This is a genomic window from Streptomyces sp. NPDC001406 (assembly GCF_042895285.1).
GTDB lineage: Bacteria > Actinomycetota > Actinomycetes > Streptomycetales > Streptomycetaceae > Streptomyces.
The window spans coordinates 84,809-139,281 of sequence record NZ_JBIAWG010000007.1 but is presented as its reverse complement, the minus strand read 5'-3'; the positions used below and the strand labels follow the sequence as shown (position 1 = coordinate 139,281).

Annotated in this window: 56 protein-coding genes (1 of these 56 cut by a window edge); 29 read left to right on the top strand and 27 right to left on the bottom strand. The window is 71.6% G+C overall.

Annotation, left to right across the window (positions count from 1 at the left end; genetic code table 11):
• Window positions 1-441, top strand: the end of a protein-coding gene (locus ACFY1J_RS18470; protein WP_390731535.1) for a GntP family permease. It extends 957 nt beyond the left edge of the window; only the last 441 of its 1,398 coding nucleotides appear in the window; the start codon falls outside the window, past its left edge; its stop codon occupies window positions 439-441.
• A 173-nt stretch (window positions 442-614) separates the two neighbouring features.
• Here ACFY1J_RS18470 and ACFY1J_RS18465 read toward each other — a convergent pair whose 3' ends face one another.
• Window positions 615-965 carry a MerR family transcriptional regulator gene (locus tag ACFY1J_RS18465; RefSeq protein WP_390731534.1) on the bottom strand — a complete coding sequence of 117 codons (351 nt, stop codon included), beginning with the start codon at window positions 963-965 and terminating at the stop codon, window positions 615-617.
• Window positions 966-1,003: 38 nt separating this feature from the next.
• Between ACFY1J_RS18465 and ACFY1J_RS18460 the strand changes: the two genes are divergently transcribed.
• Window positions 1,004-1,219, top strand: coding sequence for a hypothetical protein (locus ACFY1J_RS18460; RefSeq protein WP_390731533.1), 216 nt, complete (start codon window positions 1,004-1,006; stop codon window positions 1,217-1,219).
• Between the two features lie 45 nt (window positions 1,220-1,264).
• On the opposite strand, the gene ACFY1J_RS18455 is transcribed toward ACFY1J_RS18460, so the two are convergent.
• The 3 genes from ACFY1J_RS18455 to ACFY1J_RS18445 all read right to left on the bottom strand — a co-directional run bounded on the left by ACFY1J_RS18455 (window position 1,265) and on the right by ACFY1J_RS18445 (window position 3,764).
• Window positions 1,265-1,891, bottom strand: coding sequence for a cytochrome b/b6 domain-containing protein (locus ACFY1J_RS18455; RefSeq protein WP_390711016.1), 627 nt, complete (start codon window positions 1,889-1,891; stop codon window positions 1,265-1,267).
• Window positions 1,875-2,633 (bottom strand): molybdopterin-dependent oxidoreductase, encoded by a 759-nt coding sequence (locus ACFY1J_RS18450; RefSeq protein WP_390711017.1) that lies wholly within the window; start codon window positions 2,631-2,633, stop codon window positions 1,875-1,877. Before ACFY1J_RS18450 ends, ACFY1J_RS18455 begins: the two co-directional genes overlap by 17 nt.
• A 102-nt stretch (window positions 2,634-2,735) precedes the next feature.
• Window positions 2,736-3,764: a hypothetical protein gene (locus tag ACFY1J_RS18445; protein ID WP_390711018.1), complete on the bottom strand. Its 1,029-nt coding sequence runs from the start codon at window positions 3,762-3,764 to the stop codon at window positions 2,736-2,738.
• A gap of 349 nt (window positions 3,765-4,113) precedes the next feature.
• Here ACFY1J_RS18445 and ACFY1J_RS18440 point away from each other — a divergent pair, with 349 nt between their 5' ends.
• Genes ACFY1J_RS18440 through ACFY1J_RS18425 form a run of 4 tightly spaced genes read left to right on the top strand, consistent with a single transcriptional unit; the run spans window position 4,114 to window position 6,295 of the window.
• Entirely contained in the window at window positions 4,114-5,007 is an 894-nt protein-coding gene (locus ACFY1J_RS18440; RefSeq protein WP_390711019.1) for a DMT family transporter, read from the top strand.
• 49 nt (window positions 5,008-5,056) lie between these two features.
• Complete coding sequence (locus ACFY1J_RS18435) at window positions 5,057-5,584, top strand: NUDIX hydrolase (protein ID WP_390711020.1); 528 nt, start codon at window positions 5,057-5,059, stop codon at window positions 5,582-5,584.
• Between the two features lie 10 nt (window positions 5,585-5,594).
• On the top strand, window positions 5,595-5,987 hold the full coding sequence (locus ACFY1J_RS18430; RefSeq protein ID WP_263206954.1) for a YidH family protein: 393 nt from the start codon (window positions 5,595-5,597) through the stop codon (window positions 5,985-5,987).
• Entirely contained in the window at window positions 5,984-6,295 is a 312-nt protein-coding gene (locus tag ACFY1J_RS18425) for a DUF202 domain-containing protein (protein WP_390711021.1), read from the top strand. The genes ACFY1J_RS18430 and ACFY1J_RS18425 overlap by 4 nt, the downstream gene beginning before the upstream one ends.
• A 10-nt stretch (window positions 6,296-6,305) precedes the next feature.
• Here the strand turns inward: ACFY1J_RS18425 and ACFY1J_RS18420 are convergent, their stop codons facing one another.
• On the bottom strand, window positions 6,306-7,259 hold the full coding sequence (locus ACFY1J_RS18420) for an NADP-dependent oxidoreductase (protein ID WP_390731532.1): 954 nt from the start codon (window positions 7,257-7,259) through the stop codon (window positions 6,306-6,308).
• Between the two features lie 136 nt (window positions 7,260-7,395).
• Here ACFY1J_RS18420 and ACFY1J_RS18415 point away from each other — a divergent pair, with 136 nt between their 5' ends.
• The 3 genes from ACFY1J_RS18415 (at window position 7,396) to ACFY1J_RS18405 (ending at window position 10,092) form a co-directional block, all read left to right on the top strand.
• A complete protein-coding gene (locus ACFY1J_RS18415) occupies window positions 7,396-7,695 on the top strand; it encodes a hypothetical protein (protein WP_390711023.1) in 300 nt (99 codons plus the stop codon).
• 157 nt (window positions 7,696-7,852) lie between these two features.
• The gene (locus ACFY1J_RS18410) at window positions 7,853-8,875 is read left to right on the top strand and encodes a phosphotransferase family protein (protein WP_390711024.1); all 1,023 of its coding nucleotides are present in this window, start codon (window positions 7,853-7,855) and stop codon (window positions 8,873-8,875) included.
• 5 nt (window positions 8,876-8,880) lie between these two features.
• Window positions 8,881-10,092, top strand: coding sequence for an acyl-CoA dehydrogenase family protein (locus ACFY1J_RS18405; RefSeq protein WP_390711025.1), 1,212 nt, complete (start codon window positions 8,881-8,883; stop codon window positions 10,090-10,092).
• A gap of 111 nt (window positions 10,093-10,203) precedes the next feature.
• On the opposite strand, the gene ACFY1J_RS18400 is transcribed toward ACFY1J_RS18405, so the two are convergent.
• From ACFY1J_RS18400 to ACFY1J_RS18390, 3 genes are read right to left on the bottom strand one after another with little or no spacing between them, the layout of a single operon-like run.
• Window positions 10,204-10,797 carry a TetR/AcrR family transcriptional regulator gene (locus ACFY1J_RS18400; RefSeq protein ID WP_390731600.1) on the bottom strand — a complete coding sequence of 198 codons (594 nt, stop codon included), beginning with the start codon at window positions 10,795-10,797 and terminating at the stop codon, window positions 10,204-10,206.
• Between the two features lie 27 nt (window positions 10,798-10,824).
• The gene (locus ACFY1J_RS18395) at window positions 10,825-12,492 is read right to left on the bottom strand and encodes a class I adenylate-forming enzyme family protein (RefSeq protein ID WP_390712269.1); all 1,668 of its coding nucleotides are present in this window, start codon (window positions 12,490-12,492) and stop codon (window positions 10,825-10,827) included.
• Window positions 12,489-13,253 carry an SDR family oxidoreductase gene (locus ACFY1J_RS18390; protein WP_390712268.1) on the bottom strand — a complete coding sequence of 255 codons (765 nt, stop codon included), beginning with the start codon at window positions 13,251-13,253 and terminating at the stop codon, window positions 12,489-12,491. The genes ACFY1J_RS18395 and ACFY1J_RS18390 overlap by 4 nt, the downstream gene beginning before the upstream one ends.
• Window positions 13,254-13,388: 135 nt before the next feature.
• Here ACFY1J_RS18390 and ACFY1J_RS18385 point away from each other — a divergent pair, with 135 nt between their 5' ends.
• Entirely contained in the window at window positions 13,389-14,624 is a 1,236-nt protein-coding gene (locus ACFY1J_RS18385; RefSeq protein ID WP_390731531.1) for an exo-beta-N-acetylmuramidase NamZ domain-containing protein, read from the top strand.
• Window positions 14,625-14,705: 81 nt separating this feature from the next.
• Window positions 14,706-16,031 carry a serine-threonine protein kinase gene (locus ACFY1J_RS18380; RefSeq protein WP_390712266.1) on the top strand — a complete coding sequence of 442 codons (1,326 nt, stop codon included), beginning with the start codon at window positions 14,706-14,708 and terminating at the stop codon, window positions 16,029-16,031.
• A 314-nt stretch (window positions 16,032-16,345) separates the two neighbouring features.
• Here the strand turns inward: ACFY1J_RS18380 and ACFY1J_RS18375 are convergent, their stop codons facing one another.
• Window positions 16,346-19,132 carry a penicillin acylase family protein gene (locus ACFY1J_RS18375; RefSeq protein ID WP_390712265.1) on the bottom strand — a complete coding sequence of 929 codons (2,787 nt, stop codon included), beginning with the start codon at window positions 19,130-19,132 and terminating at the stop codon, window positions 16,346-16,348.
• 258 nt (window positions 19,133-19,390) lie between these two features.
• Here ACFY1J_RS18375 and ACFY1J_RS18370 point away from each other — a divergent pair, with 258 nt between their 5' ends.
• The 3 genes from ACFY1J_RS18370 (at window position 19,391) to ACFY1J_RS18360 (ending at window position 21,946) form a co-directional block, all read left to right on the top strand.
• On the top strand, window positions 19,391-19,993 hold the full coding sequence (locus ACFY1J_RS18370) for a hypothetical protein (RefSeq protein ID WP_390712264.1): 603 nt from the start codon (window positions 19,391-19,393) through the stop codon (window positions 19,991-19,993).
• A 58-nt stretch (window positions 19,994-20,051) separates the two neighbouring features.
• The gene (locus ACFY1J_RS18365) at window positions 20,052-20,798 is read left to right on the top strand and encodes a 3-keto-5-aminohexanoate cleavage protein (protein ID WP_390712263.1); all 747 of its coding nucleotides are present in this window, start codon (window positions 20,052-20,054) and stop codon (window positions 20,796-20,798) included.
• Between the two features lie 80 nt (window positions 20,799-20,878).
• Window positions 20,879-21,946 (top strand): RNA ligase (ATP), encoded by a 1,068-nt coding sequence (locus tag ACFY1J_RS18360; protein WP_390712262.1) that lies wholly within the window; start codon window positions 20,879-20,881, stop codon window positions 21,944-21,946.
• A gap of 48 nt (window positions 21,947-21,994) precedes the next feature.
• Here ACFY1J_RS18360 and soxR read toward each other — a convergent pair whose 3' ends face one another.
• Window positions 21,995-22,453: a redox-sensitive transcriptional activator SoxR gene (soxR, locus tag ACFY1J_RS18355; RefSeq protein ID WP_390712261.1), complete on the bottom strand. Its 459-nt coding sequence runs from the start codon at window positions 22,451-22,453 to the stop codon at window positions 21,995-21,997.
• Between the two features lie 114 nt (window positions 22,454-22,567).
• Between soxR and ACFY1J_RS18350 the strand changes: the two genes are divergently transcribed.
• The gene (locus ACFY1J_RS18350; RefSeq protein ID WP_390712260.1) at window positions 22,568-23,029 is read left to right on the top strand and encodes a MaoC family dehydratase; all 462 of its coding nucleotides are present in this window, start codon (window positions 22,568-22,570) and stop codon (window positions 23,027-23,029) included.
• Window positions 23,030-23,068: 39 nt separating this feature from the next.
• Here the strand turns inward: ACFY1J_RS18350 and ACFY1J_RS18345 are convergent, their stop codons facing one another.
• The 3 genes from ACFY1J_RS18345 to ACFY1J_RS18335 all read right to left on the bottom strand — a co-directional run bounded on the left by ACFY1J_RS18345 (window position 23,069) and on the right by ACFY1J_RS18335 (window position 25,270).
• The gene (locus ACFY1J_RS18345) at window positions 23,069-23,692 is read right to left on the bottom strand and encodes a TetR/AcrR family transcriptional regulator (RefSeq protein ID WP_390712259.1); all 624 of its coding nucleotides are present in this window, start codon (window positions 23,690-23,692) and stop codon (window positions 23,069-23,071) included.
• Window positions 23,693-23,765: 73 nt separating this feature from the next.
• Window positions 23,766-24,053 carry a YiaA/YiaB family inner membrane protein gene (locus ACFY1J_RS18340; protein WP_363296629.1) on the bottom strand — a complete coding sequence of 96 codons (288 nt, stop codon included), beginning with the start codon at window positions 24,051-24,053 and terminating at the stop codon, window positions 23,766-23,768.
• A gap of 65 nt (window positions 24,054-24,118) precedes the next feature.
• Window positions 24,119-25,270, bottom strand: coding sequence for an acyl-CoA dehydrogenase family protein (locus tag ACFY1J_RS18335; RefSeq protein ID WP_390712258.1), 1,152 nt, complete (start codon window positions 25,268-25,270; stop codon window positions 24,119-24,121).
• Between the two features lie 102 nt (window positions 25,271-25,372).
• Between ACFY1J_RS18335 and ACFY1J_RS18330 the strand changes: the two genes are divergently transcribed.
• From ACFY1J_RS18330 to ACFY1J_RS18320, 3 genes are all read left to right on the top strand, one after another.
• Window positions 25,373-26,014 (top strand): TetR/AcrR family transcriptional regulator, encoded by a 642-nt coding sequence (locus ACFY1J_RS18330; protein ID WP_390712257.1) that lies wholly within the window; start codon window positions 25,373-25,375, stop codon window positions 26,012-26,014.
• A 47-nt stretch (window positions 26,015-26,061) separates the two neighbouring features.
• Window positions 26,062-26,769: an ArsR/SmtB family transcription factor gene (locus ACFY1J_RS18325; RefSeq protein WP_390712256.1), complete on the top strand. Its 708-nt coding sequence runs from the start codon at window positions 26,062-26,064 to the stop codon at window positions 26,767-26,769.
• A 202-nt stretch (window positions 26,770-26,971) separates the two neighbouring features.
• Window positions 26,972-27,907: a DMT family transporter gene (locus tag ACFY1J_RS18320; RefSeq protein WP_390712255.1), complete on the top strand. Its 936-nt coding sequence runs from the start codon at window positions 26,972-26,974 to the stop codon at window positions 27,905-27,907.
• 61 nt (window positions 27,908-27,968) lie between these two features.
• Here the strand turns inward: ACFY1J_RS18320 and ACFY1J_RS18315 are convergent, their stop codons facing one another.
• The 8 genes from ACFY1J_RS18315 to ACFY1J_RS18280 form a co-directional block, all read right to left on the bottom strand.
• Complete coding sequence (locus tag ACFY1J_RS18315) at window positions 27,969-29,051, bottom strand: Zn-dependent alcohol dehydrogenase (protein ID WP_390712254.1); 1,083 nt, start codon at window positions 29,049-29,051, stop codon at window positions 27,969-27,971.
• A gap of 14 nt (window positions 29,052-29,065) precedes the next feature.
• On the bottom strand, window positions 29,066-30,454 hold the full coding sequence (locus tag ACFY1J_RS18310) for an aldehyde dehydrogenase family protein (RefSeq protein ID WP_390712253.1): 1,389 nt from the start codon (window positions 30,452-30,454) through the stop codon (window positions 29,066-29,068).
• A gap of 109 nt (window positions 30,455-30,563) precedes the next feature.
• Window positions 30,564-31,013: a DUF3574 domain-containing protein gene (locus ACFY1J_RS18305; protein ID WP_390731530.1), complete on the bottom strand. Its 450-nt coding sequence runs from the start codon at window positions 31,011-31,013 to the stop codon at window positions 30,564-30,566.
• Window positions 31,014-31,022: 9 nt separating this feature from the next.
• Window positions 31,023-32,372, bottom strand: coding sequence for an ABC transporter ATP-binding protein (locus ACFY1J_RS18300; RefSeq protein ID WP_390712251.1), 1,350 nt, complete (start codon window positions 32,370-32,372; stop codon window positions 31,023-31,025).
• A 179-nt stretch (window positions 32,373-32,551) separates the two neighbouring features.
• Entirely contained in the window at window positions 32,552-33,214 is a 663-nt protein-coding gene (locus ACFY1J_RS18295; RefSeq protein ID WP_390712250.1) for a hypothetical protein, read from the bottom strand.
• Between the two features lie 131 nt (window positions 33,215-33,345).
• Window positions 33,346-35,577, bottom strand: coding sequence for a molybdopterin oxidoreductase family protein (locus ACFY1J_RS18290; protein WP_390731529.1), 2,232 nt, complete (start codon window positions 35,575-35,577; stop codon window positions 33,346-33,348).
• 113 nt (window positions 35,578-35,690) lie between these two features.
• A complete protein-coding gene (locus ACFY1J_RS18285; protein WP_390712248.1) occupies window positions 35,691-36,308 on the bottom strand; it encodes a TetR family transcriptional regulator in 618 nt (205 codons plus the stop codon).
• 64 nt (window positions 36,309-36,372) lie between these two features.
• Complete coding sequence (locus ACFY1J_RS18280; protein WP_390712247.1) at window positions 36,373-36,978, bottom strand: hypothetical protein; 606 nt, start codon at window positions 36,976-36,978, stop codon at window positions 36,373-36,375.
• Between the two features lie 148 nt (window positions 36,979-37,126).
• Here ACFY1J_RS18280 and hmgA point away from each other — a divergent pair, with 148 nt between their 5' ends.
• Genes hmgA through ACFY1J_RS18265 form a run of 3 tightly spaced genes read left to right on the top strand, consistent with a single transcriptional unit; the run spans window position 37,127 to window position 40,410 of the window.
• Window positions 37,127-38,443 (top strand): homogentisate 1,2-dioxygenase, encoded by a 1,317-nt coding sequence (gene hmgA / locus ACFY1J_RS18275; RefSeq protein WP_390712246.1) that lies wholly within the window; start codon window positions 37,127-37,129, stop codon window positions 38,441-38,443.
• A 27-nt stretch (window positions 38,444-38,470) separates the two neighbouring features.
• Window positions 38,471-39,220, top strand: coding sequence for a GntR family transcriptional regulator (locus ACFY1J_RS18270; protein WP_390712245.1), 750 nt, complete (start codon window positions 38,471-38,473; stop codon window positions 39,218-39,220).
• A gap of 26 nt (window positions 39,221-39,246) precedes the next feature.
• Window positions 39,247-40,410, top strand: a complete 1,164-nt coding sequence (locus ACFY1J_RS18265; protein ID WP_390731528.1) for a type ISP restriction/modification enzyme — start codon at window positions 39,247-39,249, stop codon at window positions 40,408-40,410.
• On the opposite strand, the gene ACFY1J_RS18260 is transcribed toward ACFY1J_RS18265, so the two are convergent.
• Window positions 40,407-40,538 (bottom strand): hypothetical protein, encoded by a 132-nt coding sequence (locus ACFY1J_RS18260; protein ID WP_390712243.1) that lies wholly within the window; start codon window positions 40,536-40,538, stop codon window positions 40,407-40,409. The genes ACFY1J_RS18265 and ACFY1J_RS18260 overlap by 4 nt on opposite strands.
• Before the next feature lie 238 nt (window positions 40,539-40,776).
• The gene (locus ACFY1J_RS18255; RefSeq protein ID WP_390712242.1) at window positions 40,777-41,499 is read right to left on the bottom strand and encodes a TetR/AcrR family transcriptional regulator; all 723 of its coding nucleotides are present in this window, start codon (window positions 41,497-41,499) and stop codon (window positions 40,777-40,779) included.
• Between the two features lie 63 nt (window positions 41,500-41,562).
• On the opposite strand from ACFY1J_RS18255, the gene ACFY1J_RS18250 reads away from it, so the two are divergent.
• From ACFY1J_RS18250 to ACFY1J_RS18240, 3 genes are all read left to right on the top strand, one after another.
• Window positions 41,563-42,519, top strand: coding sequence for an ATP-binding cassette domain-containing protein (locus tag ACFY1J_RS18250; protein WP_390712241.1), 957 nt, complete (start codon window positions 41,563-41,565; stop codon window positions 42,517-42,519).
• Entirely contained in the window at window positions 42,516-43,298 is a 783-nt protein-coding gene (locus tag ACFY1J_RS18245) for an ABC transporter permease (protein WP_390712240.1), read from the top strand. Before ACFY1J_RS18250 ends, ACFY1J_RS18245 begins: the two co-directional genes overlap by 4 nt.
• A 65-nt stretch (window positions 43,299-43,363) precedes the next feature.
• The gene (locus ACFY1J_RS18240; RefSeq protein WP_390731527.1) at window positions 43,364-44,560 is read left to right on the top strand and encodes a CaiB/BaiF CoA transferase family protein; all 1,197 of its coding nucleotides are present in this window, start codon (window positions 43,364-43,366) and stop codon (window positions 44,558-44,560) included.
• A gap of 10 nt (window positions 44,561-44,570) precedes the next feature.
• Here the strand turns inward: ACFY1J_RS18240 and ACFY1J_RS18235 are convergent, their stop codons facing one another.
• The 3 genes from ACFY1J_RS18235 to ACFY1J_RS18225 all read right to left on the bottom strand — a co-directional run bounded on the left by ACFY1J_RS18235 (window position 44,571) and on the right by ACFY1J_RS18225 (window position 46,310).
• Window positions 44,571-44,843, bottom strand: a complete 273-nt coding sequence (locus ACFY1J_RS18235; RefSeq protein WP_390712238.1) for a hypothetical protein — start codon at window positions 44,841-44,843, stop codon at window positions 44,571-44,573.
• A 115-nt stretch (window positions 44,844-44,958) separates the two neighbouring features.
• A complete protein-coding gene (locus ACFY1J_RS18230) occupies window positions 44,959-45,771 on the bottom strand; it encodes an anti-sigma factor domain-containing protein (RefSeq protein WP_390731526.1) in 813 nt (270 codons plus the stop codon).
• Window positions 45,768-46,310, bottom strand: a complete 543-nt coding sequence (locus tag ACFY1J_RS18225; protein ID WP_390712236.1) for a sigma-70 family RNA polymerase sigma factor — start codon at window positions 46,308-46,310, stop codon at window positions 45,768-45,770. The genes ACFY1J_RS18230 and ACFY1J_RS18225 overlap by 4 nt, the downstream gene beginning before the upstream one ends.
• Before the next feature lie 205 nt (window positions 46,311-46,515).
• Here ACFY1J_RS18225 and ACFY1J_RS18220 point away from each other — a divergent pair, with 205 nt between their 5' ends.
• The 4 genes from ACFY1J_RS18220 (at window position 46,516) to ACFY1J_RS18205 (ending at window position 52,972) form a co-directional block, all read left to right on the top strand.
• Window positions 46,516-48,057: a DUF4331 domain-containing protein gene (locus tag ACFY1J_RS18220; RefSeq protein WP_390712235.1), complete on the top strand. Its 1,542-nt coding sequence runs from the start codon at window positions 46,516-46,518 to the stop codon at window positions 48,055-48,057.
• A gap of 110 nt (window positions 48,058-48,167) precedes the next feature.
• Window positions 48,168-49,709 carry a tetratricopeptide repeat protein gene (locus ACFY1J_RS18215; protein ID WP_390731525.1) on the top strand — a complete coding sequence of 514 codons (1,542 nt, stop codon included), beginning with the start codon at window positions 48,168-48,170 and terminating at the stop codon, window positions 49,707-49,709.
• Entirely contained in the window at window positions 49,706-51,328 is a 1,623-nt protein-coding gene (locus ACFY1J_RS18210) for a sulfite exporter TauE/SafE family protein (protein WP_390731524.1), read from the top strand. Before ACFY1J_RS18215 ends, ACFY1J_RS18210 begins: the two co-directional genes overlap by 4 nt.
• Window positions 51,329-51,373: 45 nt before the next feature.
• The gene (locus ACFY1J_RS18205; protein ID WP_390712232.1) at window positions 51,374-52,972 is read left to right on the top strand and encodes a serine/threonine-protein kinase; all 1,599 of its coding nucleotides are present in this window, start codon (window positions 51,374-51,376) and stop codon (window positions 52,970-52,972) included.
• Window positions 52,973-52,976: 4 nt separating this feature from the next.
• Here the strand turns inward: ACFY1J_RS18205 and ACFY1J_RS18200 are convergent, their stop codons facing one another.
• The gene (locus tag ACFY1J_RS18200) at window positions 52,977-53,786 is read right to left on the bottom strand and encodes an SGNH/GDSL hydrolase family protein (RefSeq protein ID WP_390731523.1); all 810 of its coding nucleotides are present in this window, start codon (window positions 53,784-53,786) and stop codon (window positions 52,977-52,979) included.
• Window positions 53,787-54,014: 228 nt separating this feature from the next.
• On the opposite strand from ACFY1J_RS18200, the gene ACFY1J_RS18195 reads away from it, so the two are divergent.
• Window positions 54,015-54,452, top strand: coding sequence for a hypothetical protein (locus tag ACFY1J_RS18195; RefSeq protein WP_390712274.1), 438 nt, complete (start codon window positions 54,015-54,017; stop codon window positions 54,450-54,452).
• Window positions 54,453-54,473: the final 21 nt, after the last annotated feature.

The following is a 54,473-nucleotide window of genomic DNA, read 5'->3' as shown; positions in this document are numbered from 1 at the left end:
AAGGGTCTCGCTCCCATCGCGGGCATCCTGCTCATCGTCGGCGCGGGCGGCGGCTTCAAGCAGACGCTGATCGACAGCGGTGTCGGTCAGATGATCCTGGACATCTCCAAGGACTGGTCTATCCCGGCCCTGTTGCTGGCCTGGCTGATCGCGGTGGCGATCCGGCTGGCGACGGGTTCGGCGACGGTGGCGACCGTCTCGGCGGCGGGTCTCGTGGCCCCGCTGGCCGCCGACATGTCGACGACCCACGCGGCCCTGCTGGTCCTGGCCATCGGCGCCGGATCGCTCTTCCTCAGCCATGTCAACGACGCCGGGTTCTGGCTGGTGAAGGAGTACTTCGGCCTCAGCGTCGGCCAGAACCTGAAGACCTGGTCGGTCATGGAGTGCATCATCTCGGTGGTCGCGGGCGGTCTGGTCCTGCTCCTGTCACTCGTGATCTAGGGGGTGTTGTTTGGATCAGGTCGGCCGTGATGAACGGTGCGGTCCGGCGGACCCGAGCGGGGTCATGGGGGTGCCCCCTGCTCGAAGAGCTTGGGAAAGTGCGTGCCAGGCCCCGCGACGCCGGGATGATCCAAACGACACCCCCCAGCGACCGGTCGCCGTCTCCCGGAGGCCTACAGGGGGCGGCCCACCAAGGAGTCCAGGATGTCGCGGGCGGCGGTCAGGTCGTCGATCGCCGCCGTGATCCTGGCCCGCTCCCTGGCGATGCCGTCCCGGAGTTCGGGGCACCTGCCGACCAGGACGACATCGGGGTCGTCGACGCAGGGCCCGATCTCCGCGATGGCGGTGGTGCCGAGGCCCGCGGAGAGCAGGACCTGGACACGCCGCACCGTCGTGACGTCCCGCTCCTCGTACTCGCGGTATCCGCTGGGCCGCCGCTGCGGAGCCAGCAGACCCTGCTCCTCGTAGTAGCGCAGGGCACGCGGGCTCACGCCGGTGCGCCGGGAGAGCTCACCGATTCTCATGGGGCCGGGTCCAGCAGGGACTTGACTCTCACGTCGACGTGAATGTCCAGCGTCGCGGCACGACAACGACTACCGCGTCCACAGCCGCCACGACGACGCCCGGACATCTCGTCGAAACGACCGCCACCCGCGGCCTCGACACCCGCGCACCGAGCGCGGCCAAACACACAGCCGACCGGGCCGTCGCCGCCGGTCACGGGACAGAAGGCCCGGCGCGCCTCGCCACGGTCCTCGGGAACGACGAACCGGTCTGACGGTGGCAGATCACCGCGTCCGGAGCCGCCGCTCGGCGACCGTGTTCAGGGCCGCCACAGCGGATGCTCCCGCTTCGCCCACTCCCGGCTCACCCTGCCGGTGCGCAACCCACGGCGGGCCTCCGGGTCGGCGAGGGCCATGCCGATGTGGCCCGCGAGGACGACCCCGATGGTGAGGGCCAGCCAGTCGTGGACGAAGGTCGCCGAGGTGCGCCACATCAGCGGGGTGAGATGGGTGAACCACATCATCAGGCCCGTGGCGAGCATCACCACCGTGGCGCCGGCGATCCACGCGGCGTACACCTTCTGCCCGGCGTTGAACTTGCCGGCCGGGCGGGAGGAGCGCCGCTTGTCGCGGACCAGGGCCGCCCGCAGCCAGAGCCGGTCGTGCGGGCCGAAACGGTTGAGGAAGCCCAGGTCGGCGCGGAAGGCACGGGAGGCGAGGCCGAGCAGGACCGGCACGGGCAGGGCCAGGCCCGCGCACTCGTGGATGCGGACGACCAGTTCGCGGCGGCCGACCAGGACGGCGAGCTGCGGGATGTACAGGAAGGCCGCGGTCAGCACGACGATGCCCATCAGGGCGGCCGTGGTGCGGTGGATCCAGCGCTCGGCCGGAGTGAAGCGGCGGACGCGGGAGTCCGGCGGGGCCGGCGTCTCAGCTCGTAGGCTCATCGGTCCGTCCGTTCGAGCGGCCCACCCAGGCGTCGACGTCGTAGCCGAGCTTCTCCCAGTAGCCCGGCTGGACCTGGTCCGTCACGGTGATGCCGGAGAGCCATTTGGCGGACTTGTAGAAGTACATGGGGGCGACGTAGAGGCGGACGGGTCCGCCGTGGTCGTGGCCGATGTCCTTGTCCTGCATGCGCAGGGCGACCAGCACATCGGCGCGGCGGGCCTGTTCGAGGGTGAGGCTCTCGCTGTAGACGCCGTCGAAGCAGGTGAAGCGGATCGCCTTGCCGCTGCCGCGCACGCCCGCCGCGTCCAGCAGGTCCGAGAGCCGTACGCCCTCGAAGGGGGTGCCCGGGACCCGCCAGCCGGTGACGCACTGGACGTCCTTGACCAGCCGGGTCTGGGGCAGGGCGCGCAGGTCGGCGAGGGTGTAGCTGCGCGGGCGGTCCACGAGTCCGTCGATCGTGAGGCGGTAGTTCACGGGGCCCTTGTGCGGCACGGACGCGGCCACCGAGTAGTAGCGGAACCCGCCGCCGTTCGGCAGCAGGCCCGTCAGGCCCGTGGGGTCCTTGCCGGACACGGTGCCGAGGAAGGCCTCCATGCCTCGCTGCAGGGTGGGGGCGGTGACCACGCCGAGTGCGCCCAGGCCGATGGTGCCGAGCAGCACGCGGCGGCCTATCGGCCGGCCCTCCTCGGACGCCCGCCGCTCGGGTTGCCGCGGCCGCTCCTCGGGTTGTTCGGAGTTCACGTATCCATTCGAGCACTCCGGGTCCCGGCGGGACCAGGGAACGCGGGCACAGGTCAGACTTCCGTAATCACTTCTTACACGCGTCTCGTACGCACACACGTCTCAGAAATGCAGGTACACGTCCCGGAAGGCGCCCTGCCGGGAGACGGTGTCCTGGGCCGTGCCGAGCGCGCGGGCCCGTGCCGCGCGGAAGGCGGCGCACGGGTCCCGGTCCGGATAGGACCAGGGCGCGGGAGTGACGTGCCGGCCGATGCCCCGGAACAGCGCGGCGGCCTCGGCGCCCCGGCCCGCGCAGGACATGGCGTGGGCCAGGAAGTTCAGGTCGACATGGCGGCGCGGGTGGTCGTCGTGCTCCCACTCCAGCCACCACTGGAAGGCGGCCCGCAGCACACGCCGGGCCCGCCGCCCCGTCCAGTGCCCGGAGACGGCCGGGTCGGCGGGCGCCCGTCCGGTCGCCGCCAGCGCCCGGTAGCGCTCGGTGTGCGCGACGACCGGCAGGACGGCGAGCGGGGAGTCGGCGGGTGCCCGCTCGGCCGCGCGGTGGGCGAAGTCGTACACCTCGTGCCGTGGGTCCGGGCCGTCCTCGGTCTGCCGCTCGGCGAGGCGGGCGGCCATCAGATGATGGGCGTGGTGGTGGTCGGGGTGGCGCCGGCACACCTCGGCGAAGATCCGGTCCGCCTCCTTCCCGGCGCGCTCCAGCCGGAGCAGGCCGAGCCAGGGGGTCGGGTCGGCGGGCGCGAGCGCGGCCGCGGCCCGGCAGGCCTCGCGGGCCGCGGCGGGGTCCTCCTTGCGGCACCGGGCGCGCCGCACCAGGCTCAGGGCGAGCAATACGGAGGCGTCGGCGGAGCCGGGCTCGGCGAGCAGCCAGTCGCGGGCCCAGGCGGCGGCGTAGGGCTCCCGGGCGAGGACGGTGATCCGGTGTCCGCGGCGGTCCCAGTCGTCGCCGGTGTGCAGCAGCAACGAGCGGACCGCCTGCCGACGGCCCTGGACCAGAGCGGTGCGCGCGACGACCAGTTCGGTGTCGCCGAGGGCGCCGTCGAAGGCCTGGGCCGTGCGTTCGCGGCCGGGGCCGAGCAGAGGCGGGTGTGGGAGTGGGGGCACCGCTGGACTTCCTGGTTCTCGGACTGCCATCGACCGATCACGCACAGCAAACCCTCAGCCAACACTTTGCGTCAAGCCGAACCGGGCTATTACTGCTTCAACTACCTTTGCGGAAGCGGGACTTGAGGCGGTCGCGGCCGCCCGTGAGCGCTGCGCTTCGGGTCACCCGTGTGGCGTACGCCATAGCGTCGCCCCTCCGGGCGTCGGACCATGGCCGTACGGTCCCGCCGCCGCCCGTGATCCCGCCTTGATCGACTGGGCATCGTGACCGATTCAACCGCCCGGTTCCGGGCACTCCCAGGGGCAACGGCGTCCCGGGAGCGCTAGAGTCGGCCACTGACGCACACCGTGGCCCGGCCGGATGATCGAGGTACGCAGCGTGTCGGTTCTGGTTCTGATTCTCGCCGTGAGCGCGGCCTGTTGCCTGGGCTTCGGGTTCGTGCTCCAGCAGAACGCGGCCCAGCAGGCACCGCTCAGCGACTTCCTCTCGCCCCGTCTGCTGCTCGACCTGATGAAGGTGCCGCGCTGGCTGGGCGGCATCGGGCTGATGGTGGCCGGCATGATCCTGGGCGCGGTCGCTCTCGGCAAGGGTGAGATCTCCCTGGTGGAGCCGCTGCTGGCGACCAACCTCCTGTTCGCCTTCGCTCTCTCCCGGCACCAGACCAAGCACAAGCTGAGCCACCAGGGCGCGACGGGCCTCGCTCTGCTCGCGGGCGGCGTGACGATGTTCATCGTCGCGGGGCAGCCGCGCAGCGGCACCGCGGTCGACAGCCCGTTCCGCCACTGGCTGATCATCGGCATCATGCTGGGCTCGGCACTGATCCTGACCACCTACGCCAAGCGCTCCCGGCTGACCTGGGCCCCGGTGCTGCTGGCCCTCGCGGCCGGCCTGTTGTACGGCGTACAGGACGCGCTGACCCGGGTGAGCGGGCAGCGCTTCGGCGCGGGCGGCCTCACCGACGTACTCACCGGCTGGCAGCCGTACGGCGTGCTCGTGCTCGGTGTCACCGGGCTGATCCTGGTGCAGAGCGCGTTCGAGACCGCGCCGCTGCGCATGTCGCTGCCCGCCCTGACCGCCGCCCAGCCGCTCGCCGGGATCCTGTGCGGAGTGGGCTTCCTCGGCGACCAGTTGCGCACCGACACCGGGGCACTGGCCTGGGAGGCGGCGGGCCTCGCGGCCGTGGTGGTGGGCATCGTCCTGCTCGGCCTGCACCCGGCGATGCCGCGCGGCACGGCGGAGGCGAGCACGGCCCGGGACCTGCAGCCGCACTGACCCCCACCGCCCGGCCCGGCCGGGTCGCGGCCCCTGATTGGATGGGCCCATGAGCGCTGCTGACGAGATCCTCGACATCGTCGACGAGAACGACCAGGTCATCGGGCAGTTCCCGCGCGGCGAGGCGTACGCCCGCAAGCTGCGCCACCGCTGCGCCTTCATCCAGGTCCGCGACCGTGAGGGCCGGATCTTCGTGCACCGCCGCACACCGACCAAGCTGGTCTTCCCCTCCCTGTACGACATGTTCGTCGGCGGAGTCGTCGGCGCGGGCGAGTCCTACGACGACGCGGCCCTGCGCGAGGCCGAGGAGGAACTGGGGGTGTCCGGCCTCCCGCGCCCGACCTTCCTCTTCAAGTTCCTGTACGCCGACGAGGCGGCCCGGACCTGGTGGTCCGCGGTGTACGAGGTGCGCTGCGACCTTCCGGTACGACCGCAGGTGGAGGAGGTCGCCTGGCACGACTTCCTCACCGAGGAAGAGGTGGAACGGCGCCTCGGGGAGTGGGAGTGGGTGCCGGACGGGGTGTCGGCCCATGAGCGGCTCAAGGCCTACCGGACGGCCGGGGACACGGCTCGATAGGGTCCTGGCCGTGATCGAATTCGTGCGGAACGTCCGCCTGTGGTTCGCGCCGGACCTGGTTCGGGAAGAGGGCAGCACCCCGGACTACCGGTTCTCCCTGGCCAACGAGCGCACCTTCCTGGCCTGGCTGCGGACCGCGCTCGCGCTGATCGGCGGCGGGTTCGCCGTGGACCAGTTCCTGCCGGACCTGCGCTGGGGCTGGCGCGTCGGGCTGGCGCTCGCGCTGCTGGGGGCCGGGGTGCTGTGCTCGCTGCGCGCGGTCAACCACTGGGTGCGATGCGAGCGCGCCATGCGCAGGGGCGAGGACCTGCCGGTGTCGCGCTTCCCGGCGCTGCTGAGCCTGGTCATCGCGGTGGTGGCGGTGGCGATGGTCGTCGTCGTACTCGTCGGGTGGGAGGGGTGAGTACCGAGCGGGACCCGGGGCTGCAGCCGGAGCGGACGAGGCTCGCCTGGCGCCGTACGACGCTGTCGTACGCCGTCGCCGCCGTGCTCGCGCTGCGGAACGCCGTGCACGGCGGGGTGACGGCCACCGTGCTCGTCGTGTGCGCCCTGTGCGGTGCCCTCTGGCTGGGCTTCGTCTGGGCCGCCCATCGCCGTATCCGCGCCCTCGCGGCCTCCGGTCGTCCCGCGGCCCTGACACCTCCGGAGGCCACGGTGGCGGTGCTGTGCATCGTGGCGACGGCGGTGTGCGCGGCGGTGCTCGTCTTCTAGGCGGCTCCCCTTACACCTCCGTCTCCGTCTCCGCCTCCCAGTCCACCGTCACCACGATCTTGCCGCGGGTCCGGCCCTCCTGGTTCATGCGGTGGGCGTCCGCCGCCCGCTCCAGCGGCAGGGTCTCGGACACATGCACGGCCACCGCCCCCTGTTCGACCAGCTCGGACAACTTGCGCAGGTCCGCCGCGTCGGGGCGCACGAAGTGGTAGCGGCCGCCGTAGCTCAGCACCTCGGGGTCGGCGATCGACACCAGGCGACCCTCGGGCGCGAGCAGGTTGGCCGAGATCCGCAGCGTGTCGCCGCCGATGGTGTCGAGCGCCGCGTCCACCCCCTCGGGCGCCAGTCCGCGCACCCGCTCGGCCAGGCCACCGCCGTGGACGACCGGTTCGCCGCCGAGGCCGCGCACGAAGTCGTGGTTGTGCTCGCTCGCCGTACCGATGACCCGGGCGCCGAGACGGGCCGCGATCTGGACGGCGATCGAGCCGACCCCGCCCGCGGCCGCGTGCACCAGGACGGTCTCGCCCCGCTTGACCTCCAGGACCTTGACGAGCGACTGGTAGGCGGTGAGCCCGGCCAGCGGCAGTCCGGCCGCCTCCTCGAAGGAGACGTTGCGGGGCTTGCGGGCGAGGGTGCGCACCGGCGCTGCGACGTACTCGGCGAAGGTGCCGCGGGAGAGGAAGTCCTCCCGGACGTAGCCGACGACCTCGTCGCCGACGGTGAACTCCGTGACGGCGACGCCGGGCTGTACGACGACCCCGGAGACGTCCCAGCCGGGGATCACCGGGAAGACGGTGTCCAGGACGCCGTCCAGGTGGCCCTCGCGGCACTTCCAGTCGACGGGGTTGACGGCCGCCGCGCGCACCTTCACCAGCACCGAGTCGGGACCGACCTTCGGGTCGCGCACGTCGCCGTACTCCAGCACCTCGGGTCCGCCGTACCGGCTGTAGCTGATGCCCTTCATGGCACCGACCCTCTGGGGTAGTCGGACGCCACGCAACCGGGATGCCCCGATATGTGCCGTTCGCGTGGCAGCCTGTCCGACGTCATCACCTCATACCACCGACGTCATCACCCCGTACCACCGAAGGTGAGCACCCATGACCACCCTTCACCAGGAACACACCGCCCACGGCACCCATGTCCACGGCCCGGGCTGCGGGCACACCGCCGTTCCGCACGGCGACCACCTCGACTACGCGCACGACGGGCATCTGCACCGCGAGCACGACGAGCACTGGGACGAGTGCGAGCCCACCGGGCACGTCACACACGAGGATCACGACCACCAGCACGGCGCGGGCTGCGGGCACGGGCGCGTGCGCCACGGCGACCATGTCGACTATCTGCACGACGGCCACCGGCACGCCGAGCACGACGGCCACTGGGACGACCACTGACAGGCCGGAATCCGACGGTCGGCGGCTCCCACGCGTCCTGCGCCGGGAGCCGTCCGCCTATCGTGGCACCGATCACTTTTGGCTCCCCCACTGGACGGCATACCGACCGGTCGGCATCATGAGTCGGGTCCTGTAAATCCGTTCGTAGGAGCGATGTATGAGCCCCGACCACCCGCCCGGACTCGACCTGGACCGGCTGCGCGGCCTGCTCGACCGTGAACGGCCCGGTCTGGTGAACGGCCCCCTGACAGGCCGGCTGATCGAGGGCGGACGGTCGAACCTCACCTACGCGCTCTCCGACGGCACGTCGAAGTGGGTCGTACGGCGTCCCCCGCTCGGCCACGTCCTGGCCACCGCGCACGACATGAAGCGCGAGCACCGGGTGATCAGCGCGCTGCACCCGACGAATGTGCCGGTGCCTCGTCCGGTGCTGCTGTGCGAGGACGAGGAGGTGCTCGGGGCGCCCTTCTACGTCATGGAGTTCGTCGAGGGCACGCCGTACCGCACCGCCGACCAGCTCGCGCCGCTGGGTCCCGAGCGCACCCGCAACGCTGTGCTCTCCCTGGTCGACACCCTGGTCGAGCTGCACGCGGTGGACCCCGCCGAGGTGGGCCTGACGGACTTCGGCCGTCCCGAGGGCTTCCTGGACCGCCAGCTGCGCCGCTGGGGCAAGCAGCTGGACGCCTCCCGCAATCGCGAACTGGCCGGCATCGACGAGCTGCACGCGGCGCTCGGACGGCAGCTGCCGCACTCCCCCGCGCCCGCCGTGGTGCACGGCGACTACCGGCTCGACAACGTCCTCATCGGGTCCGACGACAGGATCAAGGCGATCCTCGACTGGGAGATGTCGACGCTCGGCGACCCGCTCACCGACCTGGGCCTGCTGGTGATGTACAGCATGCCGCTGAGCCTGCCCGGATCGCCCGTCTCCACCACCGCCGAGGCCGCCGGGCACCCCGCTCCGGCCGAGCTGATCGAGCGCTACGCCACGCGCTCCGGGCGGGACGTCTCCGCCGTCTCCTGGTACACGGCCTTCGCCTGGTTCAAGCTCGCCGTGATCCTGGAGGGCATCCACTACCGCTACACGCTGGGCCAGACGGTCGGGCGCGGCTTCGACCGCATCGGCGACCTCGTGCCCGTCTTCATCGACCACGGACTGACCACTCTTCAGGAAGGCTGACCGGCATGGACTTCGCGTTCGACGCGCGCACCGAGGAGCTGCGCGGCAAGCTGCTGGCTTTCATGGACGAGTACGTCTACCCGGCGGAGGCGGTGGCGGAGGAGCAGCGCGCGCGGCTGGCGTCGCCCTGGGACACGCCCGCCGTGGTGGAGGAGCTGAAGGCGGAGGCGCGCAGGCAGGGCCTGTGGAACCTCTTCCTGCCGGACGAGCACGGCGCGGGACTCACCAACCTCCAGTACGCCCCGCTGGCCGAGATCACCGGCCGCTCGCCGCACCTGGCGCCCACCGCCACCAACTGCGCCGCGCCCGACACCGGCAACATGGAGGTGCTCGCGCAGTTCGGTGACGAGCGGCAGAAGAAGCAGTGGCTGGAGCCGCTGCTGGCGGGTGAGATCCGCTCGGCGTTCGCGATGACCGAGCCGGAGGTGGCCTCCTCGGACGCCACCAACATCACCACGCTGATCGAGCGGGACGGCGACGAGTACGTCATCACCGGGCGCAAGTGGTACATCTCCGGGGCGATGAACCCGGACTGCAAGATCTTCATCGTGATGGGCAAGACCGACCCCGACGGGCCGGACATCCGCCGGCAGCAGTCCATGGTCCTGGTCCCGCGCGACACGCCGGGTGTCACCGTCGAGCGGGCGATGCAGGTCTTCGGCTACGAGGACCACTCGCACGGCGGCCACGCCGAGGTCGTCTTCGATCACGCGCGCGTGCCGGTGTCCAACCTGATCGGCGAGGAGGGCGGCGGCTTCGCGATCGCCCAGGCGCGCCTCGGTCCGGGCCGTATCCACCACTGCATGCGGCTGATCGGCATGGCCGAGCGGGCGATCGAGCTGATGTGCCGCCGGGCCGTGTCCCGCACCGCCTTCGGCAAGGCGCTGGCCCAGCAGGGCGTGGTCCACAACTGGATCGCGGACGCCCGGGTCGCGGTCGAACAGCTGCGGCTGCTGGTCCTGAAGACGGCCTGGCTGATGGACACGGTCGGCAACAGGGGCGCCCACACGGAGATCCAGGCCATCAAGATCGCCACGCCCCGTACGGTCGTCGACATCATCGACCGCGCGATCCAGCTGCACGGCGCGGGCGGCGTCAGCCAGGACTTCCCGCTGGCCGAGCTGTACGCGGCGGCCCGCACCCTGATGATCGCCGACGGCCCGGACGAGGTCCACCAGCGCTCACTGGCACGACGCGAGCTGAAGAAGTACCTCTGAGCAGGACGTACCTCTGACCAACAGGTGAGGGGCGGCCGCCCGTGGCGGCCGCCCCTCCTGTGTGCTCGCTGATGTCCTCGTGTATGTGCTCGCCGATGCCCTCGTCGACCGCTACGGCCGCAGCGCGCGCAGCAGGAGGTCCGCCAGGTGGTCGGCGACCTCCTGGGGGCTCAGGGGGCCGTTGGGGCGGTACCAGGTCGACAGGTGGTGGACCGAGCCGAAGTGGTAGTCGACGACGAGGTCGGCCGGGGTCGCCTTGGAGAAGACGCCCTCCTCCTGTCCCTCCTCGATGAGCGCACGGAAGCGTTCGTGGTAGCGCCGGCGCTCGGCGCGCACCTGCTTGTTCTTCTCGGGGCTCAGATGGTGCATCGAGCGGAAGAAGATCATCGCGTCGTCGAGGTTCTCGATCGTCGTGACGACCACGTCCGCCGCGGCGGCGCGCAGCCGCTTCTCCACCGGTTCGTCCGCGCCCGCGAAGGCGTCGAGCCGCTCCTGCTGGACGCGCAGCACGCGCGCGTACACCTCGTGCAGCAGGTCGTCCTTGGACCCGAAGTAGTGGTACAGCGCCCCCTTGGTGACGCCCGCCGCCTCGACGATCTCCTGCACCGAGGTGCGGTCGTAGCCCTGCTCGGCGAAGAGCCGGGTGGCGGCGGCAAGGAGCCGCTGCGGAACAGGAGCCCCGTCCCCGTCCGTCGTCCTGGCCACTGCCGCCACCTGCCTTTCCGTCATGCCTCACCGGCTTTCGTGCGCTCGGGAACGAAGTTCCCGACGGAGGATCTTCCCACTTGCGGTCTTGGGCAAGTCGGGCAGGATCTCCACCTGACGCGGGTATTTGTAGGCCGCCAGTCTCTCCTTGCAGTAGACGGCAAGTGCGTCGGGGTCGGTTTCGGCACCCGGACGGAGGCTGATGTAGGCCTTGACGGTCTCCCCGCGGTACCCGTCCGGCACCCCGACGACGGCCGCCTCGCGCACCGCCGGGTGCGTGTACAGCACGTCCTCGACCTCGCGCGGCCACACCTTGAAGCCGGACGCGTTGATCATGTCCTTCTTGCGGTCGACGACGTACACCCAGCCCTGTTCGTCCATGAACCCGATGTCGCCGGTGCGCAGCTCGCCGTCCGGGAAGGTCTCGGCGGTCGCCTCGGGTTGCCGCCAGTAGCCGGGCACGACCTGCGGGCCGCGTACGACGATCTCTCCCTGTTCGCCGAAGGGAACCTCGGCGCCCTGGTCGTCGAGGATGCGGACGACCGAGTCCGGGCCCGGCACGCCCACGGCCAGGGTCCCGGAGACCGGGTCCACGGGCGCCTCAAGGCCCGGCGGCACGGAGGCGCAGGGCCCGCTGCACTCGGTGAGCCCGTAGCCGGTGCGGATGTACGGGCCGAAGCCGGCGCGGAACTTCTCGACCAGGGCGGGCGGCACCGGGGCGCCGCCCGAGGAGAGGTTCACGAAGGAGGCGAAGTGCTCCGGGGTGCTGTCCGGGTGGGCGGCGAGCGCCATGTAGGCGGTGGACGGGCCGACCGTGTAGTGCGGGCGGTGCTCGGTGAACATGTCCAGGACCAGGCCGGGCTCGAAGCGGTAGGCGAGCACCAGCGTGCCCGCGCTGTTGAGGCAGGCGCCGAACTGGCAGACCATCCCGGTGATGTGGAACAGGGGCGCGAGGGCGTAGTAGACCGGCCCCTCGGGCAGGGCCAGGCCGGTGCGCTGCCGCTCGGCGCTGAACATGATGTTGCCGTGCGTGTTGGTGGCGCCCTTGGGGGTGCCGCTGGTGCCCGAGGTGTAGCTGATCAGGGCGATGTCGGCGGGGGCGGGGTCCCGTCCCTCGGGTGCCGTGCCGCCCTGCCGGGCGACGGTGACGAGGTCGTCGGCGTCGGCTGCCGGGGGCAGCCGCTCGAAGGTCAGCACGCGCGCGTCGTCGCGGGTCTGGAAGTCCAGCTCGCAGCCGGTGAGCACGATCCGCACCGGCGAGGCGGCGGCCGTCTCGCGCAGATACGACTCCCAGGCCCGGTCGGAGCAGATCAGCGCGGCCACCTCGCCGTCACGCAGGACGTGGGCGACCTCCGCCGACTTGTACATCGGGTTGACCGGGACGACGGTGGCTCCCGCCTTCCAGGCGCCCAGGACGGCGAGCACGAAGTGCGGGGAGTTCTGCAGCAGGACGGCGACCCGGTCGCCGCGCTCCAGACCGCGGGCGGCGAGATGACCGGCGACCGAGTCGCTCAGCTCGTCGACCTCGCGGTAGCTGAGACGGCCGTCGAAGTAGGCCAGGAAGGCGCGGTCCGGGGCCTCGGCGACCGCGCGTCGCAGCGCGTGCACCAGCGAGTCGGCCGGGGCGACGGGGGCGCGCTGGACGTCGCTCAGGAGGCTCAGCCAGGGCTTGGCCGCATAGCGGGATTCGGTCACCGGGTCGCCTCCCACTTCTGCTGGATGTGGTTCATGTTCGTCAGCCAGTGGTCGGGGTCGGTGGCCCGCGCCTGGTAGTACCCGGCGACCTCGGGGTGCGGCAGGATCAGGAAGCGGTCGTCCTCGATGCCCTTGAAGAGGGCGTCCGCGACGTCCTCCGGCTCGATCGCGGTGGGCTGGAGCACCAGGTCGCCCGCGCTGCCGGTGGCGGCGAGCATATCGGTGCGGACGCCCTGCGGGCAGATCGCGTGGACCTTGAGGCCGCGGTGGCGGTACGTCAGCGACAGCCACTCGGCGAAGGAGTAGGCGCCGTGCTTGGTGACGCTGTAGGGGGCGGCGCCGATCATGGTGAGCAGGCCGGCGGCGGAGACGGTGGAGACGAAGCGGCCGCTGCCGCGCTCCAGCCAGGCCGGGAGCAGTTCGTGGGCGGCGCGTACATGGGCCATGACGTTGACGTCCCAGGCCCGTGCCCAGACCGACTCCTCGGCCGCCTCGGAGCCGCCGGAGGCGAGGCCCGCGTTGGCGCAGTAGATGTCGACCGTGCCGCCGAGTGCGTCGCGGGCCGCGCCGATGATCGCGGAGGCGTCGCCGGGGACCGCGATCTGGCCAATCTCGTCGGCGACGGCCTCGGCCTTGGCCGCGTCCAGGTCGTTGACGACGACCCGGGCGCCCTCGGCGGCGAACCGGCGGGCCAGCGCGGCCCCGATGCCCCCGCCCGCTCCGGTGACGACCACTCCCGCGTCCTGCACGGCTTCCACCATCGGTCTCCTTCGAAGCGACGCGACTCGGCTCTGCCGAGCCAGACTAACCAGTCGGTATGTGTAAGCGGAAGGGTGACTGGAACACCTTCAGGGACCGCTGACGGCCCGCACCCGCCCCACTTACGGAGGTCAACCATGCGCCTGTCAAGACGAGGTCTCCTGGCATCGGCCACGGTGGTGGCCGTGCCGCCCGCGCCGACGCCGGCCGGAGCCGAGCGCCACGGGCGGCTGCGCACCGGGTTCGAACGCCTCGCCGCCGACGGGTACGCCCTGCTGGAAGGACAGCGTGTCGGCATCGTCACCAACCCGACCGGCGTCACCAAGGACGCACGCCACATCGTGGATGTGATGCATGCCGACCCGCGCGTGCGGCTGACCGCCGTCTTCGGCCCCGAGCACGGCTTTCGCGGCACCGCGCAGGCGGGCGGCTCGGAGGGGCGCTACGACGACCCGGCGACCGGGCTGCCGGTCTACGACACCTACCTCAAGAGCGGCCGGCCGCTGGCGGACGTCTTCACCGCCTCCGGCGTCGACACGGTCGTCTTCGACATCCAGGACGCGGGTGCGCGCTTCTACACCTACATCTGGACCCTGTACGACTGCATGGAGGCGGCGCAGCTCGCGGGCAAGCGGTTCGTGGTGCTCGACCGGCCGAACCCGGTGACCGGGCGGTCCGCCCAAGGGCCGGTGCTGCACAAGGAGTTCGCGAGTTTCGTCGGGCGTGAGCCGATCGCGCAGGCGCACGGGATGACGGTGACCGAGCTGGCGCGGCTGTTCAACGGGGAGTTCCTGAGCGCGCCGGTCGCGCTGGAGACCGTACTGATGACGGGCTGGAAGCGGTCCGACTTCTATGACGCCGCCGGGCTGCCCTGGGTGCCGCCGAGCCCGAACATGCCGACGCCCGACACCGCCCTCGTCTACTCGGGGACGTGTCTTTTCGAGGGGACCAACCTCTCCGAGGGGCGGGGCACGACGCGGCCCTTCGAACTGCTCGGCGCGGAGGGCGTCGACGGGCGCTGGGCGGCCGCGGCGAACGAACTCGGTCTGCCGGGCGTGCGGTTCAGGGAGGCGTACTTCGCGCCCACCTTCTCCAAGTTCCAGGGCAAGACGATCGGGGGTGTGCAGATCCATGTGCACGACCGGGACGCGTACGACCCGGTGCGTACCGGGATCGCGCTGCTGGTGACCGCCAAGAAGGCCTGGAGCGGCTTCGGTTGGCGGTCCGACAACTGGATCGACAAGCTCACCGGGTCCACCCGGGTGCGCACGACGATCGACGCGGGCGCGGGTGCGGACGAGGTGGTCGCCGGCTGGCAGGACGAGCTGGCGGCGTTCCGGCGGATTCGAAAGGAATATCTGCTGTACAGGTGAGCCGCGACGTATGGCCATTCTTGCCCGCCGGCGGGACGATGCGCGCACATCGCACCACTTCGGGGGACGAGGGAGCCTGTCATGGCGGATCCTGGGATGAGCGTGACTCCCTACTGGGAGCTGACCTTCGACGCGGACGGAGACGTGGACGGCCGCGAACGGGACCGGCTGCTGGCCGAGGTCCCGGCCCGTGCCGTCCGTGATCTGATCGTCTTCGCGCACGGCTGGAACAACGACCGGTCGGGCGCGACGGGTCTGTACCACCAGTTCTTCGCGCCCGTCCCGAACCTGGCTCCCAGGGCGAAACTCGGCTACGTCGGTGTGATCTGGCCGTCGATGCGGTTCTGCGACGAGCCGATCCCCAACTTCCCCAAGTCGGTGGTGGCCACGGAGGCCGAGGCGGCACCGCACCCGGCGCTGGACCAGGACACCCGCCACGCTCTCCTGGAGACCTTTCCCGGCCGGGCGACGGTGGTCGACCAGATCGCCCGGATGCTGGACCAGCAGCCCGGCGACCAGTCCGAACTGGAGGAGTTCGGACGGCTGGTGCGGCTGCTGGTCGAGGTGGTGCCGGGCGGGCCGCAGCCGCTGTTCGCGGCGGACGTCCTCGCGGAGGGGGTGCCGCAGAGCGAGCCCGTGCTGTTCACCGGGGACACGGCGACGGTCTGCGACGACTTCGCCGAGGCGCTGGCGCACCTCCGCTCCGGCGGCGCCACGGCGGAGTTCTCGCTGCCCAACCCCTGGAACGGGGCGCGGGAGCTGCTGCGGCAGGCGACGTACTACGCGATGAAGCGGCGGGCCGGCACCGTCGGGGAACGTGGACTCGGGCGGGTGATCGGACAGTTGGCCGGTACGGCGCCGAATCTGCGGGTGCATCTGGTGGGGCACAGCTTCGGCGGGCGGCTGGTGTCGTTCGCGCTGCGCGGGCTGCCCGAGGGCGTGCACACGGTGAAGTCCCTGACACTGCTCCAAGGTGCCTTCTCGCACTACGCGTTCGCGGCCCGCCTGCCGCACGATTCGCGCGCGGGCGGGGTGCTGCAGGGCCAGCAGAACCGGATCGACGGCCCCCTGGTGTGCTGCTACTCCCACTTCGACTCGGCGCTGGGCACCCTCTACCCACTCGCCTCCCGGATGGCGGACGACGAGGAATCCTTCGCGGGCTTCGACCTCGGCCGGTCCCTCGGCCCCAAGTGGGGCGCGATGGGCCACGACGGGGTGCAGGCGGTACCGGGCACCCACGCCCTGGACCTCGCCACGGCCCTGCACGGACCGCTGCCCTCATCGGGCTGCGTGAACATCGACGCGGCAGCGGTCGTCAGACACGGAGGCCCACCGGCCGGCGCACACAGCGACATCGCCCACCCCGAACTGGCGAGGGTGGTACTGGCGGCGGGCCGCATCACGTGACCCACCGCCGGACGGGCATCACCGGTCGATCCAGGCCACGCCCGCCCCCGACCCGTGCGGGCACCGCTCCGCGTTGCGAGGTGGAGCGGCCGCCGGTAGAGGCGAAGGCTCCGGTCGGAGACGGGTGCGCGGCGGGCCGTATCCCCTGACCCGCCGCCGGACGGACATCAACGGTCGATCCAGGCCACGCCCGCCCCCGACCCGTGCGGGCACCGCTCCGCGTTGCGAGGTGGAGCGGGCGAACAGAGGCCAAGGCCCTGGTCGGGGACCGGTACGCGGCGGGCCGTATCGCCTGACCCGCCGCCGTGCGGGTGTCACCGGTGTGAGGTGTACTCCACTACCTGCTGGAAGGTCGGGCGGTTCTGCCAGCTGATCTTGCCGTGTTTGATGCCGCCCAGGGTGCGCTGGACGATCGAGTCGGCGCACCACTGGTCGCCCGCCGAGCACTGGTCGTCGCCGGGGTAGACCTGGGCCGCGGTGAGGCCGGCCGCCGACTTGAGCGTGCTGATCAGGATGTCCCGGCAGGAGCTCAAGTTCCCCGCGCCGCAGTACTTCTGCTCCAGGCCGCCCTGCACGGACTCACCGAGCACCGCCCGGATGTCCTTGTCGACATAGCTCCACCAGCCGTACTGGAAGGAGCTGCCGGCGTGCGAGCCGGTCGGGCCGTGTCCGGCCGACGGGGCCTCGTCGATCGGCAGGTTGCCGGAGAGGGCGGTGTACAGGTCGCTGCCCAGGCCGGGTTCGAACTCGGCCTTCACCAGCAGCGGCCACCACGCGTCGAGGATCCGGATCGCGTCCGCGTTGGCGTAGGTCTTCGAACCTGCCGACGTCTCCGTGCGCTTGGCGCCCGCTGTCACCCAGGCCTGCAGCTTGCTCACCGCCGCCGCGGCCGTGGAGTCGGTCACCGGCGAGCTGTTGACGACCTTCAGCAGCTTCGGCAGCACGTCCTCGGCCCGCAGGTCGGCAAGGGCCGCGTCCGCCATCGCCTTCACCAAGGACGTCCGCGTCACCCCGCCTGCCGCGACCAGCTTCTTCACCCGGTCCTCCAGCAGGTTGCCGCGGTGCACCGACCCGTCGCCCCAGGGCGCGGTCGTGTAGTCCTTGGCCTGCTTGTTGTTCCAGGAGACGTAGTAGTCCTGGTCGACGGAGTTGGGGTGCGCGGAGGCCGGGGTGTAGTCGGCCGTGTTGGTGGCCGGGTTCCAGTTCTTCCACTCGTAGGCCGCCTGCGCCCACACCGGGAACTCGGCGTCCACACCGCTCGCCCGCACCGGGTTGTCACCGCTGTTGTAGTACGCGGTGTGCTGGGAGTCGGCGTAGAACCAGTTGAAGGTGTAGTTGATGTGCTGCGCCGCGCTCTGGAAGTCCTTGGGGCCCTTGACGTAGTCGGGGTCGTTCAGCATCTGGAAGCCGATGATCGAGTCGGCCTCGTGCATGTAGGAGGAGCGCAGGGTGGTGTAGGCGACCTTCTTGCCGCCGACGGTCGCCCGGTACTCCACCGGCCCGTATTTCGTCCGCCACACCCGCATCGTGTACGAGCCCGCCGCGGTCCCGTCGGCGGTCGTCGGCTTCCACGCGTTCTTCTGCTCGACCTTGTCCATGGCCGTGCAGGTGCCGTGGTACAGGTAGTGGTAGTCGTCCTGGCACAGCTCGACGGCGTAGCTGTCGATGATGTCCTGACCGGAGGTCGTCGCGCTCCAGGAGTAGTCCTGGCCCCGGCCGAGTTCGACATACATGCTCAGCCCCGCGAAGGAGGCGCCGCGGGCGCTGATGCCCGGGCCCTGGATCTCCTGGAGCATGAGCAGCTGCGGGGCGAAGTAGCCGGTCTGCGGTCCGAAGACGGCGACCGGGTGGCCGCTCGCGGTGTACTTGCCGCTCACCACGAGGGCGTTGGACATACCGCGCTTGGCGGAGCTCAGGGTCGTGGCCGCCGCCGTCGCCGACGCGCTGGTCGCGCTCGTTGTGCCCGCGCTGCCCGTACGGTCGTACACCAGCGGTTCCTGGTTCACCGAACCGGCGTCGGGCAGCGCCTCGCCCTGGGGGCTGTCCGGCTTGGTCGCATACGGGAAGCTCTCACCGTTGTGGACGGTCAGAACGGCCTCGGGGTCGTTGCGCTCACGGAAGGACTCCCAGACCTTGGTGCCCTCCTCCACGCCGTACTTGGACTGCGCGGCGATCAGGGAGATCGCGTTGTTGACCTCACCGCCTCCGCCCGAGCCGAAGAGCGAGCCGATGACCGAGCCCAGCGCCACCAGGTCGGTGATCTTGAAGTGGTCGATGGTGCCGGCGTTGGTGATCGAGTCCTTGTGTCCGGTCAGTACGTATTCACCCGGAAAGTAACGACCGCTGTCCGAGGCGTCGATATAGGCGTTGATGCCGTCCAGGTAGGCGTTGGCGTCGGAGAGGGCCTGCTGGCCGCGTGCGCCGTTGTTGGCGACGGCGTTGTCGATCTGGGCCTGCAGGTCGGCCTCGGTGTAGGGAGCGTTGCGGTAGAACTCCTGCTCAAGGCCCTGGTTGGCGGGCGCGCCGCCGGCGAACGTGGTCAGCTGGCCGCGCCCGACGTGCCGGAAGACGTCCATCAGCCACAGCCGGTCCTCAGCGGCGGCATACCCGGCGCCGAACTCCGTGCCGTATCTGGTGGTACCGGTGATGTGCGGCACACCGGCCTTCTTGTCGCGGACGATCGTCACGTCGCCGCGGTTGGCCGGCTTCTCGGTGGAGGCGACCTGGTCGGAAGCGACCCCGAACGACGCGTCGTTGAAGAACGTGTTGATCTTCGCGTCGGTGAGCCCGGAGTAGCCCGTGGCCAGGTTGGCGTAGGGGCCGAGCTGGTCCTCGGCGTGGTCGGGCTGGGTGCCGAAGATCTGGTTGAGGAGGATCTGGGCGAGGGTCGCGTTGCCGTTCTCGCCGGGCGGCAGGATGTCCGAGCACTGGCCGCCGCAGTAGTCGTTGGAGGCCGTGGCCGCGGTGGCGGTCGCCTGGGTCAGCGGGGAGAGCAGACCCGCGAGCAGCGCGCATACGGATGCCGTCTTCAGGAACCCGGTGAGCCTGCGGGGAGTTCTCAGTCTGGTGAACAACGCGTTGCGTGGGGTGCGCCGTGCCATGGCAGCTCCTGGGGAACGGGTGTTGGCGGGACGTTACCGCCGGTATCCCCGAGATTGAAGATGAACATGCGTCACTTTTTGAAGTCACCCGAGGCGTTGCCCCGGCGGGTCAACCCGGGCCGCCTTATGGACGGCATCGGAAATCGAATGGAGCCGAATCGTGTGTCGATACGTCTATTCGGCGACGTCGAGTGAAGTCCCTACGGCGACGCCGAAGTGACCGAAGAACAGGTGCAGGTGTGACGGAGGTGCAGGGCGATGGCCGGTTTCCGGAGTCTGGCGAGACAGGTGCGAGATCCGCGGTGCGACCTGGCGCTGCGGCGCTACTCACTGCGCAAGTGCCTGGAGAGGTTCGCTCCTTACGGACACAGGGCGACCTGGGACCATCTGTGCTCGCGGGCCGGGTTCGGCCCCGAGGACCGGTCCCCCGATCCGGCGCGTCTCGTGGACGCGTTGGATGAACTGGAGGAGGCGCGGGCGGTCTGGCTCGCCTATGAGGTCGAGTTCGCCGAGCGCCGCAAGAAGGAGAAGCACGGCGGGCTGCGCCGGCCGGGCAGCGTGGACGACTGGCACCGGCTGACCTGGGGCGGCTTCGGTGTCGCCTGGTGCGACGACCCGCGTGTCCACCCCCATGAACCACTGGCCGAGGTGCTGCGACGGCTGATCGCCGCCCTGGAACGCGAACCGGGCTCGTCCTGCCCGGTGTGCGACGGGGAGCGCCTCATCTGGAAGTACGACCTGGACCACGAACCCTCGGCGGGTCCGGTCTGCGCGGACTGCGGGATTCTGGTACCCCGGCCCGTACTCACCCCCGAGGCGCTGGCCTACGCCAGGCGCGGCAGACTGCTCGTGTCGGCCTGAGGCATGCCGGGGGTGCGCCGGGGATGCCGCACCCCCTACCGAAGGGGACCGTGACGTCGTGCAGGTGTGTCTCAACGGGCGCCGGGAGGGCGCCGATGGCGCGTGTGTCCCTCTGTCACCGGCAGCGCTCGCACAGTCCGCGGCGCAGGCAGTCGCGGCCGGAGCCACAGACATTCATGTGCATCCGCGAACACCGTGCGGACGGGACAGTCTCTCCCCACGCATGGTCGCGGCAACCCTGGAGGCCGTACGGGCACGGGTGCCGGTGCCGGTCGGAGTGACCACGGGTGCCTGGGCGGAGCCCGATCCGGCCACCCGCCTCAAGCAGGTACGCGGCTGGTCCGTACCGCTGCCCGACCACGCCTCGGTCAACTGGCATGAACCGGGCGCCGAAGAGATCGCCGAGCAGTTGATCGCCCTGGGCATCGGCGTGGAGGCGGGCATCTGGTCCGGCACGGACGGAGCGGCCCGCTTCGCCGCCTCGCCGCTCGGCCCGAAGGTGCTGCGGGTCCTCGCGGAGGTGACGGACACGCAGGCGGCCACGGCGGAGGCGTCCGCATGCGCGCTGTTGTCCGAGCTGGGCGACGCCCACGGCCGCCCCGTGCTGCTGCACGGCGAAGAGGGCGGTGCCTGGCCCGTACTGCGGCTGGCCGGGCGGCTCGGGCTGGCCACACGGATGGGCCTGGAGGACACCCTGCTCCTGCCGGACGGTCAACCAGCCATGTCCAACGCCCAGTTGATGACTGAGGCGCTGGTCCAGTACCGGTCGTCGGCCGAGCGGCGGCGCGACTCTAGCAGCGGGTAAACCGGTCGCTCCATCCGTTTCTCGTCCGGACAGTGGGAGGCGATGAAACACGCCTGAGGAACCACGTCCGAGGAGTCCGAATGTCGACGCTGCGCGTCACCGCCGAAGTGCTGACCGTCCATGAACATCCCAACGCCGATGCGCTCGAACTGGCCCAGGTGGGCCTGTACCGGGCGGTCGTCGCCAAGGGCGCGTATCGCACCGGTGAGGCCGCCGTCTACATCCCCGAGCAGTCCGTGCTCCCGGCCGGGCTGATCGAGGAGCTGGGGCTGACCGGACGGCTGGCGGGCGGCAACGCGGACCGGGTCAAGGCGGTGCGGCTGCGCGGGGAGCTGTCGCAGGGCATCGTGTGCCGGCCGAAGGCGCTCGCGGACGTCGACCTGGCGCGGGCCGCGGCCGACGGCACCGACTTCGCGGAAGCGCTCGGCATCACCAAGTGGGTGCCGCCGATCCCGCCGACCATGAACGGCGACGTCGAGTCCGCGCCGGATCTGCTGCCCTGGGTCGACATCGAGAACATCCAGCGCTACCCCGGGATATTCACCGCGGGCGAGGATGTGGTCCTGACCGAGAAGCTGCACGGTTCGGCGTGCCTGCTGACGTATGTCGCCGACGGGGGCCAGGTGTTCGTGTCCTCCAAGGGCTTCGGCACCAAGTCCCTCGCGCTGAAGGAGGATCCGCGGAACCTGTACTGGCGGGCGATCCGGGGTCACGGGGTCGCCGAGGCGGCCGCGCGACTCGCGGAGCGGCTCGGGGCGCGGCGCGTCGGGATCTTCGGGGAGGTGTACGGAGCGGGCGTGCAGGACCTGACGTACGGAGCCGACGGGCGCCGGGAGACGCTCGGGTACGCGGTGTTCGACGTGTCCGCGGAGATCGACGGTGCCGTGCGCTGGCTGGACGCGGTGGAGTCGCTGGAGGGGGAACTGCCGCTGGTGCCACGGCTGTACGAGGGGCCGTACGACATCGATCGGGTGCTGGAGTTCGCCAGTGGGCGGGAGACCGTCTCCGGGCGTGGGCTCCACCTCCGGGAGGGCGTGGTCGTACGGGCCGCCGTCGAGCGGTACAGCCCCGTGACCGGGGGCCGGGCGATCGCGAAGGCGGTCAGTCCGGCCTATCTGACCCGGAAGGGCGGGACCGAGTACGAGTGAGCCGCGCCGGCGCTGCCCGGCACCGGTACCGGTGCCGGGCAGCAGCTCTCAGCGGCGTTCCAGCAGCAGGCGTGAGCCCGGTCCCCGTTCGCCGAACGCGTCGTCGGGGTTGGACAGGACGCAGGTGTCGAGGGACAGGCAGCCGCAGCCGATGCAGTCGGTGAGGTGGTCGCGGAGACGATTCAGCTGTTTGATGCGCTCGTCGAGCTCGGAGCGCCACGCCTCCGAGAGGCGCGCCCAGTCCTCGCGGGTGGGGGTGCGTTCCTCGGGGAGCTCGGCGAGGGCCTCGCGGATCGTGGCGAGGGGGATGCCGACCCGCTGTGCGGCCCGCACGAAGGCGACGCGGCGCAGGGTGTCACGGGTGTAGCGGCGCTGGTTGCCGGTGGTGCGCCGGCTGCTGATCAGGCCCTTGGACTCGTAGAAGTGCAGGGTGGAGACGGCGGCGCCGCTGCGCGCGGACAACTGGCCGACGGTCAGCTCGTGGATCTTCTCGGGGATCTGGGGCACCTCTCAGAGCCTACCCACCGATCATCCGCGCCGTCCGTTGACATCGGTTCCGCCGCCGACCATGCTAAGCAGTTGCTTAGGGATTGTGATTCCGTGACGCGAGAGGCCGGGAACATGGCAGAACCGAGGATCTTCACCTCCCCCGACGAGCTGAAGGCGGCCGTCGGCGAGCAACTGGGCTACACCGACTGGCTGGAGGTCGACCAGAAGCGGATCGACCTCTTCGCGGAGGCCACCGGCGACCACCAGTGGATCCACGTCGACCCTCAGAAGGCGGCCGCGGGACCGTTCGGGACGACCATCGCGCACGGCTATCTGACCCTGTCGCTGCTGCCGCTGTTCGGACCGCAGCTGATCTCGGTCGAGGGCGTGAAGATGGGCGTCAACTACGGGACGAACAAGGTCCGCTTCCCCTCGCCCGTCCCGGTCGGCTCCCGGCTGCGCGCCACCGCGAAGATCACCGGCGTCGAGGACGTCACCGGCGGCGTCCAGGTGACCGTCGCCTTCAGCGTGGAACGCGAGGGCGGGGACAAGCCGGTCTGCGTCGCGGAGTCGGTCTCCCGCTACTACGTCTGACGCTCGGCATCCGGCCCTCGGCGCCCGGCGGGCCGGAGCCTACTTCGCCCCGACCATCCGCAGGACGAGGTCGGCGTAGAGCGCGCCGACCTCCTCGGGTGTCCGGGGGCCCTCCACGTTGAACCAGCGGGCCACGTCGATACACAGCGACAGCACCGCGAGGGTGGTGCCGTGGAGGTCCAGCACATCGAACTCGCCGGCCTCGACACCCTCCTCGATGATGCCGCGCACCTCGGCGTCGACCTGGCGGCGCAGCGCGAGGATCTCGGCGCGGGCGTCCGGCCCGAGCGCCTCCAGCTCGTACTGCACCACACGGGCGGTGGTGCGCCGCCCGGCGTGCCAGCGGACGAAGGAGCTCACGGCGTCGGCGAGCCGCTCCGTCGCGCTGCCCTCGCGCCGGGCCGCCGTACGGAGGATGTCCAGGGCCCTGTCGTGGCCGATCCGGCTGATCCGGTGGAGCAGCTCCTCCTTGGTCTTGTAGTGGATGTAGAGCGCGGCCGGGCTCATGCCCGCGCGGCCCGCGATGTCGCGGGTCGTCGTCGCGTGGTAGCCCCGCTCGGCGAAGGCCTCCACGGCCGCGACGAGCAGGCGCCGGGCCGCCTCAGGGGTGACCTCTTCCCACGGCTCGACCTCGCCGCCGGTCGTCTCCTCGGCCGTACTCATCGCTCGCTCGCCCCTCTCGGTGACAGGAGCTACACCATACCGCCGAAGGTGAGCGGTCGCTTAGAGTGCCTGCTCAGATCTTCTCGAAGGGATCGTGGTCGGCGAGGAGCTTCTCCAGCCGTGCCTGGTCGACCCGGCTCACGATCTGGCCGGCCTCCTGACGGTCCCTGATCACCTTGGCCAGGGTGAAGGCGGAGGTCACCAGGTACAGGACCGCGATGGCCAGGAAGGCCCTGACCCAGGCGTCGGTGTCCAGCCGGTAGATGCCGATGGACGTGGCCGCCATGGCGATGGCGAAGGAGGCGACGGCCTGCCCGTAGAACGCGGCCGTACTCTGCTGCTTGACCGGTGTGTCACTCATGGGGACAGCCTCTTCTGGCGCGGCCCCCGGCACATCCGCCGACGTACTCAGAGCGGTACTCAGAACTAGAACGCCGAAACTCCCGTCAGCGCCCGCCCGATGAGCAGCTTCTGGATCTGGCTGGTGCCCTCGTAGAGGGTCATCACCCGGGCGTCGCGCAGCAGTTTGCCCGCCGGGTACTCGTCGATGTAGCCGTAGCCGCCGAAGACCTGCAGGGCGTTGTTCGCGGCGCGGACGGCCGCCTCGGAGGCGAAGAGCTTGGCCTTGGAGGACTCGACGGCGAAGGGCAGGCCGCGGTCGATCAGATCGGCGACCCGCCAGGTCAGCAGCCGGGCCGCGTCCACGTCGACCGCGATGTCGCTGATCAGCTCCTGCACCAGCTGGTGGCGGGCGATGGGCTTGCCGAACTGTTCGCGCTCGCCGGCGTACCGCACGGCCGCGTCCAGGGCGGCCTGCGCTATGCCGACGCTGCCCGCGGCGACCGACATGCGGCCCTTGGCGAGCGCGGACATGGCGACCGTGAAGCCCTTGCCCTCCTCGCCCAGCATCGCCGAGGCCGGGACCCGTACGTCCTCAAGGACCAGTTCGGCGGTGGTCTGGCCGCGCAGGCCGAGCTTGCCGTGGATGGTGTGCCGGGTCAGGCCGGGGGTGTCGGTGGGCACGAGGAAGGCCGAGACGCCCTTGTGGCCGGGGGCGTCCGTGGAGCGGGCGAAGAGGAGCACGACGTCGGCCCAGGTGCCGTTCGTGATGAACATCTTGGTGCCGTTGATGACATAGTCCTCGCCGTCGCGCACGGCCCGGGTGGACAGGTTGCCCGCGTCGGATCCGGTACCCGGTTCGGTCAGGCCGAAGCAGCCGACGTACTCGCCGGACGTGAGGCCGGGCAGCCAGCGGCGCTTCTGCTCCTCGCTCCCCCAGGCCGCGACGGACTTCGCGACGAGGCCGAGGGAGACGGACACGATCCCTCGGACCGAGGAGTCGCCCCGCCCCAGCTCCTCCGTGACCAGGCAGTACGCGAGGTGGTCGCCGCCCGAGCCGCCGTACTCCTCGTCGACGGTCAGCCCGAGGAAGCCGACCTCGCCGAGCTTCTTCACGATGCCCCGGTCGACCTCCTCGGCCCGGTCCCAGGCCACCACATGGGGGACGATCTCCCGCTCGACGAAGTCCCGGGCGAGCTGCCGGACTGCGGTCTGCTCCTCGCTGAGCTCCAGGTTCACGACGAGATCACCCCACGGTTGACGGAACGCACGGCGGACCTTGAAAGCCGTACATTTAAATTAGCACTGCTAGTTTCAAGGTGCAGCCCTACTATGTGCGCCATGGCCCGACCGCGCAAGCCCCTCCTCAGCACCGACCGGATCATCGAGACGGCACGCGAGCTCGTGGACGCGGAGGGCCTGGCGGCCGTCTCCACGCGCCGGCTCGCCGCCGAGCTGGGGGTGAGCGGGCCCTCGCTGTACAACCACTTCCGCACGAAGGACGAGATCCTGGAGGCGGTCGCGGACTCGGTCAGCGCCCAGGTCGATCTGTCGATGTTCGAGGACGGCCGGGACTGGCGGACCGCGCTGCACGACTGGGCCGTCTCCTACCGGTCCGCCCTGCGCGACCACCCGCACATCGTCCCGGTCCTGGCCACCGGGCCCGGCCGCCGCCCCGCCGGGCTGCGGCTCGCCGACGCCGTCTACGGCGGGATGGTCGGCGCCGGCTGGCCGCCCGCACAGGCCACGTCCATCGGCGCGCTGATGCGGTACTTCATCATGGGCTCCGCGCTCGGCTCGTTCGCCGGGGGCTTCGTGGACGACGAGAGCGCGTACGACCCCGCCGACTATCCGCACCTCGGGCAGGCGCACCTCCTCGCCGAGCAGCAGGAGAAGATCGACGAGCGCGCCTTCGAGACGGGTCTGACAGCGCTGCTGGACGGGCTGGCCCAGCAGTACGCACAGGTCGGGCCGACCGCGTAACGACACTTCGGCGGCCGCCGAAGTGTCGGTGCCGCATCCTGGGGTGCATGACCACCAAGGACCCGCAGGCGCGCGGACTCGCGGCGCTGGCCGCGCTGATCGCGGACGAGACGCGGGCCGCGTGTCTGCTGGCGCTGCTGGACGGGCGGGCCTGGACGGCCGGTGAGCTGGCCCGGCACGCGGGCGTCGCCGCGTCCACGCTGAGCGAGCACCTGGGCAGGCTGGTCGCGGGCGGGCTGCTCGCCGAGGAGCGGCAGGGGCGGCACCGGTACGTACGGCTGGCCGACGCCCGGGCGGCACAGCTGATCGAGGACCTGGCCACGCATGTCGCGCCCGTGGCCCGGCGCCCGCGCACCCTGCGGGAGTCCACCGCGGGTTCCGCCATGGCCCGCGGCCGCACCTGCTACGACCACCTCGCCGGGCGGCTCGGCATCGCGCTCACGGACGCACTGACCGAGCGCGGGCTGCTCCGCCAGGACACCGGGTTCGCGCTCACCGAGGCGGGCCTCGACTGGTTCGGCTCGGCCGGCATCACCCTCGTCCGCGGCGGGCGCCGCCCCCTGGCCCGGGCCTGCCTCGACTGGACCGAACGCCGGCCCCACCTCGCGGGGGTCGCGGGCGCGGCGCTGTGCCGCCATGCCCTGGACACGGGGTGGTGCGTACGGATCGGCTCCGAGCGCGCGGTGAAGGTGACTCCGTCGGGGGAGCGGGCGCTGGGCGAGTTGCTCGGGATCGAGCGGGGGGCTTTGTGCTGAGTCCGCCTACGAGGGTGGGGGGTCTGTGGTGTGCCGGGTGCGGGTGAGTGGGGGCTGGTCGCGCCCACGCGGCGGAGCCGCATGTCGATTCAGCCCCGCGCCCCCAGGAGGTTGCACCCCCGTCGGCCGACATGGCTCCGCGCTCGATTGCCCGTCCGAAATTCGCGAGCCCCCGTCCCTCCCCCCTCCTAGCCTGTGGAGCATGATGAACGCCTCCTCAACCCGCCCCCGGCTGCTCGCCGCCGGTGCGGTCACCGTCAGCGTCGTGCTGTGGGCCTCCGCCTTCGTGTCGATCCGCAGTGCGGGGGACGCGTACTCGCCGGGCGCGCTGGCACTCGGACGGCTGCTGGCCGGGGCGCTGGCGCTCGGGGTGTTCTGCGTCGTACGGCGGGAAGGGTGGCCGCCGAGAACGGCGTGGCGTGGCATCGCGATATCCGGGCTGCTGTGGTTCGGCTTCTACATGGTCGTCCTCAACTGGGGCGAGCAGCAGGTGGACGCCGGCACCGCGGCCCTGGTGGTGAACGTCGGCCCGCTGCTCATCGCCCTGCTGGGCGCCCGACTGCTCGGCGATCCGATGCCGCCGCAGCTGCTGGCGGGGATGGCCGTGTCGTTCGGCGGCGCGGTGACGGTGGGGCTGTCGATGTCGGGCGGGGACGGTTCCTCGCTGCTGGGCGTGGTGCTGTGCCTGCTCGCGGCGGTGGCGTACGCCGCCGGTGTGGTCGCCCAGAAGCCCGCCCTCGCCCGCGCGAGCGCGCTCCAGGTGACGGCCTTCGGGTGTCTGGTCGGAGCCGTGGTGTGTCTGCCGTTCGCCGGGCAGTTGGTGCACGAGGCCGCCGGCGCACCGCTCTCCGCGACGCTCAACATGGTGTATCTGGGCGTCTTTCCGACCGCACTGGCCTTCACGACCTGGGCCTACGCCCTTGCCCGGACGACCGCGAGCCGGATGGGCGCGACCACGTACGCCGTTCCCGCGCTGGTCGTGCTGATGTCCTGGCTGGCGCTCGGCGAGGTGCCGGGGCTGCTCACCCTGGCGGGCGGTGTGCTGTGTCTGGCGGGTGTGGCGGTGTCGCGGTCCAGGCCGCGCGCCCGGACGTCCCGGACCGCGGCAGCGGAGCCGCGGCCCGAGAGCGTCTCCTGAGCGCCTCGTCGGAACACGAACAGCCGACCGCCTCGCCAGAACACGAAAAGCCGACCGCGCGTCAGAACACGACCAGCGCCCGTCCGCCCTTTCCGGCCAGCATGTTCTCGAACGCGGCCGGGATTCCGTCGAGTCCGATCCGTTCCGTCACCAGCGTGCCCAGGTCCAGTCGGCCCGCCCGTACGTGCTCGGCGAGCACGGGGAGGTCCCGGGCCGGGTCGGAGTTGCCGTACACACAGCCGGACAGGGTCCTGCCCCAGTGGAAGATCTCCAGGGCGTTGAAGGTGACCTGCTGGTCCTTGCCGCCGATGCCGACCACGGTCGTCCGGCCGCCGCGGCGGGTGGAGTCCCAGGCGGCCCGGATGCTGACCGCGCGGCCCACGCACTCCACGGAGACGTCGACGCCCTGCTTGCCGGTGAGGGCGCGGATCTCCCTGGGCGTGTTCTCGGAGGCGACGACGAAGTCGGTGGCGCCGGCCGCGCGGGCCAGTTCCTCCTTGGCCGGAGAGACGTCGACCGCGACGATCCGTGCGGCGCCCGCGATCCGGGCCGCCTGGAGGGTGGCGAGGCCGACTCCGCCCGCGCCGAACACCGCGACCGTCTCGCCCGGCCGGACCCGCGCCGAGTGGTGGACGGCGCCGTAGCCGGTGAGGACGGCACAGCCGAGGAGGGCGGCGTCCGCGAGCGGCACCCCCTCCGGCAGGGGCAGCACGCAGGAGGCGGCGACCACCGTCTCCTCGGCGAACGCGGCGACGTTGAGGCCGGGGTGGAGGTCGGTGCCGTCGACGGTACGGGCGTAGACGTCGGCGGCGCCGCCCAGCGCATTGCCGCACAGCCAGACCTCGCCGAGCGAGCAGGCGTGGCAACTGCCGCAGGAGGGAGCCCAGTTCAGGACGACCTGGGAGCCCGGGGTCACGTGGGTGACCCCTTCGCCCACGGCGACGACGGTGCCCGCGCCCTCGTGCCCGAGCACGGCCGGGACCGGCACCCGCATGGTGCCGTCGGACAGGGACAGGTCGGAGTGGCAGACCCCGGCGGCGGCGAGGCGGACCCGGACCTGTCCGGGGCCCGGGTCGGGCAGCTCGACCTCGGTGATCTCCAGCGGGGCACCGATGGCGGGCAGGACGGCGGCACGTACGGCCATGACTCGGAACTCCCTTAGAACTGGAGGGACTTGGTCTGGAGGTACTCGGCGAGTCCATGCGCGCCGAGTTCCCGGCCCACACCGGACTGCTTGTAACCGCCGAAGGGGGCGGAGGGGTTGAAGCGGCCGCCGTTGATGTCGACCTGGCCGGTGTCCATGCGGCGGGCGAAGGCCACCGCCTCCGCCTCGTCGCCGGCCCAGACGGCGCCCGCGAGGCCGTAGACCGTGCCGTTGGCGATGCGCAGGGCGTCCTCCTCGTCCGCGTAGCGGAGGATCGTGAGGACCGGGCCGAAGATCTCCTCCTGCGCGATCGTCATCTCGGGGGTGACGTCCGCGAACACGGTGGGGCTGACGAAGTAGCCGGTCTCGCGCGGGGATTCGGCGCCGCCCGCGACCAGACGCGCGCCCTCGGCGAGGCCCTGCTCGATGTAACCGCGCACCCGGGCGCGCTGCTTGGCGCTGACGACCGGGCCGATGCGGTCGCCGTACTTGGCGGCGGCCGCCGCGGCGAGCTCCACCGCCTCCTCGTACCGGTCGGTGTGCACCAGCATGCGGGTCCAGGCGCTGCACGTCTGGCCGGAGTTGGACATGACGTTGGCGACGCCCACGTTCACCGCCTTGGCGAGGTCGGCGCCGGGCAGGATGACGTTGGCGGACTTGCCGCCGAGTTCGAGGGCGACCTTCTTGACGGCGGCGCCCGCCACCGCGCCGATCTTCCGGCCGACCGCCGTGGAGCCGGTGAAGGAGACCAGGTCGACGTCCGGGTGCTCGGCGAGGGCCTGTCCGGCGACCGGTCCGAGCCCGGTGACCAGGTTGAACACGCCCGCGGGTACGCCCGCTTCATGAACCGCCTCCGCGAACAGCTGGGCGGTGAGCGGGGTGTCCTCGGCCGGCTTCAGCACGATGGTGCAGCCCGCGGCGAGGGCCGGGGCGACCTTGGCGACGATCTGGTGGAGGGGATAGTTCCAGGGGGTGATCGCGCCGACCACGCCCACGGGTTCGTGATGGACGGTCGAGTTGCCGACCTTCTCCTCGAAGGCGTGGGTCGCGGCGAGTTCGGCGTAGGAGCCCGCGACCGCGATCGGCACGCCCGCGTGGACCGTCTGCGAGAACGGGAGCGGTGCGCCCAGCTCCGCGCTGACCGTCTCGGCGATCTCGTCCTTGCGGGCCACGAGCACGTCCCGCAGGGCGGTCAGCCGTGCGGCCCGCTCGGCCGGCGGGGTCGCGGCCCAGGCCGGGAGGGCGGCGCGGGCGGCCCGTACGGCGGTGTCAACGTCCTCGGCGGTACCGGCCGGGACCCGGCCGATGACCTGCTCGTCGACCGGGTTCACGACCTCGATCACGTCCCGGCCGGCGGCGGGGCGCCAGGCGCCGTCGATGTACAGGCCGTCGTGTGACTTCATGCTGCTTCCTCCCGGCGGGGCTGCGTCGTCCGACTCACAAACTAGCGATGTTAGTTTTCTCGCGCCAGACGTGACCGGACGCTCCGGAAACACCGGACGCTCCGGGATATCAGAAGTCGACCCGAGCCCCTTCGTCCACCCGGCCCACCGACTCCTGACCGAAGGCCTTCTCGTAGGCCCGCCGGATCTCCTCGATGCTCCGGTCGTTCGCGTCGGCCCGCCCCACCGGATACAGCAGGACCAGTTCGTACGACCGCTCGCGCTCGATCGTGCCGTGCGCGTCCCGCCACTGCCCGCGCACGTCCCGCACGGTGAGCCCGTCCGGGAAGTCCGGAGTGACCTCCTTGTCCACGAAGGCCATGAACTGCGGGTCGGTGACGGCCGGGCCGCCGTCCGGGCGCGCGGTGCCGAACAGCAGCCGGGTCTCGATGTACGGCTTACCGCGCGCCGGAGCGTGGGCATCGGCGTCGGCGAGGGTGGCGTGGGCGGTCGGGGCGGCGGCCAGCAGGAGGCCGGCCGTGGTGAGGGCGGCCCGGGTGGGGGTGAGTCGCTTGCGCATGCCCCATCCCTAGTGGGCCCACTCCTCCAGGTCGGGCAGCCGCGCCGGGGACGGGCAGATGCGTTCGCCGTGCTGGTCGAAGACGAAGAGATGGGCGATGTCGACGAGGAGGGGGACCTGCATGCCGTGGCGGAGCCGGATGTCGGGGGTGGTGCGTACGACCAGGTCGCCGGGCTGCCGGCCCTCCGCAGGCACCGGTCCGGGCTCGGCGTCCGCCGGGTCCTCCAGGACCACCACCGGCCCGGCGCGCAGCGCACCGGCCCGCTCCCTGAGCCGCTCCAGCACCGTCGGGCCCTCACGACGGCGGCGCCGCGAGGAGCGGACGGCCGGGCGCGGGGCCTCCAACTCCGGTACGACGGCCGGGCGGGAACCGGTGTTGAAGTGGACGAGGACCTCGTGCCCCTGGAACTCCACGTGCTCCACCAGCCCGCTGATGGGCACCTCGCCGGGCCGGGCGGAGGCGGGCTTGGCGATGCGGACGGCCTCCGAACGCAGACCCACGATCACCTCGCGGCCCTGCTGCACCCGCAGCAACCGGTGGTCCGTGCTGAGCGGTTCGGGCAGCCGCAGGGCCTGCTTGCCGAGGCTGATCGTCATCGCCCCGTCCAGCGGCGCACGGACGAGTCCCCGCAGCAGATTGATGCGCGGGATGCCGATGAAGGCGGCGACGAAGACATTGCGCGGGAGCGCGTACACGGTGCGTGGGTCGCCGACCTGCTGAAGCACTCCGCCGCGTAGTACGGCGACCCGGTCGCCGAGCGACATGGCCTCGGCCTGATCATGGGTGACGTACACCGTGGTGACCCCCAACTCGCGCGTGAGCTGGGAGATTTCGGCCCTCAGATGGTTGCGGAGCTTGGCGTCGATGTTGGACAGCGGCTCGTCCATCAGGAAGGCGGAGGGGTGGCGGGCGATGGCCCGGCCCATGGCGACCCGCTGGCGTTCACCGCCGGAGAGCTGGCTGGGGTAGCGGTCGAGGAGGTCCTCGATGCCGAGCAGCCGGGCGGTGGCGTCCACCCGGGGGCGCGGGTCCGCGCCGGGGGCCTCGATGCGCAGCGGGAAGCCGATGTTGTCCCGGCCGGTCATGCTGGGGTAGAGGGCGAAGTTCTGGAAGACCATCGCTATGTCCCGGGCGGACGGCTGCAGATCGTTGGCGTACTCGCCGTCCAGCAGCAGTTCGCCCTCGTCCATCTCCTCCAGTCCGGCGATCATGCGCAGGACGGTGGACTTGCCGCAGCCGGAGGGTCCGAGCAGGACGAGGAACTCCCCCGGCGCGATGTCCAGCGACAGCCGGTCCACGACGCGGACGCCTCGCGTGTAGGACTTGCTCACGTCGTGCAGGGAGATGGCGCGTGTCATGGCTGCTGCCCCCGGGGGCTGTCCAGAGCGCTGGTGCCGGTGCTCCGTGGTGGAAGGCCTCGCGCGGGTCGAACGGGGCCTGTGAGTCACGGAAATTAACGGAATGTGTGCGGCCGGGGGAAGACACGCGCCCGAATACCCGGATTACGCCAGGTGGGGAGGGAAACGGACGGCGTGATTCAGCGGGTGCCGGGCGTCGTGTGCGCCTCGCGGGTGCGGCGACGCAGCCTGAACCAGGCCGCCCCGCCGACCGCGGCCAGCCCCACGGCGGCGGAACCCGCGACCGGGCTGAAGGGGTTGTCGCGGGCCGGTCCCGAGCCGTCGGCGGGCGAGCCGCCCTTCGGACCGCCGTCACCGCCCTCCGGCCCGCCGCCCGGGCCGCCGCTGCCGCCACCCGGTGTGCCGCTCGGGCTGCTGCTGGGAGCGCCGCCGGGCGCGTTCGGGCAGTCGGCCTTGAAGACCTTGTGCCCGCCCGCGCCCTTGCCCTGGGCGACGGTCCAGGTCAGCTTGTACTGCGCGGCGGGCAGCAGCAGATTGTCGGAGGTTCCGGCACCGTCGACCAGTGCCAGGGAACTGGAGAGGGTGACGGCCCCCCGCCTCGCGGGCTGCGGCTCGATCGTCCAGTCGATCCCCTCGGCCTCGTCGAAGTCGACCGCGTCGAGGTAGAGGCTGCAGGCCTTCGGCCCGTCGAGGTACGTGGCGACGGCCGTGCCCAGCACATGGATCTCGACGTCCCCGTCGTCATCGGGAGCGGCCTCGGCCGGCGCGCCGAGGAGGACGGTTCCGGCGACGGTGAGCGCCGTCCATGCGGCCGCTCTGCCGGGCAGGGACGAAGTCGACATGGCCGGCCCTCCGTCAGATGCTTTTCATACGCCTCTCATCATCTGACTCCCTTTCACATCCACCCCGCACCACACGGGAACGGCGCCGCGCGCCCCCTCGGACATCACCCCGCCGGCTCAAGGACGTCGGGTCACGACGTCGCGGTGAGTTCGACCGGCACTCCGTTGAGGACCGCGTTGCCCGACAGCGGATCCAGCAGGCTGCCGTCGAGAAGCTGGTTGACGTTGACTCCGGGTGCCAGGACCGCGTGGTTCATCCGGGTGCCGGGGCGGTCGTGGCCCCAGCCGTGCGGCAGGCTCACCACGCCCGGCCGGACGCCGTCGGTGACCTCGGCGGGGGCCACCACTTCACCCCCGGCCCCCTTCACCCGTACGTTCGCCCCGTCGCGCACTCCCAGGCGGTCCGCGTCCTCGGGGTGGATGTGCAGGGTGCAGCGGTTGGTGCCGCCGGTGAGGGCGGGCACGTTGTGCATCCAGCTGTTGTTGGAGCGCAGATGGCGGCGGCCGACGAGGACGAGCCCGTCGGGGCGCCGGTCCAGCGCCTCCCGCAGCCGGGGCAGGTCGTCCGCGATCGGCTGCGGCAGCAGCTCCACCTTGCCGCTCCTGGTCTTCAGCGGCTGCGGCAGCCGCGGGCCCAGCGGGCCGAGGTCGATGCCGTGCGGGTGGTCGAGCAGCTGTTGCAGCGTCAGTCCGTCGGGCCGTACGCCGAAGCCGTCGCCGTAGGGGCCGAGGCGCAGCATCATGTCGAGCCGGCGTTCGGGACCGGTCTCGCCGGTGAGCTGCGCGGCCAGCTCCTTGGGGTCCCGGCCGTGCACGGGAGAGTGCTCCTCGCGCACCGCCTTGCCGAGGGTCTGGTCGATCACCATGGCGTCGACGGCCGAGGGGTCGGCACCGTGCATGCCACTTGCCGCCAGGATCAACCGGGCCAGGATCTCGGACTCGGCCATCCGGCCGGGCTCCAGCGGGACGGCGGGGCGGGTGTAGCGGACCTGGTTGCGCACGGCGAGGGTGTTGAAGGCGAAGTCGTGGTGCGGGCTCTGCGAGGGCGGCGGCGGGGGCAGCACGACATGGGCGTGGCGCGAGGTCTCGTTCAGATACGGGTCGACGCTGACCATGAAGTCGAGGGAGTCCAGGGCCTTGTCGAGCCGGTTGCCGTCCGGGGCGGAGAGCACGGGGTTGGCGGCGATGGAGATGAGGGCGCGGACCGGTTCGCCCTCCTCGGTGGCGGTGTCGATCTCCTCGGCGAGCGCGGAGAGCGGCAGTTCACCCTTCGCCTCGGGGTGCCGGCGCACCCGGGAGTGCCAGCGGCCGAGGGCGAAGCCGTGGCCGGGTCCGGCGGGCCGGGGGGTCTTGTCGGTGGCGGCCTGCGGGAAGAGGGCGCCGCCGGGCCGGTCGAGGTTGCCGGTGAGGATGTTGAGGACGTCGACGAGCCAGCTGGCGAGGGTGCCGTGCGGGACCGTGCAGCTGCCTATGCGGGCGTACACGGCGGCGGTGGGGGCGGCGGCGAGTTCACGGGCGAGGGCGCGGATCGTGTCCGCGTCGACGCCACAGGCCTCCGCCGCGGCCTGTGGGGTGAAGTCCCGCATCACGTCCTGGAGTTCGTCCAGCCCTTGCACCTGCTCGGCGAGCTCACCGAGCTCGACGAGTCCTTCCTCGAAGAGCACGTGCGCCATCGCCGCGAGAAGCAGCGCGTCGGTGCCGGGGCGGATCGCGAGGTGCCGGTCGGCGAGTTTGGCGGTGCGGGTGCGGCGCGGGTCGATGACGGTGAGGGTGCCGCCGCGGGCCCTGATCGCCTTGAGCTTGCCGGGGAAGTCGGGGGCGGTGCACAGACTCCCGTTGGACTCCAGGGGGTTGGCGCCGATGAGGAGCAGATGGTCGGTGTGGTCCAGGTCGGGCACGGGGATGGCGTTGGCGTCGCCGTACAGGAGCCCGCTGGAGACGTGCTTGGGCATCTGGTCGACCGTGGAGGCGGTGAACAGGCTGCGGGTGCGCAGGGCGCCGAGCAGGACCGTCGGGTAGAGGGCGCCGGCCATGGTGTGCACATTGGGGTTGCCCAGGACGATGCCGACCGCGTCGGGCCCGTACCGCTCGACGACCGGCCGCAGGCCCGCGGCCACCGCGTCGAAGGCCTCCTCCCAGGTGGTCTCGCGCAGTTCGCCGTCCTTGCGGACGAGGGGTGCGCGCAGCCGGTCCGGGTCGCCGTCGACGGCGCCGAAGGAGGCGCCCTTGGGGCAGATGAACCCCTTGCTGAAGACGTCGTCGCGGTCGCCGCGGGCGCCGGTGACACGGGTGCCCTCGATGGTGAGGGTCAGCCCGCAGGTGGCCTCGCACAGGGGGCAGATTCGCAGGGCGGTACGGGACACGGGTCCTCCCGGGTGGCGGCGGCGCGGCTGCGGTGGCGCACGGACAGGCCGAGCATACCGACCGGTATGCCCAATGGGGAGGCCTCTCGGGAAGGGGTCCGGAAAGGGACGGTTCAGTCCAGCATGCGCGCCAGATAGGCCCGCAGCAGCTCCCGGGTCTCCGCGATGATCGCCTCGTCGCCCTGCGGGTCCACCCGGAAGGCGAGGTGGACCAGCGTGTCGGCGGTCTCCACGGCGATCAGGAAGGTGCGGCGCAGATCGTCGTCGGGGGTGCGGCCGAGGTAGCCGGAGAGCAGTTCGGTGAGGCGGTCGGCGACACGGTGGTTGGGCTCGGCGTGCCGGGCGCCGACCGGAATCTGGTTGCCGAAGTCGACGAGGGAGAAGCCGGGTGCGGTGCGCTTCATGGCCAGGTACTCGTCGAGCACGGCGTCCATGGCCGCCCGCCAGTCACCGCTCCCCCCGTCCCCGAGCCGCTCGATGACGCGCTCGGTGTACCGCTCCAGGTTGCGCTGGGCGAGCGCGTCGGCCATCTGCCGTTTGTTGCCGAAGAAGCGGTAGACCGAGCCGATGGGCACACCGGCGCGCAGCGCCACGGCCCGGGTGCTCAGGGCGTCGTAGCCGACCTCGTCGAGGAGGTCGGCGCAGGCGTCGAGGATCCTGGTCAGCCGTTCGGCACTGCGCCGCTGGACGGGCGCTCGGCGAAGCGATGTCGCATGGGGCACGGGCTTCATGATGCCTTTCCGCCGGGGTCCGGTGAACCTTGCCCCTGAGTACGGAGGAAGGTGGCCGTTGCACTCATCGCGCCGGCGTGCCCGTCACACCGCTCGCGGTCGGCGTCGCTTCCGTCTCCTTCGCCGTCTCCTTCGCCTTCGCCGTCACCGTCCCCGCCTTCGCCGCCGCCTCCGCCCCCGACGCCGTGATGTCGGCCGTGCTCTCCACCGGCTTGCCGCGCACGGCCCACACCGTGCCGTCGTCCGCGTACAGGCGGGCCGTGACGTGATGGGTGCCGTGCGGGACGAGACGGGGGGCGAGGCGGTAGTCGGGGGCGCGCAGCCGGGTGACCAGGCCGCCGTCCACGAAGAGGTACGCGAGGCCGCGTCCGGCCGTCGGCTCGGCCTTCGCGCCGGCCGGTGAGAAGCGGAAGTTGCGGACGGTCAGCCGGACGTCCCAGTTGCCGGCGGCGTCGGGGGCCACCTCGACGTCGACGTCGGGCGCCCCTTTCTTGCCGACCTCGCGATAGTGCCGCCCTTGGCCGTCTGTCGCGTCGAGGACTCTGCCCACCGGTGAGGGCGACCCCCCGTCCTTGCCTTCGTGCGCCTCGCCCGTTCCGCAACCCGCCGTTGCGACCAGCAGCAGGACGCAGACCGCGAGGGCGGCCCGAAATCCACGCGTCCATGACATGGCGGGGAGACTAGAACACCGTTCGGGGCCACTGGATCCCCCTGAGGTCTGGTTCCGGTCGGTCCCGTGGAGGACCAAGACCCTCTTGCGCCGACGAAACCGCAATCCTACGGTGTTGCATAGGAATCGGGTTCGCAAGGGAGCGATCATGAGCGGGGACGCACGGAAGACCGCCGAGGGACTGGCCTACCTCTCCGGATTCGGCAACGAGCACGCCTCGGAGGCGGTGCCGGGCGCCCTGCCGGAGGGCCGCAACTCGCCACAGCGGGCACCGCTCGGGCTGTACGCGGAACAGCTCAGCGGTACGGCCTTCACCGAGCCCAGGGCGTACAACCGCCGCTCCTGGCTGTACCGCATCCACCCCTCGGCCGCGCACCCCGCGTTCACCCGCACCGACAACGGCGCGCTCCGCACGGGCCCCTTCGCCGAGACCGAGCCGGACCCGAACCGCCTGCGCTGGAACCCGCTGCCCGAGCCGCCGGCCGGGACGGACTTCCTCGCGGGCCTGTGGACCCTGGGCGGCAACGGCGACGCGACCCAGCGCGCCGGCATGGCCGTGCACCTGTTCCACGCCAACGCCTCGATGGAGCGCGTCTTCAGCAACGCCGACGGGGAACTGCTGATCGTCCCGGAGCGCGGCGGGCTGCTGCTGCACACGGAGTTCGGGCTGCTGCACGCGGAGCCGGGGCATGTGGCACTGATCCCGCGCGGGGTGCGCTTCCGGGTGGAGCTGCTTGACGCCTCCGCCCGGGGTTATGTGTGCGAGAACTACGGCGCGGCCTTCCGGCTGCCCGACCTCGGCCCGATCGGCGCCAACGGGCTCGCCAACGCCCGGGACTTCCGGGCGCCGGTGGCCGCCTACGAGGACGTCGAGGGCCCGGTGGAGGTGGTGAACAAGTTCTGCGGCAACCTCTGGACGGCCACGTACGACCACTCGCCGCTCGACGTGGTCGCCTGGCACGGGAACTATGTCCCGTACGTGTACGACCTGCGCCGTTTCAATGTGATCGGCACGATCTCGTACGACCACCCCGACCCGTCCATCTTCACGGTCCTCACCTCCCCGTCCGACACCCCGGGCCTGGCCGGCGTCGACTTCGTGGTCTTCGCGCCGCGCTGGCTGGTGGGCGAGGACACCTTCCGGCCGCCGTACTTCCACCGGAACGTGATGAGCGAGTACATGGGGCTCATCGAGGGCGCGTACGACGCCAAGGCTGAGGGTTTCGTCCCGGGCGGGGGCTCGCTGCACAACATGATGTCGGCGCACGGACCGGACCGGGAGACCTTCGACCGGGCGAGCGCGGCCGAGCTGCGGCCGCAGAAGGTCGACGACGGGCTCGCGTTCATGTTCGAGACGCGCTGGCCGGTGACGCTCACGCCCCACGCGGCCCGGGCGGACCACCTCCAGCAGCGGTACGACGACGTGTGGCAGGGCCTCGAGCGGCACTTCCGCCCCTTGCACTGAAGATTCACTCCAGGTACGGATGACCCCGTGACCTCCTTCGCTCCGGACTCGATCGTCCTGAACCGCAAGCTGCCGCTCTGGTATCAGGTGTCGCAGTCGCTGCGCGCCTCGATACTCGGCCGCTCGCCCCGGGACCCGCTGCGCCTGCCCACGGAGGAGCAGCTGGCGGAGCACTACGGCGTCAGTGTGCTGACCATGCGGCAGGCGCTGAAGGAGCTGGAGGACGAGGGGCTGATCAGCCGGCACCGGCGGCGCGGCACGTTCATCGAGCCCGGTGTCCAGCGGGGCGCACCCGTGCGTCTGCTGGGCTCGGTGGACGCGATCGTGGCCCAGCAGTCCGGTATGACGACCGAGCTGCTGGACCACGGAACGGGGCCCGTGCCGGCCGAACTCGCCGAGTACTTCCCGGATCTGGCCGAGGTGGCGTCGTACCACCGGCTGCGCAGCGACGAGAAGACCGGCGAGCCGACCAACCACGCGCGCAACCACATCCGTCCCGAACTGGCCGCGCGCATCGACCTGGACGACCTGGTCCGCTGGCCGATGACCAAGGTGCTGCGGGATGTCGTCGGGGCGGACATCAGCCGCATCACGGACACGGTCGAGGCCCGCCTGGCCGACCCGGACACCGCGCGGCTGCTCCAAGTCCCGCTGCTCAGCCCGATCCTGCACTACACGGGTGTGACGTACGACGCCGACGGCCGTGTCCTCGACGTGGCGGTGATCCACTACCGGGGCGACCGCTTCTCCTTCACGGTGACCTTGGACGCCACCTGACCCGCCCCGGACCGGCAGGTCGTACCATGCCCAGCGTGACGCACGACGACGCTCCGCTGCTCGCGGACCTCATGCCGTGGTCCGTCGCACCCCTGCGGCCGGGCCGCGCCTGGCCGACGGCGCCCGACGCGGCCTGTCTGAAGGCCCGCTGGGACGCCCTGCTCAAGGCCGACGGCCCCGACCGGGAGGCCCTGTTCGAGCCCACGCGCTCGCGCACGCTGCACTCGGCGGTGGGTCAGCTGCCGGGACAGTCCAGCGGCACGGAGAAGCTGGTGCGCGCGTCGGGGCCGTGCCCGGAGCCGGTACGCGTCCTGGCGGCCCCCTTCGACGAGCAGTGGCTGATCCCGGACCACCGACTGCTGGACACGGCCCGCCCGGAGCTGTGGCGGGTGGCGGACGAGCACCAGGTGTTCGCCGTGGAGTCGCCCGCCGACACCCCGGGCCCGCCGCTGCTGGCGACGTCGCTGTTGCCCGTCCTGCGCCCCGGCCGCATCCGCCCGCTGTACCGCCGCCCCGGCGGCACGGAACCCAATCTGGCGCCGGGCCTGCTGGAGCACCTGGGTTCCCGGCTGGGCCTGTCCCCCACCCCGTTGGACGTCCTCGCGTGGGTCATGGCGACGGTAGGCCCGGACCTCACGGTTCCCCTCACCGAGGACGCCGAACTCTGGTCGCGGGGCGTGGAGTCGGGCCGTCGGCTGCTCTGGCTGATGCGGCGCGACGGCGAACGCCCCAAACTCCCCGGCGGCCGCCGCCCGTACGTCCGCGCGCCGCTCCCTTCCCTCCCTCTCACCCTGCACTACGACCGCGACGAGGAGACCCTCCACCTCGACGAGGGCCGTATCTCCCCCGTGCCGCCCGAGGCCTGGGACTTCGAGATGGCCGGGGTCCGGGTCCTGGAGCAGTGGTTCACGACCCGCACCACGCCCGCCGAACCGGGCACCCTGACCGCGATCCGCCCGACGACCTGGCCGCAGCCGTGGACGTCGGAACTGCTGGAGCTCATCACGGTCCTGGCACTACTGGCGGAACACCACTCCCCACAGGCCGAGCAGTTGCACATGACGGCCCCGCTCACAGCCACGTCGTTGCACAAGGCCGGCATACTCCCGCCCCCGGAGCCCTCCCGCAGACCAGCCTCGGTCCTGGACCACCACGAGGAGGGCCCGGAGGGCCAGTTCACACTGATCTAGCGCTCGCGCAGAGCCGCCTGCAGCCGCGCGATGTCCTCGGCGTCCTTCGCACGGCGGGGCGGGGTGAAGTTCTGGGTGGGCCTGATGCGCTTGCTCTCGGTCTGGCCCCGAGGGGCGACGATCGGCACGTCCAGACCCCCTGTGCGGCCGGGCGCGGCATCTCGCATGCCGGCCGGCCATGGCCTACCGGCCGAGGGACACCCGCGACCACGACCCGGCCGTCCCCGGCCGCCCCCGGCCGTGTCCAGCCGCGTGAAGCCGCTCTCCAGGCCGTCCCTGACGAAGTCGAGCGCAGCTCCGCAGGCGGCCCGGGGACGAGAACCAGCCGATGTCCCCGTGGTCGCGCGTGACTTCACCGAGGAACGGTCACCGGCTGCCGCGCTCCACGTCGAAAGCGTCGAGTACGCGGTTCAACGCCCGTGCGAGCACCGCCTCCAGGTCGATCGGGCCCTGGTCCTCCGTGAATGCCGCCGCCATGTGCGGGTACGCACCCGAGGCGATGCGGCTGCCCAGGTAGGCGATGCGGGCCGCGTTCTCCTGGTCCTCCGACCAGGGGAGGGAGCGGGTGCGTTCGGCGGTTTCGAGTTCGTTCCTGACGTACGTCGTCACCACGCCGTTGAGCATCGCGACGAGCTCCATCTTCGTGCCGTAGGACGCCTCCAGCGGGTCCAGGCAGGCCAGGCAGTGTTCGAGGTAGCGCAGGGCGTTCGGGCTGAAGCCGTAGACGGGGGACATCAGGCGCGGCACCCAGGTGTGGCGGTGCATCAGGGCGCGGGTCTGGTTCGCGACCCGGATCATGTCGGCCCGCCAGTCGCCGCTCGCCTCCCAGAGTTCGTGCTCGGCGCTGACCGCGTCGACCATCAGCTCGTACAGGTCCTCCTTGCGGGGGACGTAGTTGTACAGCGACATCGTGCCGCATCCCAGTTCGGCCGCGACGTGCCGCATCGACACCGCGTCCAGCCCGCGCGCGTCGGCGATCCGGACGGCGGCGGCCGCGATGTCGGCGCGGGTGTACGCCGGCTTCGGGCCCCGGCCCGTGCGCTCGGGGCGCGCCCAGATCACCTCGGGTTCGGCCCCTCGGACTGCCATCGGTCATCACCTCGATCACCATGCTAGTTACGTACGCCGTACGCAGTGCGGTATGGTCGCCGCATGGCTACTACGTACGCTGTACTCAGTGAGGGTCTGGAGAAGCGCTTCGGCGCTGTGCACGCCCTGCGCGGGCTGGATCTGGCCGTCGCGCAGGGCACGGTCTGCGGGCTGCTCGGCCCGAACGGGGCGGGGAAGACGACGGCCGTACGGCTGCTCACCACGCTGCTGCGGCCGGACGCGGGTTCGGCCCGGGTCGCGGGCCACGACCTCGTACGGGACGCGGCGGCCGTGCGGCGCCGGATCGCCGTCACGGGGCAGTACGCCTCGGTGGACGGGGATCTGACCGGGCGGGAGAACCTGCGGCTGTTCGCCCGGCTGCACCGGGTGCGCGGACCGGCCGGGCGCGCCGGTGAGCTGCTGGAGCGCTTCGGGCTGGCCGAGGCCGCCGACCGGCCCGCCTCGACCTACTCGGGCGGGATGCGGCGCAGGTTGGACCTCGCGGCCTGCCTCGTCCGCCGGCCCGACGTGCTGTTCCTGGACGAACCCACCACCGGGCTCGACCCGGCCGGCCGCAACGGGATATGGCAGGCCGTGCGCGAGCTGAGGGCGGACGGCACCACCGTGCTGCTGACCACCCAGTATCTGGAGGAGGCCGACCAGCTCGCCGACGAGATCGCCCTGGTGCAGCGGGGCAGGGTCGCGCACACCGGCTCACCCGCCGAGCTCAAGGCGCTCGTCGGGTCGTACGCGGAAGTCGTCGTCACTCACGCCGACGCCCTGGCTCGGGCCGCGACCGTGCTCGGCGGGCTCACCGGCACCGAGCCCGCGTTCGACCACGACCGCAACGCCGTCGGCGCGGTCAGCACCGATCCGACGCTCACGCTCCCCCGCCTCGTGCGCGAACTCGACGCGGCGGGCGTGTCGCTGGCCGACGCCGGCCTGAGCCGGCCGACCCTCGACGACGTCTTCCTCCGGCTCACCTCGGACCCCACGGACGGCAAGGAGCTCGCGGCATGAGTGCGGTGGCGTACGACGGATACGTGATGGTGGGGCGGCAGCTGCGGCGGGTCCGCAACAGTCCCGGGCTCGCAATCCTCACCCAGCTGATGCCGGTGAACATGCTGCTGTTCTTCGGCTACGTCTTCGGCAGCGCGCTCGCCATGCCCGGCCGGGAGTACCGCTCGTTCCTGGTGCCGGGGCTGCTGGTGGCGACCGCGGCCGGCGGGATCCTGACCGGGATGTTCCAGGCCGCCCAGGACTCGCACCGGGGTGTGATGGCCCGCTTCCGCACGATGCCGGTGAGCCGGGCGGCCGTACCGCTCGGGCAGGCGGTGGCGGACCTGGTCGTGACGGCGGTGGGGACCGTGCCGCTGCTGCTGGTGGGGCTCGCGGTGGGCTGGCGGGTCGAGGGGTCGGCGGCCGGGGCGGCGGGCGCGGTGGGCCTGCTGCTGTTCTTCCGGTTCGCCTGCACGAGCATCGGGATCTTCCTCGGGCTGCTCACTCGCAGCGAGGACGCCGCCGGGCAGCTCGGCGCCTCGTCCTTCGTGCTGCCGCTGCTGTCCAACGCCTACATCCCCACCGGCAATCTCCCGGGCTGGCTGCGCACGCTCGCCGAGTGGAACCCGATCAGCGCGGTCACCACGGCCCTGCGGGACCTCTTCGGCAACGCGCCCGTCCCGGACGGCGCCGCCTGGCCGGTGGCCCACCCGATCGCCGGGTCGCTCGCCTGGTGCGCCGCGCTGACCGCGGTCTTCCTGCCGCTCGCGGTCCGCCGGTACACGCACGGCGGACACTGAGCACCAGGTCACATGTGGTGGACGACTACTGACAAAGGCAGCGCGCCCGAGTCATGATCCACCCCATGGACCGACTCCCCCTGCCCCTGGAGGGCATCACCGTCGTCGCCGTCGAACAGGCCGTGGCCGCGCCCTTCGCGACCCGGCAGCTCGCCGACCTGGGCGCCCGCGTCATCAAGGTCGAGCGGATCGACGGCGGCGACTTCGCGCGCGGCTACGACACCGCCGCCGGCGGTCTCGCCTCGCACTTCGTGTGGTGCAACCGGGGCAAGGAGTCCATCGCCCTCGACCTCAAGGACCCGCGCGGCCTGGACGCCGTACGGCGGCTGGTCGCGGACGCGGACGTGTTCGTGCAGAACCTCGCCCAGGGGGCCGCCGCCCGGCTGGGGCTCGACGCGGCCACGCTGTGCGCCGCGCACCCGCGACTGGTCGCCGTGGACATCTCGGGGTACGGGGCGTCCGGGCCGTACGCGGACAAGCGGGCCTACGACATGCTCGTGCAGTGCGAGGCGGGGCTGGTGTCGGTGACCGGGACGCCGGAGCAACCGGTCAAGGCGGGGATCCCGGCGGCGGACATCGCGGCGGCCATGTACGCCTTCTCCGGTGTGCTGGCCGCGCTGGTGCGACGCGGGACGACCGGGCGGGGCGGCCCGGTCGAGGTGTCGATGCTGGAGTCCCTCGCCGAGTGGATGGGCCACCCCCTGCACCATGCGATGCACGGGGGAACTCCCCCGGCGCGCACCGGCCTCGCGCACGCCGTCATCGCGCCGTACGACGCCTATGAGACGGGGGACGGCGGGCGGGTGCTGCTGTCGGTGCAGAACGACCGGGAATGGCGGCGGCTGGCCGAGCAGGTCATGGGACGGCCCGAGCTGGGGACGGACCCGGCGTTCGCGACGAACGCGGCGCGGGTCGAGAACCGGCGGCGCACCGACGAGCTGGTCGGCAAGGCGCTGGGCGCGCTGGAGGCCGACGAGGCGCTGGCCCGGCTGGAGGGCGCGGGCATCGCGTGCGCGCGCCTGAGGGATCTGCACGAGTTGGCGGAGCATCCGCAGCTGGCGGCCCGGGAGCGGTGGCGGCAGGTGGGATCGCCGGTGGGGCCGCTGCGTGCGCTGCTGCCCCCCATCACCATGCCGGGCGGGGACGACGCACGGATGGGGGACGTGCCCGCGCTCGGTCAGCACACCGAGGCGCTGCTGCGTGCCGTGGGGATGACGGACGACCAGATCGCAGCCCTGCGCCGGGACGGTGTGGCGGCCTGAGCGCGGGCCCTCAGTGCCTGTTGCCGCCGAACAGCGAGCGACGCAGCCGACGCAGCGGCGCGAACAGGGAGACGTGGCGCATCCGCGTGCCCCGGTCACTGCGCTTGGCGGGCTCACGCGCGGTCAGCTCACGCATCAGCGAGGTCGCCTCGGCCGTCTTCTGCTGCGGTATGGCGGGACCGCCCAGCACCGACAGATGGCGGTCGAGGCGCGAACTGGTCGCGCTGCTCCCGCAGGTGATCGCAGGGACCCTCGCCCTGCTGCGCACTGTTATCTGCTCCATGTCACTCCCCACCCGTACGAGTCCACCCGGCCCGGGCAGGGTAACCCTATCGCCCCAACCGGGCACGCGTGTATCGCGGTCACAGGATTCACCTTCCCCGTAAAGGGGTTGACGATTACTCTCCGAATCCAACTGATTTCAGGGCGAGTTGGACAACTGGCTGAGTTGTGGGCTGAGCTGACCCTCCGTCGGGTTCGACGGTCACTGCGAGTGACGTCGAGGATCTGCCGAGGCCGGCCGCCACCAAGGGCGTGTCACCCTTGAAGAGCCCGAGGGAGCGCGGTTGCGCATGGGGGCGCATGAGCCAGAGCTGATGCACGCGTCCGCCGGTCAGCTCTCCGTATCCGCTGAGCGTGACGACGGCCCGCCCCTCGGATGCGGAGCCGATCACTCCGATACTTCGGCCCTGCGCGTCCTTGCTGCTGGTCGCGCGGGCGTCGGAGGCCGCCAGAACGTGGGCGATCTCACGCGCCTGGGCCCGCTCGGCGTCGAGCCTGCCCTGGGTCCGGTCGGCCTGGACCGCGAACAGCCCGGCGACGACGAGGGCCGCCGCGGCCGTCGCCGTGGCGAACGGAACGAACAGGGGGCGCGCCCGGGGCGTACGGGTGCGTGCCGGTGGGGGCTGCGTGCCCCAGACGTGCGGCGGCAGTTGGGGGGTGCGCTCGCGCGCGGGGCCGGGCTCCTGCCGGGTCGTGCGTACGGCGGCCAGGACCCGGTCGCGCATCGCGGCCGGCGGCGGGGCGGCCGTGGACCAGGCGAGGCGCACGGCGTCCTCGGACAGGGCCCGTACCTCGGCGGCACAGCGGCCGCAGTCCGCGAGGTGTTTCTCGAAGCGGCGCCGCTCACCGGGTTCGAGCGCGTCCAGCGCATAGGGGGCGGCGAGCGAGTGCAGATACTCACGGTGGAAGAGCTTGCCGAGGACACTCATGCGACACCTCCCAGGCACTTGCGCAGCTGGGTGAGTCCGTCGCGCATACGGGTCTTGACCGTGCCCAGCGGCAGGGAGAGCCGCTCGGCCACCTCACGGTACGTATAGCCGTCGTAATAGGCGAGGGTGACGGACTGACGCTGGAGCGCGGTGAGCCGGTCCAGGCAGCGGCGCACCCACTCGCGCTCCAGTCCGGCCTCGACCTCCTCGGTCACCTGGTCGAAGGCGGGGAACCCCGCGCGCATCGCCTCGCGCTGCTCCCGTTCACCCGCGGCACGGGCGCTGCGCACCCGGTCGACCGCGCGGCGGTGGGCGAGGGTGAGGACCCAGGACAGGGCGCTGCCCCGGCCGGGGTCGAACCGGGCGGCGGAGCGCCAGAGTTCGAGCAGCACCTCCTGCGCCACCTCCTCCGACTGGGCGGGGTCGCGCACCACACGCCGTACGAGCCCGAACACCGGCCCGGACACCAGTCCGTACAGGTCCTCGAATGCCTTCTGGTCGCCGCCTGCCACGAGCACCAGCAGCTCGTCAGCCTCCACTCGGGCCCCCTCTCCCCCGCCGCACCCGGATCGTCCTTTCACACCAGGGATTCGCAACGAACGCACCTCCGGATGGGGTACGGATGAGACTGCCGAAAACGCGGGTCGGACCAGAAGAAAAGATTTTTTGCGTCGGACCAATCCGATCCGGCTGTCCGCTCCGTATACCCGTCCGTCAAGCAAGTTGGGACTGAGGACGGACGGCATGACACCTCTATTCTCCAGGAGCGGCACGGGACGCAAGGGCCTTGTCACGCTCATCTGTGGTGCGCTGGCCGCCGGGGGGCTCGCAGCCGCCGGCGTGGCCACGCTGGAACCGGGGGCGGCCTCCGCCTCCTCCCACAGGGAGGCCCCGCTCATCTCGGGCACCCCGCAGTACGACAACACGGACCTGTATGCGTTCGTCAGCCCGGACAAGCCGGACACGACGACGATCGTGGCGAACTGGATCCCGTTCGAGGAGCCGGCCGGCGGTCCGAACTTCTACACGTTCGCGGACGACGCCCAGTACGACATCCACATCGACAACAACGGTGACGCGCAGGGCGAGTTGCTCTTCCGCTACACCTTCAAGACGCACACCAAGAACAAGAACACCTTCCTCTACAACACGGGCCCGGTCACCAGCCTCGACGACCCGGACCTCAACATCACGCAGACGTACGACATCGACCTCGTCAAGCTGAAGAACCAGCGCGTGGTGTCGAAGACCAGGCTCGCGGACAACGTGCCGGTGGCGCCGTCGAACGTCGGCAAGGCGTCGATGCCGGACTACGGCAAGCTGCGCTCGCAGGCCATCCACAAGACGGCGGGCGGTGCCGCGACCTTCGCCGGCCAGGCCGACGACCCCTTCTTCGCGGACCTGCGGGTCTTCGACCTGCTCTACGGCGGCAACCTCACCGAGGTCGGCCGGGACACGCTCAAGGGCTACAACGTCAACACGATCGCCCTCCAGGTCCCCAACGACCTGATCCGCGAGTCGTCGAAGCAGCCGATCGTCGGCATCTGGTCGACGACGCAGCGCAGGAACGCGCAGGGCTACTACTCGCAGGTCTCGCGCCTGGGCAACCCGCTGGTCAACGAGGTCGTCAACCCGCAGAAGGACAAGGACAAGTTCAACGCGTCCGCGCCCTGGGACGACGCGCAGTTCCTGAAGAACGTGACCAACCCCGAGCTGCCGAAGCTCATCGAGGCGATCTACAAGATCAAGGCGCCGGCCGAGCCGCGCAACGACCTGGTCGATGTGTTCCTCAAGGGCGTCAAGGGCCTCAACCAGCCCCCGTATGTGAAGCCCTCGGAGGAACTGCGTCTGAACACCTCCATCACGCCGAGCATGCACCCCAAGCGTCTGGGTGTCCTCGACGGCGACAACGCGGGCTTCCCCAACGGCCGCCGGCTGACGGACGACGTGATCGACGCCTCCCTGCAGGTGGTCGAGGGTGAACTGGTCGGCTCCAAGAACGACCTGGGTGACGCGGTCGACAAGAACGACAAGAAGTTCGAGAAGTACTTCCCGTACGTGGCCCAGCCGACCTCCGGTTCGCGCGGTGCGCTCGCCAAGGGCACGACCAGCGGCACGGATGTGAAGAGCCAGCTCGGCGACGCGCTGCAGCCGGCGGGTTCGGCGTCCGGCGGCTCCGACAACACGATGCTGATCGCCGCCTCGGCGGCCTCGGGCGCGGCCGGGATCCTGCTGATCGGCACCGCCCTCGCGTGGTGGCGCCGTCGTATGCAGCGCCCGTACTGATCGATCCGCACCCCACCGACTGGCGCGGCCCGCGCACCACATCCCCCACGGCGCGGGCCGCGCCACCCCACGACCTCCACCAGCAGTGACCAGGCGACCTAGGAGAGGGCATGTCCCCGCGTACGAACGACAACGAGCCCGCCGCGCGGCCGGTGGACGCAGACGACGACACGGGGGACGCCGAAGCGGTGTCACGGGCCACGGCCGGGGCCGAGGCGCCGGGCGCCGGAGCGACGGGTGCTGACGAGGGCGAGGCGGCCACCGGGGCACGGACCGACGAGCGGGTCGAGGCCGTGCGGCGGGTCGGTGCTGCCGGGCGTCGTTGGCGGGCCGCCCGACTCGCCACCTGTGCCGCCCTGTTGGCCGTGGCGATGACCGGCGGGGCGATCGCCCTCGGGGCAGCGCGGGACGGGGCACCGGCATCCGTGGCGGCCGCCTCCAGCGCCGTGGATCCCGCGTTGCTGACCAGCGGGAGCCTCGACGCGAGCATTGCCGCCCTGCAGAGTCACCTCCGGTCGCAGCCCAAGGACTACGGCAGCTGGGCCACCCTCGGCCTCGCCTATGTGGAACAGGCGCGGACCAAGGGCGACCCGTCCCGCTATCCGCAGGCGGACAAGGCGCTGCAACGCTCAATGACACTGTCCCCGGACAACGAACAGGCCCTGTGCGGCCGCGCCGCCCTCGCCGCCGCGCGGCACGACTTCAAGGGCGCCCTGACCTACGCGGACAAGGTCCTGAAGGAGAACCCCTACAGCGAACGCGCCCTGTCCTCCCGTATCGACGCCCTGGTCGAACTCGGCCGGTACGACGAGGCGTCGAAGGCCGCCGACACCGCCGACGAGCGCCGCCCGGGAGTGCCCGTCTTCACGCGCTACGCCTATGTGCGCGAACTGCGCGGCCAGGTCGGCGCGGCACGGCAGGTCCTGGAGCAGGCCCAGGCCGGCGCCACCTCGAAGGGCGACATCGCCTACGTCGCCGCCCAGCTCGGCCAGCTCGCCTGGAACCAGGGCGACTACAAGACGGCGCTCACCTACTACGCGCGGGCCCTGGCCGCCGACGAGAACTACCTGCCCGCCCTGGAGGGCCGCGCCCGCGCGCAGGCCGCGAGCGGCGACCGGGCCGACGCCGTCAAGGGCATGGAGCTCGTCGTCTCCCGCTATCCGCTGCCCGGCCCCCTCGTCGAACTCGGCGAGCTGTACGAGGCCCGCGGCGCCGAAGGGGACAAGGCCAAGGCCGGCGACCAGTACGCCCTGGTCGACGCCTGGATCGCCCTCGCCCGTGCCAACGGCGTCAACGCCGACCTCGACACCGCCCTGGCCGCCGCCGACCACGGCGACAAGACCGAGGCCCTGCGCGCCGCACGCGCCGAATGGGCTCGCCGCCACACCGTGCACACCGCGGACGCCCTCGCCTGGGCCCTGCACGTCAACGGCCACGACCAGGAGGCCCTCCCCTATGCCCGCCGGGCCACCGCCACCGGCTACCGCAACGCCTCCTTCCGCTACCACCGCGGCATGATCGAACTCGCCACCGGCCACAAGAAGGACGCCCGCGCCTCTCTTCGGGCGGCCCTGAAGCTGAACCCCGGCTTCTCCCCCCTGGGCGCGGCCAAGGCCCGTACGGCGCTGAAGACCCTGGAGGCGGCCAAGTGAAGCCCCGTCGCCGACTGTTCGCCTCCGCCGCGGCCGTACTCACGGCCGCCTGCGCGCTCGCGCTCGCCCCTTCCACGAGCGCGAGCGCGCACCCCCTCGGCAACTTCACCGTCAACCGCTACGACGGTCTGGTCGCCGCCCCCGGGCAACTGCGCGTCGACCACGTCGAGGACCTCGCCGAGATCCCGGCCACCCAGGCCAAGCCCGACATCAAACGGCTCGGCATGACCGAGTGGGCCCGGCAGCGGTGCGCGAAGGCCGCCGAAGGCAGCAAGGTCACCGTCGACGGCCGTACCACCGCACTGTCCGCCGACAGCAGCCGCGCCCGGCTCCGGCCGGGGCAGGCCGGGCTCAACACCCTCCGTGTGGAGTGCCGGTTCACCGCCCGGCTCCCCGAGGGCGGCACGGTCACCCTCGGCTTCCACAGCGCGGGGGCGTCCACCGGGCCCGGCTGGCGGGAGATCACCGCGCGCGGCGACCGGATGACCCTCGCCGCGTCGGACGTCCCGGAGAAGTCCGTCTCGCACGAACTCACCAGCTATCCCAAGGAGTTGCTCTCCTCCCCCGCCGACACCGCCACCGCCTCGCTGCGGGTGCGCCCCGGCGGGCCCACCCTCACCGAGGAGCGGCAGGACGCGCCGGCCGCCTCCGTACTGCCCCGCGGCGCCGACCGCTGGACCCGGGCCCTGGACAACCTGGTCGCCCGGCACGACCTCACCGCCGGCTTCGCCGCCCTCGCCCTGCTCATCGCGATCGGCCTCGGCGCGATGCACGCCCTGGCCCCGGGCCACGGCAAGACCCTGATGGCCGCGACGGCCGCGGCCCGCGGCGGCCGGGCCCGGCTGAAGGACGTCCTGCCGCTTGCCGCCTCGGTCACGGTGACCCACACCCTCGGCGTCGTCGCCCTGGGCCTGCTCGTCACCGCCGGTTCGGCCGCCACCCCCTCGGTGATCGCCTGGCTGGGCATCGCCAGCGGCGTCCTGGTGACCCTGGCGGGCGCGAACCTCCTGCGACGCGCCTGGCGCACCCGCGCCCACGCGCACCACGGCCCTCCACACGGGCACACCCACACACACAGCCACACGCACAGTCACGAGGAGGCGCCGGAGCGCCCGTTGGCACTGGTCGGCGCGCACGACGGAGCGATGTCCACGGCGCACGCCCACCATCACGACCACGACCATGGGCACACCCACGATCACGACCATGGGCACGCCCACCCCCACGCGGTGGAACACACTCACGGCGGCTTCACCCACACGCACCCCACCGCCCCCACCCTGCGCGGCACGATCCTTCTCGGCTTCGCGGGCGGGCTCGTGCCCAGTCCGTCCGCCGTGGTGGTCCTCGTCGGCGCGGCGGCCCTCGGCCAGGCCTGGTTCGGTCTGCTGCTCGTCGTCGCCTACGGGGTCGGGCTCGCCCTGACCCTCACCGCGGCCGGGTTCGCGGTCGTCAAGCTGGGTACGGGAATCAACCGGGTGATGGACGGGCGTCCCCGCTGGACCACCCACCCGGTAACCGCCCAGGTGCGCCGGACCATGCCCTTGGCGTCGGCGTTCGTCGTCCTGGCTCTCGGAGCCGGATTGGTGCTCAAGGGGGCGGCATCCGCACTCGGCTGAGCTACTTTTGTGGAGATATCACGCGAGATGCCGTGGGGGGCGCCGGTGTCCGAAGAACCGGGCAGTGAACGTGTCATCGCGGGCCGCTACCGGCTCCTGTCCCCGCTCGGCGAGGGCGGCATGGGAACGGTGTGGCGGGCCCGCGACGAGGTGTTGTACCGCGAGGTCGCCGTCAAGGAGGTGCGGGCCCCGGCCGGGCTGCCCGGACCGGACGTCGAGCGGATGTATGCCCGCCTGGAGCGCGAGGCATGGGCGGCGGCCAGGGTCGCGAACCGCAACGTGGTGACGGTGTACGACGTGGCGATGGAGGGCGGCCGGCCCTGGATCGTCATGGAGCTGATCCGCGGTGTGTCGCTCGCCGACCAGTTGGAGGCCGAGGGCCCGCTGTCCCCGCAGAGTGCCGCGCACATCGGCGCGGAGGTGCTGGCCGCGCTGCGCGCCGCGCACGACGCCGGGGTGCTGCACCGGGACGTGAAGCCGGGCAATGTGCTGATGGCGAACGACGGCCGTGTGGTGCTCACCGACTTCGGCATCGCCACGGTGGAGGGCAGCTCCGCGCTGACCATGACCGGCGAGGTGATCGGCTCGCCCGAGTTCCTGGCCCCGGAGCGGGCGTTGGGCCGTACGCCCGGCCCCGAGTCCGATCTGTGGTCCCTCGGCGTGCTGCTGTACGCGGCTGTCGAGGGCAGCTCGCCGTTCCGCCAGGACACCCCGCTCAGCACGCTGCGGGCCGTCGTCGACGAGGAGCTGCCGTCGGCCCGGAGAGCGGGGCCGCTCGCCCCGGTCATCGAGGGCCTGCTGCGCAAGGATCCGGCGGACCGGTTGCCGGCCGACGTCGCCGAGCGGGATCTGCGGCTGATCGCGGCGGGCGGCACCCTGCGCGCCGACACGGTGTCCGCATCGTCGTACCCGCAGACCGTCGCGGCCCAGCCGCAACAGCCGTTCCCCACACCGCCGATGCCGGTTCCGGTGCCGACCCGGCCCGTGCCGAGCGGGACGACCACGGCCACGCGGCCCGACCGCAACCGGCGGGCCGGGGTGGTCCTGGTCGCGGGGCTGGTCGCCGTCGTGCTGGCGCTGGCGGGGCTGACGTACGCGCTGCTCAACCGCGACAACGGCGGTGACAAGGGGAACACCGGAGGGAGCAGCAGCCAGTCGGGCAGCAGTCTCAGCTCCCCCGCCCCGAGCAGCACCACCGACTCGCAGACGGGTGCCCCGCCGCCCACCCCGAGCAGCACCCCGCCCAGCAGTCAGCCGGCCCAGTCCGTGCACGTGACGGTGAGCGGCGCGAACACGGACTACTCCGGGGCCTGTCCGCCGCCGGGCGAGCAGGCGCCCGCCTTCACGGCGACGTTCACGGTGGGGCGGTTGCCGGCGCAGGTGGAGTACCGGTGGGTGCTGAAGGACGGATCGGTCTCCGACCCGGGGTGGAAGACGTTGTCGTTCCCCTCGGGCGGCGGGAAGTCCCAGCAGGACAAGGTGATCGTGACGACGTACTCCGAGAGCGGGACGATCCGGAACGCGATCAGCGTCGAGGTGCGCGGTCCGGTGCGGACGACCTCGAACTCGGTGCCGTTCTCGGTGACCTGCGCGACGACGGAGACCCCGACGGACGGGGCCTCCTCGCCTTCGGCCTCGCCCTGACGGGTCAGGCCGCGCTGGTCAGCACGGGCAGATAGCCGCCCGACTGGCCGGCGGCGGTCGGGTGGTACGACACGCCGATGTCGAACCATTCGAGGCTGTGCAGCCAGGAGCTGCCGGAGCAGATCTCATGGCCGCTGAAGGTGGTGCGGACGTCGGCGAACGCGAAGCCGTGGTCGGCGGCGCGCTTGGCGATCGCGGCGTTCAGGTAGTCGGCCGCGTTGTTGATCGCGGTGCGTTTGGTCTCGGAGAGGCCGATGCACGACGTGCCCAGCTTGTAGAAGCGGGGGTAGCCGAGCACGACCACGCGGGCGGACGGGGCTCTGGCACTGATCGCGTTGTAGACGTTGTCGAGCTTGCCGGGCAGCGTCGAGTCGACGTAGGCCTTCGCGGTGTTGATCCGGGACAGGCAGGTGCTGTCGGAGTTGAGCACACAGGTCGTCATGACATCGGCGAAGCCTGCGTCGTTGCCGCCGATGGTGAGGGAGACGAGGGCGGTCGAGGAGTTGAGCGAGCCGAGCTGATTGGCGAGCACGTCGTCCGTCCGGGCGCCGGAGCAGGCGTTGAAGGCGAACGACGACGGGGCGTGGGCTGCGTTCCACAGGTACGGATACGCGTTGGTGCTGCGGTCGCAGCTCCCACTCGAACTGATGTAGCTGCCCGCTCCGACTCCGGAGGAGTAGGAGTCACCGAGCGCCACATAGCCCCCGGCCGCGGCGAGTTGGGGGGACGCCTGCGCCGTCGCTGCCCCGGTGAGGGCGAAGCCGGCGGCGAGGAGGAGTGAGGTCACGTATGCCGTAAGTCGGAAACGTCTCATGGAACCTCCCTTTAGCAGGATCTCTGCCACAACTGTCGTAGCAACTACGCGTGTTGACGGGAAGTGTCCATGCCAAAACTTTTTGAGGCCTCAACTTGATCGGTCACGACTGTTCATGGGTTCCGCAAGATCGCCCGGCCGCCCTGGAGGGCAACGCCCTTGACGGCCGCCGTTGGGCTGCGCGACATTGAAGTCCGGCATCCGGCGCGTCGGGGGGCAAAGTCGCCAATGCAGACCATCCGTATCAAGACATCTTCAACGGACGCTGCCGAGCGGGCGCGGACAGGACCGGGGAGGGACCTGTCACCGCTGCTCGCCGGTGCCGCGACAGCCGTCGGAGCAACCGGCGCACTGCTCGCGCTCACCGACGAGGGTTCACCGCTGCGCGGGCCGTTCACGCTGTTCTTCCTGCTCGCGGCGCCGGCGGCCGCCATCGCGGCGGCACTGCGCGGGCTGGATCCATTCGGCCGGACGCTCGCGTCATTGGCTGGTGCCGTGGTCGTGAACATGCTGGTGGCACAAGGAATGCTGGCCGTGCACCGGTGGTCGGTCCGCGGGGGTGTCGTCGTCGTGACCGCGCTCAGCGTTCTTCTGCTGCTGGGGGTTCTGCTGCGGCCGGCGGATCGAATTCTCGGGCGGATCAGAAAGGTCCGTTCGAGGCGTTGAACAACGACCACCAAGGTTGTG

What these genes read in the sequence shown, in the direction of transcription:
- ACFY1J_RS18465 (WP_390731534.1), bottom strand. Translation starts at nt 965, where the DNA reads ATGAGAATCGGTGAGCTCTCCCGGCGCACCGGCGTGAGCCCGCGTGCC.
- ACFY1J_RS18455 (WP_390711016.1), bottom strand. Translation starts at nt 1,891, where the DNA reads ATGAGCCTACGAGCTGAGACGCCGGCCCCGCCGGACTCCCGCGTCCGC.
- ACFY1J_RS18445 (WP_390711018.1), bottom strand. Translation starts at nt 3,764, where the DNA reads ATGGCAGTCCGAGAACCAGGAAGTCCAGCGGTGCCCCCACTCCCACAC.
- ACFY1J_RS18435 (WP_390711020.1), top strand. Translation starts at nt 5,057, where the DNA reads ATGAGCGCTGCTGACGAGATCCTCGACATCGTCGACGAGAACGACCAG.
- ACFY1J_RS18420 (WP_390731532.1), bottom strand. Translation starts at nt 7,259, where the DNA reads ATGAAGGGCATCAGCTACAGCCGGTACGGCGGACCCGAGGTGCTGGAG.
- ACFY1J_RS18415 (WP_390711023.1), top strand. Translation starts at nt 7,396, where the DNA reads ATGACCACCCTTCACCAGGAACACACCGCCCACGGCACCCATGTCCAC.
- ACFY1J_RS18410 (WP_390711024.1), top strand. Translation starts at nt 7,853, where the DNA reads ATGAGCCCCGACCACCCGCCCGGACTCGACCTGGACCGGCTGCGCGGC.
- ACFY1J_RS18405 (WP_390711025.1), top strand. Translation starts at nt 8,881, where the DNA reads ATGGACTTCGCGTTCGACGCGCGCACCGAGGAGCTGCGCGGCAAGCTG.
- ACFY1J_RS18390 (WP_390712268.1), bottom strand. Translation starts at nt 13,253, where the DNA reads ATGGTGGAAGCCGTGCAGGACGCGGGAGTGGTCGTCACCGGAGCGGGC.
- ACFY1J_RS18385 (WP_390731531.1), top strand. Translation starts at nt 13,389, where the DNA reads ATGCGCCTGTCAAGACGAGGTCTCCTGGCATCGGCCACGGTGGTGGCC.
- ACFY1J_RS18380 (WP_390712266.1), top strand. Translation starts at nt 14,706, where the DNA reads ATGGCGGATCCTGGGATGAGCGTGACTCCCTACTGGGAGCTGACCTTC.
- ACFY1J_RS18375 (WP_390712265.1), bottom strand. Translation starts at nt 19,132, where the DNA reads ATGGCACGGCGCACCCCACGCAACGCGTTGTTCACCAGACTGAGAACT.
- ACFY1J_RS18370 (WP_390712264.1), top strand. Translation starts at nt 19,391, where the DNA reads ATGGCCGGTTTCCGGAGTCTGGCGAGACAGGTGCGAGATCCGCGGTGC.
- ACFY1J_RS18360 (WP_390712262.1), top strand. Translation starts at nt 20,879, where the DNA reads ATGTCGACGCTGCGCGTCACCGCCGAAGTGCTGACCGTCCATGAACAT.
- ACFY1J_RS18350 (WP_390712260.1), top strand. Translation starts at nt 22,568, where the DNA reads ATGGCAGAACCGAGGATCTTCACCTCCCCCGACGAGCTGAAGGCGGCC.
- ACFY1J_RS18345 (WP_390712259.1), bottom strand. Translation starts at nt 23,692, where the DNA reads ATGAGTACGGCCGAGGAGACGACCGGCGGCGAGGTCGAGCCGTGGGAA.
- ACFY1J_RS18340 (WP_363296629.1), bottom strand. Translation starts at nt 24,053, where the DNA reads ATGAGTGACACACCGGTCAAGCAGCAGAGTACGGCCGCGTTCTACGGG.
- ACFY1J_RS18330 (WP_390712257.1), top strand. Translation starts at nt 25,373, where the DNA reads ATGGCCCGACCGCGCAAGCCCCTCCTCAGCACCGACCGGATCATCGAG.
- ACFY1J_RS18325 (WP_390712256.1), top strand. Translation starts at nt 26,062, where the DNA reads ATGACCACCAAGGACCCGCAGGCGCGCGGACTCGCGGCGCTGGCCGCG.
- ACFY1J_RS18320 (WP_390712255.1), top strand. Translation starts at nt 26,972, where the DNA reads ATGATGAACGCCTCCTCAACCCGCCCCCGGCTGCTCGCCGCCGGTGCG.
- ACFY1J_RS18315 (WP_390712254.1), bottom strand. Translation starts at nt 29,051, where the DNA reads ATGGCCGTACGTGCCGCCGTCCTGCCCGCCATCGGTGCCCCGCTGGAG.
- ACFY1J_RS18310 (WP_390712253.1), bottom strand. Translation starts at nt 30,454, where the DNA reads ATGAAGTCACACGACGGCCTGTACATCGACGGCGCCTGGCGCCCCGCC.
- ACFY1J_RS18305 (WP_390731530.1), bottom strand. Translation starts at nt 31,013, where the DNA reads ATGCGCAAGCGACTCACCCCCACCCGGGCCGCCCTCACCACGGCCGGC.
- ACFY1J_RS18300 (WP_390712251.1), bottom strand. Translation starts at nt 32,372, where the DNA reads ATGACACGCGCCATCTCCCTGCACGACGTGAGCAAGTCCTACACGCGA.
- ACFY1J_RS18295 (WP_390712250.1), bottom strand. Translation starts at nt 33,214, where the DNA reads ATGTCGACTTCGTCCCTGCCCGGCAGAGCGGCCGCATGGACGGCGCTC.
- ACFY1J_RS18285 (WP_390712248.1), bottom strand. Translation starts at nt 36,308, where the DNA reads ATGAAGCCCGTGCCCCATGCGACATCGCTTCGCCGAGCGCCCGTCCAG.
- ACFY1J_RS18280 (WP_390712247.1), bottom strand. Translation starts at nt 36,978, where the DNA reads ATGTCATGGACGCGTGGATTTCGGGCCGCCCTCGCGGTCTGCGTCCTG.
- hmgA (WP_390712246.1), top strand. Translation starts at nt 37,127, where the DNA reads ATGAGCGGGGACGCACGGAAGACCGCCGAGGGACTGGCCTACCTCTCC.
- ACFY1J_RS18265 (WP_390731528.1), top strand. Translation starts at nt 39,247, where the DNA reads ATGCCCAGCGTGACGCACGACGACGCTCCGCTGCTCGCGGACCTCATG.
- ACFY1J_RS18255 (WP_390712242.1), bottom strand. Translation starts at nt 41,499, where the DNA reads ATGGCAGTCCGAGGGGCCGAACCCGAGGTGATCTGGGCGCGCCCCGAG.
- ACFY1J_RS18250 (WP_390712241.1), top strand. Translation starts at nt 41,563, where the DNA reads ATGGCTACTACGTACGCTGTACTCAGTGAGGGTCTGGAGAAGCGCTTC.
- ACFY1J_RS18245 (WP_390712240.1), top strand. Translation starts at nt 42,516, where the DNA reads ATGAGTGCGGTGGCGTACGACGGATACGTGATGGTGGGGCGGCAGCTG.
- ACFY1J_RS18240 (WP_390731527.1), top strand. Translation starts at nt 43,364, where the DNA reads ATGGACCGACTCCCCCTGCCCCTGGAGGGCATCACCGTCGTCGCCGTC.
- ACFY1J_RS18235 (WP_390712238.1), bottom strand. Translation starts at nt 44,843, where the DNA reads ATGGAGCAGATAACAGTGCGCAGCAGGGCGAGGGTCCCTGCGATCACC.
- ACFY1J_RS18230 (WP_390731526.1), bottom strand. Translation starts at nt 45,771, where the DNA reads ATGAGTGTCCTCGGCAAGCTCTTCCACCGTGAGTATCTGCACTCGCTC.
- ACFY1J_RS18220 (WP_390712235.1), top strand. Translation starts at nt 46,516, where the DNA reads ATGACACCTCTATTCTCCAGGAGCGGCACGGGACGCAAGGGCCTTGTC.
- ACFY1J_RS18215 (WP_390731525.1), top strand. Translation starts at nt 48,168, where the DNA reads ATGTCCCCGCGTACGAACGACAACGAGCCCGCCGCGCGGCCGGTGGAC.
- ACFY1J_RS18200 (WP_390731523.1), bottom strand. Translation starts at nt 53,786, where the DNA reads ATGAGACGTTTCCGACTTACGGCATACGTGACCTCACTCCTCCTCGCC.
- ACFY1J_RS18195 (WP_390712274.1), top strand. Translation starts at nt 54,015, where the DNA reads ATGCAGACCATCCGTATCAAGACATCTTCAACGGACGCTGCCGAGCGG.